Source organism: Pseudomonas putida group bacterium ESBL64, assembly GCF_045277175.1.
Classification (GTDB): Bacteria; Pseudomonadota; Gammaproteobacteria; order Pseudomonadales; family Pseudomonadaceae; genus Aquipseudomonas; species Aquipseudomonas alloputida.
This window is the reverse complement of record NZ_CP145799.1, coordinates 4,173,463-4,229,512: the sequence shown is the minus strand read 5'-3', so window position 1 is coordinate 4,229,512 and position 56,050 is coordinate 4,173,463. Positions and strand designations below refer to the sequence as shown.

Genomic DNA, 56,050 nt, shown 5'->3' with positions numbered 1-56,050 from the left:
CGTTCTGGCGCTGGTGCGCCACGCCGACGACCCATTGCCGATCTTGTGCGAAGGCCTGTGGCACGGGCGCATCCTGTTCGAGGCCAGCGGCGAGCAGGGCTTTGGCTACGACCCGCTGTTCTGGGTACCGGAGCGCAACTGCTCCAGCGCCGATCTAGCCCCAGCAGACAAGAACCAGCTCAGCCACCGCGCCCGTGCCATGGCCCTGCTGCGCAAACGTCTGGGCCTGGCATGATCGAAATGCTGTCGCCCCCCGGCGCGGCAGGCTTTAGCAGCCTGCCGCCGCTGGCGCTGTACATCCACATTCCGTGGTGCGTACGCAAATGCCCTTATTGCGACTTCAACTCCCACGCAGCCGGGCCTGAACTACCGGAAGATGCCTACGTCACAGCCCTGCTCGACGACCTCGACCAGGAACTGGCTGCCGTACAAGGTCGCCCGATCAGCTCGATCTTCTTCGGTGGCGGTACGCCAAGCCTGTTCAGTGCCAACGCCCTTGGCCGGCTACTGCGTGGCATAGAGCAACGTATTCCGTTCGCGCCAGACATCGAGATCACCCTCGAAGCCAACCCGGGCACCTTCGAGCAGGACAAGTTCAAGGCCTACCGGCAGACTGGTATCAACCGTCTTTCGATCGGCGTGCAGAGCTTCCAGCCAGCCAAGCTGGAGGCACTGGGGCGCATCCACAATGGCGACGAAGCGGTGCGGGCCGCCGACATGGCGCGTGCGGCCGGTTTCGACAATTTCAACATGGACCTGATGCACGGCCTGCCCGACCAGTCGCTGGACGACGCGCTGGGTGACCTGCGCCAGGCCATCGATCTGGGGCCGACACACCTGTCGTGGTATCAGCTGACCGTGGAGCCGAACACGGTGTTCTGGAACCAGCCGCCAGAGCTGCCCGAAGACGACATCCTCTGGGATATTCAGGAAGCCGGCCAAGCGCTGATGGCCGAGCACGGCTACCGCCAGTACGAGGTATCGGCCTACGCCCAGGCAGGCCGCGCCGCCCGCCACAACCTCAACTACTGGCGCTTCGGTGACTTCATCGGCATTGGCGCTGGCGCTCACGGCAAGCTCACCTTTGCCGACGGGCGCATCCTGCGTACCTGGAAGACCCGCCTGCCCAAGGATTACCTGAACCTGGCCAAGCCGTTCAAGGCCGGCGAGAAGCTGCTGCCAGTCGATGAACTGCCGTTCGAGTTCCTGATGAACGCCCTACGCCTGACCGATGGCGTGGAAGCCGAACTGTTCACCCAACGCACCGGCTTGCCACTGTCACAGCTGCAGGAAGCACGCCGCGCCGCCGAACAAAAGGGCCTTTTGCAGGTCGAACCGGATCGACTGGTAGCCACGCCGAGGGGCCAGTTGTTCCTCAATGACCTGCTGCAGTATTTCTTGACCTAAGGATGACCCATGGATCTGGTACTTGATCTGCTCGCGACGGTTTCCCGCTGGAGCCGCAGCAACCTGTCGGAGATTTCACTGGCCTTGGTAGGCTGCCTGCTGGTGCTGTTCGGCACCGATGTCAAAGCCTGGGCCGAGCAGCGCCTGGGCGGCCTCGCGGGCGCCCTGCGCGTGCCGTTCATGGCGCTGATGGTCATGATCGGCAGCGGTGCTGCGCTGATCTATGCCACACCGTGGGTGGTGAAGGGGCTCAGCCAGTTCAACAACTATGCGTTGGCGCCTGTGTTGCTGGTGGTGCTGGTATTGATTGGCGTGGTGGCGGATCGCCGAGGCTGAGCCAATGGCCCCGGGCCCTTGTAGGAGCGGGTTCACCCGCGAAAGGGCCGGCCGTGCTGGCCAATCTCCACCCGCCGTTCACCGTTGCCGCCACTACCGTATTCGCGGGTGAACCCACTCCTACAAAGAAAAAACCGCCCTTCTCAAGGCGGTTTTTTTCGCCTGCATTCCTGCAAGCATCGGCACATCGAGAAGCCGTATCAGCCGCTCAATCGACCTTCTCGAACTTCAAGTCCCACACCCCGTGCCCCAGCCGCTCACCGCGGCGTTCGAACTTGGTGATCGGGCGCTCTTCGGGGCGCGGCACATAGGTGCCGTCTGCCGCACGGTTGCGATAGCCAGGAGCTGCGCTCATCACTTCCAGCATGTACTCGGCATACGGCTCCCAATCGGTGGCCATGTGGAACACACCACCAGGCTTGAGCTTGCGACGTACCAGCTCGGCGAACTCCAGCTGGACGATGCGGCGCTTGTGGTGACGCGCCTTGTGCCATGGGTCTGGGAAGAACAGCATCAGCCGATCAAGGCTGTTATCCGCCACGCAGCGGTTCAGCACTTCGATAGCATCGCAGTCATACACCCGCAGGTTTTTCAGCCCCTGGGTCAGCACGCCATTGAGCAGCGCGCCAACACCCGGGCGGTGCACTTCCACACCGATGAAGTCCTGCTCAGGTGCGGCAGCGGCCATTTCCAGCAGGGAATGGCCCATACCGAAGCCGATCTCCAAGGTGCGCGGGGCCGAACGGCCGAACACCTGGTCGTAGTCCACCGGGCTGTCAGCCAGTGGCAGGATGTACAGCGGGCCGCCTTGGTCCAGGCCGCGTTGCTGGCCTTCGGTCATGCGCCCGGCACGCATCACGAAGCTCTTGATGCGGCGGTGTGGGCGGGCTTCGCCATCGGAGGTGATCGGCGTATCGTGCGATTCAGTCATCAGTTGCTCTTACTTGATCAGACCATCCAGCGGCGAAGAGGCGCTGGCATAGAGTTTCTTCGGCATGCGGCCGGCCAGGTAGGCCATGCGACCCGCGACAATGGCGTGTTTCATGGCCTCGGCCATCAGCACCGGCTGCTGGGCGTGGGCGATGGCCGAGTTCATCAGCACTGCCTCACAGCCCATTTCCATGGCGATGGTGGCGTCGGATGCGGTACCCACGCCAGCATCGACCAGCACCGGCACCTTGGATTCTTCCAGGATGATCTGCAGGTTGTAGGGGTTGCAGATACCCAGGCCGGTGCCAATCAGGCCAGCCAGCGGCATGACCGCGATGCAGCCGACTTCGGCCAGCTGACGGGCGATGATCGGGTCGTCGCTGGTGTAGACCATGACGTCGAAACCTTCCTTGACCAGCACTTCGGCGGCCTTGAGGGTTTCGATCACGTTGGGGAACAGGGTTTTCTGGTCGGCCAGCACTTCCAGCTTCACCAGCGTCCGGGACTCGTGCGATTTGCGCCCATCGAGCAGTTCGCGGGCCAGACGGCAAGTGCGTACCGCTTCCACCGCGTCAAAGCAGCCTGCAGTGTTCGGCAGGATGGTGTACTTGTCGGGCGACAGTACATCGAGCAGGTTCGGCTCGCCCGCGTTCTGGCCAAGGTTGGTGCGGCGCACAGCGACAGTGACGATTTCGGCACCCGAGGCCTCGGTGGCCAGGCGGGTTTCTTCCATGTCACGGTACTTGCCGGTACCGACCAGCAGGCGCGACTGGAAAGTACGCCCGGCCAGGGTGAAGGGCTTGTCGCTACGAACGTTGCTCATCGTTGTTCCTCGGGAAAAGGTTGCAGGGCTTGCTTGTGAACCGCCGGGCTGCTGTCAGCCGCCACCGATGGCGTGGACCACTTCGACCTGGTCGCCGTCATTCAGCAGCGTGCTGTCGTGCTGGCTACGCGGCACGATATCCAGGTTCAGTTCCACTGCAACACGGCGCCCGGTCAGTTCCAGGCGCGCCAGCAGGGCTGCAACGCTTTCGCCGGCAGGCAGTTCGTAAGGTTCACCGTTCAATTTAATGCGCATGCGCACGGCCACCATTGTTCTTTGGGGCCAGCATTCTAGCGCCGAACCGCCCTGCAACCCAAGGGCGGTGCGCGCCATTAGTCGTGATTGTGGACCACTCGGTCAGCCCAGCCGCCAGGCTGCCAGGCCCAGGCACAGCCAGCCGACAAGGAAGCACAAGCCACCAATCGGGGTGATGATGCCAAGCTTGCCAAGGCCACTGAGGGTCAGCAGGTACAGGCTGCCGGAGAACAGCACGATGCCCAACGCAAACAGGCCGCCAGCCCACCCGACCAGGCGCCCGGGCAGGTGCGCCGAGAGCACCGCAACGCCGAAGATCGCCAAGGCATGGACCAGTTGGTAAGTCACGCCGGTATGGAAGATTGCCAGGTAGTCAGCCGTCAGCCGGTTTTTCAGGCCATGAGCGGCGAAGGCGCCCAGGGCGACACCGGTAAAGCCAAAAAAGGCGGCAAGCATCAGGAAGCTGCGAAGCATGGGACGACTCCTTGTATCGGGTCTGTATAATGGCCCCTTCCACCCTTAGGGCCAAGCCATCGACATGCTGTCAACGCTTATCCGTCGCCTCTCCCGCGCCCTGCTCTGGTTCGTTGCCGGCAGCATCGTGCTGGTGCTGGTGTTCCGCTGGGTACCACCGCCCGGCACGGCGCTGATGGTCGAGCGCAAGGTACAGTCTTGGGTGAATGGTGAACCGATCGACCTGCAGCGCGACTGGGAGCCATGGGAGAACATCTCCGATGAGCTCAAGGTTGCAGTCATTGCTGGCGAGGACCAGAAGTTCGCCAACCACTGGGGCTTCGACCTCCCGGCCATTCAGGCGGCGCTGGCCCACAACGAGCGCGGTGGCAACATTCGCGGCGCCAGCACCCTGACCCAACAAGTGGCCAAGAACCTGTTTCTGTGGTCAGGCCGCAGCTGGTTTCGCAAGGGGCTGGAGGCCTGGTTCACCGCACTGATTGAGCTGTTCTGGTCGAAGGAGCGGATTCTCGAGGTCTATTTGAACAGCGCCGAGTGGGGCAAGGGCGTGTTTGGTGCCCAGGCGGCGGCGCGTTATCACTTTGGTGTCGACGCCAGCCGGCTCAGCCGCCAGCAGGCGGCGCAGCTGGCTGCGGTGCTGCCTAGCCCCATCAAATGGAGTGCCAGCCGGCCGAGTGCCTACGTGGCCAGCCGGGCCGGCTGGATTCGCCGGCAGATGAGCCAGCTGGGCGGGCCCAGCTACCTGATGCAGCTGGACTCATCCAGAAAGCTTTGAATGCAGGCCCGGCCCTTTCGCGGGTAAACCCGCTCCTACGGGCAACCGCGTGCCCGGCCTCCTCGCGGGCAAACCCGCGCGTACAGGCAACCGCATCCCCAGCCTCCTCGCGGGCAGACCCGCGCCTACGGGCAACCGCATCCCCAGACTCCTCGCGGGCAAACCCGCGCCTACGGGCAACCGCATCCCCGGCCTCTTCGCGGGCAAACCCGCGCCTACAGGCAACCGCATCCCCTGTAGGAGCGGGTTTACCCGCGAAGAGGCCGGCAAAGCCAGCACAAACAAAAAAGCCGCTCACCCCATAGGGCCAGCGGCTTTTCTTTACAGCCCAGACTCGATCAGGCAGCGATCAGAGCCTTGACCTTGTTCATCGCATTCTTCTCCAGCTGGCGAATACGCTCAGCCGATACGCTGTACTTGTCTGCCAGTTCATGCAGCGTAGCCTTTTCTTCCGCCAGCCAACGCTGGTAGAGAATGTCGCGGCTACGCTCGTCCAGGCCCTGCAGCGCTTCGTGCAGGTTGCTGGTGGAATTGTCACTCCAGTCGGCATCCTCCAACTGCACCGCCGGATCGTAACGGTGGTCTTCCAGGTAATGCGCAGGCGACTGGAAGGCGCTGTCGTCGTCAGCTTCCGCTGCCGGATCGAAGGCCATGTCCTGGCCGCTGAGGCGGCTTTCCATCTCGCGCACTTCGCGCGGCTCGACGCCAAGGCTTTCCGCCACGCGATGCACTTCGTCGTTGTTCAGCCACGCCAGGCGCTTCTTCTGGCTACGCAGGTTGAAGAACAGCTTGCGCTGAGCCTTGGTGGTAGCCACTTTGACGATGCGCCAGTTGCGCAGAATGAACTCGTGGATCTCTGCCTTGATCCAGTGCACAGCGAACGACACCAGGCGCACACCCATTTCAGGGTTGAAGCGCTTGACGGCTTTCATCAGGCCGACATTGCCTTCCTGGATCAGGTCAGCCTGGGCCAACCCGTAGCCGGCATAACTACGGGCGATATGTACGACGAAACGCAGGTGGGCCATCACCATCTGACGAGCGGCCTCGACATCCTGCTCATAATAGAGACGCTCGCCCAGATCACGCTCCTGCTCGACCGTCAGCAGCGGGATGCTGTTGACCGTGTGCACATAGGCTTCCAGGTTTGCACCGGGTACCAGGGCATAGGCAGGTTGCAACGATGTGGTCATTCAAGAACCTCCGACTTACAAAACTCGCACCTTGTGGGCGCTGCCAACATTGACCTGGAACGACGGTACAAGTTCCGCAGTGAAGAAAATGTCAATGCTGGCACGTAAAAACTATCGCGGCGCCAGCTCGTTCAAGTGGCGGGCGACTGCAATCCATGCACCGATATACCCCAACAACACTGCTCCGATCAAGAGCGACAGACCATCGGAAGCCGGAACGCCGCCCAGGGCGAAGTCACTGCCATACAGCCCGGAAAGCCCTACCACCGCCTCGTTCAGCCAGTTCAGGCCAAACGCCAGGATACCCCACGCCAGCAGGCCTGCGCCCAGGCCATACAGGGCGCCCATGTACAGGAACGGCCGGCGCACGTAGGCGTCAGTGCCGCCGACCAGCTTGATCACTTCGATCTCGATACGACGGTTTTCAATGTGTAGACGAATTGTGTTACCGATTACTAACAGCAGGGCAGAAATCAGCATCACGGCCAGGCCGAAGACGAAGCGGTCACCCAGCTTGAGGATGGCTGCCAGGCGCTCGACCCAGACCAGGTCCAGTTGCGCCACGTCCACCCGCGGCAGCTCCGCCAGGCGCTGACGCAAGGCGTCCAGGGCCGGCTTGTCGACCTCGGTCGGGGTTACCACCACCACACCCGGCAGTGGGTTGTCTGGCAGTTCGCGCAAGGCCTCGCCCAGTCCGGACTGCTGCTGGAACTCCTCCAGGGCCTGCTCGCGGCTGACATACTGGGCGTCCGCCACGCCAGGCATGCCCTTGATCTCGTCGCGCAGCGCTTCGCCATCGCGGCTGCCGGCATCAAGCTTGAGGTACAGCGAAATCTGCGCAGCGCGCTGCCACGAACCGCCCAGCTGCTCGACGTTCTTCAGCAACAAGGACAGGCCCATCGGCATGCTCAGCGCCACTGCCATGACCAGGCAAGTGAAGAAGCTGCCGATCGGCTGCTTGCCCAGGCGGCGCAGGCTGTCGGCCAAGCTGGCACGGTGGCTTTCCAGCCAGGCATGCAGCAGGGTGCGGAAGTCCGGGCCATCATCGTCTTCACCGCGCTTTTTCTTCGCAGGTTGCGGATCGGCCGGTTTCGGTGCGACCCGCTCGGAAACCTTCGGCGTGCGTGTAGTGTTCATTGCCCGGCCTCCCCATCGCCGATCAAGCGGCCGCGTTGCAAGGTCAGCATGCGGTGGCGCATGCGCGCGATCAGTGCCAGGTCGTGGCTGGCGATCAATACCGTCGTGCCCAGGCGGTTGATGTCCTCGAACACGCCCATGATCTCTGCAGCCAGGCGCGGGTCGAGGTTACCGGTGGGTTCGTCGGCCAGCAGCAGAGCCGGCTGGTGAACAATGGCGCGGGCGATACCCACCCGCTGTTGCTGCCCGGTGGAAAGGTCGGCCGGGAACAGCTCGCCCTTGTCGGACAGCGACACGCGCTCCAGCGCCGAGTCCACGCGCTTGGCGATCTCGACCTTGGACAGGCCGAGAATCTGCAGCGGCAAGGCAATGTTGTTGAAAACGGTGCGGTCGAACAACAACTGGTGGTTCTGGAACACCACGCCGATTTGCCGGCGCAGGAATGGGATTTGCGCATTGCTGATCTGGCCCAGGTCCTGCCCAGCCAGCATCAGCTTGCCGCTGGTCGGGCGCTCCATGGCCAGCAACAGGCGCAGCAGGGTGCTCTTGCCTGCGCCCGAGTGGCCGGTGACGAACAGGAATTCGCCCCGGCGCGCCCGGAAACTCAGCTCATGCAACCCCACATGACCGTTGGGATAGCGCTTGGCAACCTGCTCGAATCGGATCATGGTCAATCTCGCTCGGCGAACAGAGCCTTGACGAACGGCTCGGCTTCGAAGGTACGCAGGTCGTCGATGCCTTCACCGACGCCGATGAAACGGATCGGGATGTTGAACTGCTTGGCCAGGGCGAAGATCACCCCGCCCTTGGCAGTGCCGTCCAGCTTGGTCAGGGCCAGGCCGGTCAGCTCGACGCTCTGGTTGAAGTACTTGGCCTGACTGATGGCGTTCTGGCCGGTGCCGGCGTCAAGCACCAGCAGCACCTCGTGCGGCGCCTCAACGTCGAGCTTGCCGATGACCCGGCGGACCTTCTTCAGCTCTTCCATCAGGTTGTCTTTGGTGTGCAGGCGGCCGGCAGTGTCGGCGATCAGCACGTCGACGCCACGGGCCTTGGCGGCCTGCACGGCATCGAAGATGACCGAAGCAGAGTCGGCCCCCGTGTGCTGGGCGATCACCGGAATCTGGTTACGCTCGCCCCACACCTGCAACTGCTCGACCGCGGCGGCGCGGAAGGTATCACCGGCAGCCAGCATGACCTTCTTGCCTTCCAGTTGCAGCTTTTTCGCCAGCTTGCCAATGGTGGTGGTCTTGCCGGCGCCGTTCACGCCAACCACAAGAATCACATAGGGTTTGTTCTGGGCCTGTACGTTCAGTGGCTGCTCGACCGGGCGCAGCAGCGCAGCCAGTTCTTCCTGCAACGATTTGTACAGGGCATCGGCATCGGCCAACTGCTTGCGCGCGACCTTCTGGGTCAGGTTCTGGACAATGGCCGAGGTAGCCTCCACACCCACGTCGGCAGTCAGCAGGCGCGTCTCGATTTCGTCGAGCAGGTCGTCGTCGATGACCTTCTTGCCGAGGAACAGGCTGGCCATGCCCTCGCCGATGCTGGCACTGGTCTTGGACAGGCCTTGCTTGAGGCGCGCGAAGAAGCCGGGCTTGGCCTGTTCGACGGGTGCAGCAACAGGGGCGGGTGCCGCGCGTTCCGGGATTGCGGGCGGTGCCTTCGGCTCCAGGTCCGGCACCAGGGCCACGGGCTCTTCGGCAACCGGTAGCACCAGGTTGCTGACCGGCGCTGCGGCCTCGACAGGGGCAGACTCGACAGGGGCCGCCTGCAAGGGCATGGACGCAACCGGCTGCGGTGCAGGTGCCACCAGCGGCTGGGATGCGACCAGCTCTGGCTCAGGCGCCTGCAACGGCTGCGAGGCAACCGGTTCAGGGACGGGGGCCTCGACTACCGGGGGCCGGGCCGGTGCGGCGACCGGCTGCGGCTCAGCCAGCTGTGGGGCAGCAGAGGCCTGAACGGGTTCGGGGGCCTGTGGCGCTTCGGCGGCAGATCCCTCGACCGGAGCGGCTGCAGAATGCTCGACAGCGGGGGGTTCATGCGCGGGCACGCCCGCTCCCGCAGGTGGCTGCGGCTTCTTGCGAAACCAGCTGAACAGGCCTTTCTTCTCACCAGCCTCGGCCGGCGCTTTTTTGTCGTCGTTGGAACCAAACATGGAAGACGGCTATCTCAGGGTAGCGATAGGCCAGCTATGGCCAATCGGGAATTCTCTCTACGCAGAACAGACTATCTTGAAGCCGGCTGGTTCATGCGCAACGTTTTGACTTAGTGTCCTGTGGGCCAGAACGGCGACAGGCATGGTCGCCAGGCAACCGGATCAGTATCCTAGCACCTCCTGGCCCGCCGACGCTAAACCCAGCGGGCCGCCGAACAGGTTAAACACCGTATGAACGCTCTAGCCCGCCGCGCCGCTGGCCTGTTGCTCGGCACGCTCTGCCTGCCGCTCGCGGCCTTCGCCGCCGATGTGCAACCCACCCATGAATTCATCCTCGACAATGGCCTGAAGGTCGTGGTCCGCGAAGACCATCGCGCCCCGGTGGTGGTCTCGCAGATCTGGTACAAGGTCGGCTCCAGCTACGAGACCCCGGGCCAGACCGGCTTGTCCCATGCGCTGGAACACATGATGTTCAAGGGCAGCGCCAAGGTCGGCCCCGGCGAGGCCTCGCGCATTCTGCGTGACCTCGGCGCCGATGAAAACGCCTTTACCAGCGACGACTACACCGCCTATTACCAAGTGCTGGCCCGCGACCGCTTGCCGGTAGCCCTGGAACTGGAGGCGGACCGCCTGGCCAGCCTGCGCCTGCCTGCCGACGAGTTCAGCCGCGAAATCGAGGTCATCAAGGAAGAACGCCGCCTGCGCACCGACGACCAGCCCAATGCCAAGGCATTCGAGCTGTTCCGCGCCATGGCCTACCCGGCCAGCGGCTACCACACGCCGACCATTGGCTGGATGGCCGACCTGGAGCGCATGAAGGTCGAGGAACTGCGCCACTGGTACGAGTCCTGGTACGCCCCCAACAACGCCACCCTGGTGGTGGTCGGTGATGTCACCGCCGCCGAGGTCAAGGGCCTGGCGCAGAAGTATTTCGGCAATATTCCCAAACGCGCCGTACCGCCAGCCAAGCTGCCACTGGAACTGGCCGAACCTGGTTGGCGCCAGTTGACCCTGCACGTACGAACCCAGCTGCCAAGCCTGATCTACGGCTTCAACGTGCCCGGCCTGCCCACCGCCAAGGACCCTCGGACGGTACATGCCCTGCGCCTGATCTCGGCACTGCTCGACGGCGGCTACAGCGCCCGCATGCCGGCCCGCCTGGAGCGTGGCCAGGAACTGGTGGCCGGCGCGTCGTCCAGCTACAACGCCTTCACCCGCGGCGACAGCCTGTTTCTGATCTCGGCGACGCCGAATGTGCAGAAGCAGAAAACCCTCGCCGACGTCGAGAAAGGCATCTGGCAGCTGCTTGAAGAACTCAAGAGCACGCCGCCCAGCGCCGAAGAGCTGGAACGCGTACGCGCCCAGGTCATCGCCGGCCTGGTCTACGACCGCGACTCCATCAGCAGCCAGGCCACCACCATCGGCCAGCTGGAAACCGTCGGCCTGTCCTGGAAGCTGATCGACAGCGAACTGGACGAGCTCAAGCGCGTCACCCCGCAGGACATCCAGAACGCCGCGCGCACCTACTTCACCCGCGAACGCCTGAGCGTTGCCCATGTACTGCCCGAGGAGTCCGCCCATGAGTGATCGCCGCGCACCACGCCCAACCCTGCTGGTCACGGGCATTCGTGCCCTGGCGCTGGCGGCAGTGCTGGCCGCTCCGGCCATGGCCGATAACGCTGCCAAGGCCGACAGCAGCGCAGCCCGCCCGGCCAACACCTTGCAGTCGCTGGCCGAACTGAATGGCAAGGCACCCAGCCGGCGTCAGCTGAACATCCAGCACTGGAACACCGCCGAAGGTGCCCGGGTGCTGTTCGTCGAGGCCCGCGAACTGCCCATGTTCGACCTGCGCGTCACCTTCGCTGCCGGCAGCAGCCAGGACGGCGGCACGCCAGGCCTGGCCGCTCTGACCAACGCCATGCTCAACGAGGGCGTGGCCGGCAAGGACGTCACCGCCATCGCCGAGGGCTTCGAAGGCCTGGGCGCAGACTTTGGCAACGGTTCCTACCGCGACATGGCCGTCGCATCGCTGCGCAGCCTCAGTACCAAGGACAAGCGCGAACCGGCCCTCAAACTGTTTACAGAGGTGGCGGGCAAGCCAACATTCCCCGAGGATGCCCTCAAACGCATCAAGAACCAGATGCTGGCTGGCTTCGAATATGAGAAGCAAAACCCCGGCAAGATCGCCGGCAAGGCCCTTTTCGGCAAGCTCTATGGCGACCACCCCTACGCCCACCCAAGCGACGGCACCGCAGAGAGCATCACGGGCATAAGCCTTGCCCAGCTGCGCGCGTTCCACGCCAAGGCCTATACCGGCGGCAATGCGGTAATCGCCCTGGTCGGCGACCTCAGCCGTGCAGAGGCCGAAGCCATCGCCGCCCAGGTGTCGGCTGGCCTGCCCAAGGGCCCTGCGCTGGCCGCACCGGCCCAACCCACAGACGCCAAGGCCGGCCTGACCCACATCGACTTCCCGTCCAAGCAGACCCACCTGATGCTGGCCGAACTGGGGATCGACCGCCAGGACCCGGACTGGCCAGCCCTGTCGCTGGGCAACCAGATCCTTGGGGGTGGCGCCTTCGGTACCCGGCTGATGAGCGAGGTGCGAGAGAAGCGTGGCCTGACCTACGGCGTTTACTCGGTATTCAGCCCGATGCAGGTACGCGGTCCGTTCATGATCAACCTGCAAACCCGTGCCGAGCTCAGCGAAGGTACGCTCAAGCTGGTGCAAGGCATTCTCGCCGACTACCTGAAGACGGGCCCTACCCAACAGGAACTGGACGATGCCAAGCGCGAGCTGGCCGGCAGCTTCCCGCTGTCCAATGCCAGCAATGCCAGCATCGTCGGCCAATTGGGCGCGATCGGCTTCTACAACTTGCCGCTGACCTGGCTAGAGGACTTCATGCAACAGTCCCAGGCCCTTACCGTCGAACAGGTCAAGGCAGCCATGAACAAACACCTGTCAGCCGATAAACTGGTGATCGTCACCGTTGGCCCGAAAGTGCCACAAAAACCGCTGCCAGCACCCACTGACAAGCCCTCCGAGCAACCGCTCGGGGTACCGGAGCACTAATGCCAAGATCCACCCCTCCCGCCCGCCCGCAAGCGGGCCAAAGCAAGGGCCAGGGCCACCTGCGCATCATCGCCGGCGAGTGGCGCAGCCGCCGCCTGGCGGTGCCGGAAGGCGAAGGCCTGCGGCCAACGCCTGACCGCGTACGGGAAACCGTATTCAACTGGCTGGCACCCTACATCGAGGGCGCCCGCGTGTTGGACGCCTTCACCGGCAGCGGTGCCTTGGTGCTCGAAGCCCTGTCCCGTGGGGCCGAGGATGCCGTGGCGCTGGACAGCAACCCTGCGGCCATCGCCAACCTGAAGAACAACCTCGAAATCCTGCGCTGTCCCCGCGGGCAAATTCTGCAAACCGACGCCCTGCGCTACCTGCAAGGCCCGGCCAAGCAGCAGTTCGATGTCGTGTTCCTCGACCCGCCGTTCCACCAGGACCTGCTGGCCAACACCTGCAACATGCTGGAGCAGCATCAGTGGTTGAGCGAGCAGGCTTGGGTCTACACCGAAAGCGAAGCGGCACCCTCGACCTTGCAACTGCCAGGCAACTGGCGCCTGCACCGCGAGAAGAAGACCGGCCAGGTGCACTACGCACTCTGGCAGCGGGGCTGATTACCCGCCGGGTGGGGTGTAATGGGTTGCCACACCCCATCTGTGCCATGCTTGGAGCTGCACCTTCACTCCCACCAATGGCGCAGGTACTGTGGCGCTGTTTCGTGGCAAGCTAGCAAGGCACATCATGAGCCACCCAGCATGCCCAGCCCCAACGCCACATTCCGTCCGGCCATCGGCCTGTCCAATCCCCACCTGCAGACCTTGTGGGGGCCACTCTGGCGCAAGCTGCCTGAGCTGCAGCGTGACCGCGAACGACTGTGGCTGGCTGACGGCGACTTCATCGACCTGGACTGGCATGGCCCGCACCAACCCCATGCGCCACTGGTACTGGTGCTGCATGGGCTGACCGGCTCGTCTCACTCGCCCTACGTGAAAGGCTTGCAGCAAGCGCTGCAAGGTCGCGGCTGGGCCAGCGTGGCAGTGAACTGGCGGGGTTGTTCAGGCGAGCCCAACCTGTTGCCGCGCAGCTACCATTCCGGCGCCAGCGAAGACCTGGCGGAAATTGTCAGCCATCTTCGCGCCCAGCGCCCGCTGGCGCCGCTGTATGCAGTGGGTTATTCGCTGGGTGGCAATGTATTGTTGAAGTACTTGGGTGAGAGCGGCGTCGCCAGCCAACTGGAGGCAGCGGCTGCAGTTTCGGTACCCTTTCGCCTGGACCACTGTGCCGACCGTATCGGCCAAGGGTTCTCCAAGGTGTATCAGGCGCATTTCATGCGCGAGATGCTGGCGTATGTTCAGCTCAAGCAGCGGCACTTCCACGACCAGGGCCAGCATGAACAGCTGGCGACACTGGAGCGCCTGGGCCAACTCACCAACTTGCGCACATTCTGGGACTTCGACGGTAAAGTCACTGCACCGCTCAATGGCTTTCGCGATGCGCACGACTACTATCGTCGCTCATCCAGCCACTTCTTCCTTGGCCAGAACCGCACGCCAACGCTGATCATCCATTCCAGCGATGACCCCTTCGTGTCCAGCCACAGCCTGCCGACGGCCCGTGAACTGTCACCACAAACCCGCTTCGAACTGCATGACCGCGGTGGGCATGTGGGCTTTGTCGATGGCAGCCTGCGAAATCCGGGGTACTACCTGGAACGACGGATTCCGCAGTGGCTGGTGGACGGCAGCTAGCGCTCGAATGCGTAAAGGCTGCGCGCTCCCACAGAGATTTAACCCGATCTGCTTACTCGCCGGTGGCCACAGCATGCTGCGGATTGTTGATCCACTCGCTCCACGACCCCGCATACAGCTTGCCCAGCGGGTACCCCGCCAGGGCCATTGCAAACAGGTTATGGCAAGCGGTTACCCCAGACCCGCAATAAGACACCAACTGCTCCGGCCCCCGTCCACCCAGCTTTTCGGCAAAACGCTGCTTTAGCTGATCCGCCGGCAAAAAACGCCCGTCAGCCCCCAGGTTGTCGGTAAACGCCGCGCACTGGGCCCCGGGAATATGCCCTGCCACCGGGTCGATCGGCTCCACTTCACCGCGAAAACGCGGCAAGGCACGCGCATCGATCAAGGTCAGGTCTGCACTACCAAGGCGCTTGCCCAGATGGTCGGCATCGATCAGCAGCTTCGCGTCAGGTTCACCACTGAAAGTGCCCTCACGTTTGGGCGGCGGGTCCAGGCTCAACGGCAGGTGCGCCGCGTGCCAGGCCTTCAGGCCACCGTCCAGAATCGCCACACCGCTGCGCTTGCCCAGCCAGACCAGCAGCCACCAGGCGCGAGCGGCAAAGGCGCCGGGGCCGTCGTCGTACAGCACCACCTCGCTGTCGTTGTTCAGCCCCCACTCTCGCAGGCGCTCGACCAGCCGCTGGGCATCGGGCAACGGGTGGCGCCCGGTGCGCCCCTTGCTCACCGGCCCGCTGAGATCCCGGTCCAGGTCGGCAAAATGCGCCCCCTCAATATGCCCCTGGGCATAGCTGCGCTGGCCATAGTCCACATCCTCGAGGGCAAAGCGGCAGTCGAGGATCACCAACTTGGGCGAGCCCAGACGCTCAGCCAACTGCTGCGGGGTGATCAATTGCGCAAGGGGCATGACAATCTCCTGATCGATGGCACTAGGGCCCTGGGCTAGTGCTCCAGGGCCTGGTTGAACGGTACATGGAATTCCTGACACAGCGCGTCCACTGCAGGACGGGCATTGTCGGTGACGAAACCGAGCTCCAGCACCAGCACCTGATAGACGCCGCGCTTGAAGGCTTCTTCACCCAAGTGCGCAGAATGTTCACGCGTGGTGCTGAGAAAACGTACCCATGATGTCAGCACGATCCAGGCGTTGATGGTCAGTGACTCGATCTGCGCCGGCACCATGGCCAGGATGCCAGCCTCGACGAAGCCGCGGTAGATCGCCTGGCCCTGGCGCAGGCAGCGCTCGGAAAAACGCCGGTAACGGGCGGCCAGTTCGGCGTCGCTGTCCAGCAGATGCTCCAGGTCACGGTGCAGGAAGCGGTAGTTCCACATCGCCGCCAGCAAGGCCTTGAGGTAGAAGCGTTTGTCTTCCACGGTTGCCGCGCGGCCCTGCGGCGGGCGCAGAAAGCTGTCCACCAGCGCTTCGTACTGGCTGAACAACAGGGCAATGATCGCCTGCTTGTTGGGGAAGTGGTAATACAGGTTGCCGGGCGAGATTTCCATGTGCGCGGCAATGTGGTTGGTACTGACGCTGCGTTCGCCCTGCTGGTTGAACAGCTCCAGGCTGTTCTGCACGATGCGCTCTCGGGTCTTCATGCGCGGGGCCATGCTCAGCTCCCAGTCTGCGGGCTTTCATCAAAGGTTTATCTTACGGCGTATTACAGATGGAATGCACCGTTGAGCGGCATGGAAAAATTCGCACCATGGTACAAATTAGAGTATAGGCTCTAGGCAACCCCGGCCCGGACTCGACACCACCATGAACTCGCCCAGCGCCTTGCCCCCTCTGCAATTCGACCTCGACCTCGCAACGACGTTCGCGGCCCAGCGCCAGGCCTTTGCCGGTAACCCGCTGCCACCAGCGGCGCAGCGGCGCCAGTGGCTGAAAAGCCTGCGTGAAGCCTTGTTGAGCAGCCAGGCAGAACTGATCGAAGCCATCAGCCAGGATTTTGCCGGGCGCAGCGCCGATGAGACCTTGCTGGCCGAACTGCTACCGTCGGTGCAGGGCCTGCGCCACGCCGAAAAGCACTTGCAAAGCTGGATGCGCACCCGCCGACGCCGCGTCGGCCTGGCGTTCCAGCCGGCCAGCGCACAGGTGCGCTATCAACCCTTGGGCGTGGTCGGCATCATCGTGCCGTGGAACTACCCGCTGTTCCTCGCCATCGGCCCGTTGACCTGCGCCCTGGCCGCCGGCAACCGGGTCATGCTCAAGCTTAGCGAGGCCACGCCCGCGACTGGCCTGGCCCTACAGCAACTGCTCGAGCGTGTGTTCCCCACAGACCTGGTCAGCGTTGTGCTCGGTGAGGTCGAGGTGGGCCAGGCCTTCGCCCGCCTGCCGTTCGATCACCTGCTGTTCACCGGTGCCACCAGCGTGGGCCGCCAGGTGATGCAGGCTGCCGCACACAACCTGACCCCGGTCACCCTGGAGCTGGGTGGCAAATCCCCCGCTATTGTTTCTGAGGATGTGCCGCTGGACAGCGCCGCCGAGCGCATCGCCTTCGGCAAGACCCTCAACGCCGGCCAAACCTGTGTCGCCCCCGACTACGTACTGGTGCCGCGCGAACGGCTGCCCGCCTTCAGCGACGCCTACCAGCGCGCCGTGCACCGCCTGTACCCGCGTATTGCCGACAACCCCGACTACACCGCCATCATCAACCCGCGCCAGTTGCAGCGCTTGCAGCACCTGCTGGACGATGCCCGCGCCAAAGGCGCGCAAGTACTCGACTTGTACCCAGGCGAAGCCCCTCAGGGCCGGCGCCTGCCACCACACTTGCTGCTGGACGTGAACGACAGCATGCAGGTGATGCAAGACGAAATCTTCGGCCCGCTATTGCCGTTAGTGCCTTATGACGGCCTCGACCAGGCCTTGGCCTACATCAACCAGCGCCCACGCCCACTGGCGCTGTACTTCTTTGGCTATGACCGCCGCACCCAGGAGCATGTGCTGCGTCACACCCACTCCGGCGGTGTGTGCCTGAACGACACCTTGCTGCATGTTGCCCAGGACGATCTGCCCTTCGGCGGCATCGGCCCTTCAGGCATGGGCCACTACCATGGTCATGACGGCTTCCTCACCTTCAGCAAGGCCAAGGCGGTACTTGCCAAACAACGCTTCAACGCCGCACGGCTGATCTACCCGCCTTATGGCAAAGCCTTGCAGCGCCTGGTCTACAAACTGTTCATCCGCTGAGGATCGCACCATGCACCGCCGCGACCTGCTGCGTTTCAGCCTCGGCGCCAGTGCTTTTCTGGCGGGTGCCAGCCTGGTGGGGTGCAGCGTGCAAACAGCCGCGACCGGCTTTCAGGTACTCCGTGACGACGACCTGCCACTGCTGCGTGCGCTGATCCCGGTGGTCCTGGCCGGTACACAGGCCACCGAGGCGCCGGTTTTGCGCAGCCTCGACAACAAGCTGGCGGCGTTGTCGCCGGAAATGCTCAAGCTCACCCGGCAATTATTCGACGTGCTCAGCCTGCCGCTGACTCGCGGCCCGCTGACCGGCGTCTGGGGCAGTTGGGGCCAAGCTGGCGCCACACAAGTCACGGCGTTCCTGCAACGCTGGCAGGACAGCTCGCTGAACCTGCTACGCATGGGGCACGCCTCGTTGCTGCAACTGCTGCAAATGGCCTGGTACGAACGCCCCGAATCCTGGGCAGACTGCGGTTACCCGGGCCCACCGAAAATCTGAAAACAACAAGAGCATCGCCAATGCCTGTCCCCGACCCGTTTCGCCAAGGCCTCGAACGCGGCTGGATCACCCACGATGCCTCGCGCCTGGAGCACGACCTGTTTCTGGAGGCCGACATTGCCGTGATCGGCAGCGGTGCCGGCGGCGCCACCAGCGCGCAGATCCTCAGCGCTGCCGGTTTCAAGGTATTGCTGATCGAAGAAGGCCCCCTGAAAACCAGTGGCGATTTCCACCTGCTGGAGAGTGAGGCCTACGCAAGCCTGTACCAGGAAGGCCTGGGACGCATGAGCAAGGATGGCGCCATTACCATCCTGCAGGGCCGCGCCGTGGGCGGCACTACGCTGGTGAACTGGACCTCGAGCTTTCGTACCCCGCCGCAAACCCTGGCGCACTGGGCGTCGGTCCATGGCGTGAACGGTTTGGGCGAGGATGAACTGCGCCCCTGGTTCGAGCGCATGGAGCAGGAACTGGGCATCAGCCCTTGGGCCTTGCCGCCGAATGCCAACAACGAGGTGCTGCGCCGGGGCTGCGAACAGCTGGGCTACCGCTGGGGGGTGATCCCGCGCAATGTGCGCGGCTGCTGGAGCCTGGGCTACTGCGGCATGGGCTGCCCGGTGAATGCCAAACAATCGATGCTGGTGACCCGTATACCTGCCACCCTCGAGCAAGGCGGCGAACTGCTGTACCTGGCGCGGGCCGAGCGCTTCACCCACAACGGCGAACGCATTCAGAGCCTGACATGCCAGGCTCTGGACGCCCAGGGCATACACCCTACTGGCCGGCAGGTCGGCGTGCGGGCACGTCATTACCTCCTGGCCGGTGGCGGTATCAACAGCCCGGCCCTGCTGCTGCGCTCTGCCGCGCCCGACCCGCATGGTCGCCTGGGCAAGCGAACCTTCCTGCACCTGGTCAACTTCAGTGCGGCACGCTTCAGCGAGCGTATCGACCCCTACCATGGCGCCCCGCAATCGATCTACAGCGATCACTTTCAGTGGCAAGGCGACGTAGACGGCCCGGTTGGCTACAAGCTGGAAGTACCGCCGCTGCATCCGGCCCTGGCCAGCACCCTGCTGGGCGGGTACGGCCACGAGAGTGCCCAGCGCATGGCCGAGCTGCCACATACCCATGTGATGCTGGCGCTGCTACGCGATGGTTTTCACCCCGAAAGCCAGGGCGGGGCCGTGGAACTGCGCGGCGATGGTTCACCCGTGCTCGATTACCCGGTCACCGACTACCTGCGGGATGGCTTGCGGCGCGCCTACCGCAGCATGGCGCACATACAGTTCGCCGCTGGCGCCACCCAGGTAACCCCGGTGCACAGCGACGCCAGCGCCGCCTCTCGCCTGGAACAGGCCCTGACCATGATCGACAAACTGCGCCTGGAGCCCTTCCGCACGCGCTTGGGCAGTGCCCATGTGATGGGCGGCTGCGCCCTCGGCGAAGATCCGCGTCAGGCGGTGTGCGACAGCCTGGGGCGCCATCACCAGCTGGAAAACCTGTCGATTCACGACGGCTCGCTGTTCCCCACCAGCATCGGCGCCAACCCGCAATTGTCGGTGTATGCCATCAGCGCCAGGCTCAGCGAAGCACTGGTCAGCCGCCTGGCACACAGCGCATGACAACGAACATGGCCCCTGTCTATAGTGCCATCAGTCGGCCGCATGACTTGGCCGGGGCGCCGTCGCTGCGCTACCATCCGACTCCCCAACGCACTCCAGCCAGGATGACGCGATGAACCGAGTGTTGTACCCGGGTACTTTCGACCCCATTACCAAAGGCCATGGCGATCTGGTCGAGCGCGCTTCGCGGCTATTCGACCACGTGATCATCGCGGTGGCGGCCAGCCCCAAGAAAAACCCCTTGTTCCCACTGGAACAACGGGTTGAGCTCGCCCGTGAGGTCACCAAGCACCTGCCCAATGTCGAAGTCATCGGCTTCTCTTCCCTGTTGGCGCATTTCGCCAAGGAACAGGGCGCCAACGTCTTCCTGCGTGGCCTGCGTGCGGTGTCCGACTTCGAGTACGAGTTCCAGCTGGCGAACATGAACCGGCAACTGGCACCCGATGTCGAGAGCCTGTTCCTGACGCCGTCGGAGCGCTATTCGTTCATTTCCTCGACCCTGGTCCGGGAGATTGCTGCGCTGGGCGGTGATATCAGCAAGTTCGTCCACCCGGTGGTGGCCGACGCACTGACTGAACGCTTCAAGAAGTAAGCCTGACGCCTGATTGTCGCGCCCGCGTGCACTGCGGGCGCGAATGCGGCACAATTGTGCCCATTGCGTTGAACATGCCCGGGCTGTGAGCCCCGGCCGGAGTCCCCATGTCCCTGATCATCACCGACGATTGCATCAATTGCGACGTCTGCGAACCCGAGTGCCCGAACGAGGCTATCTCCCAAGGCGAAGAGATCTACGTGATCGACCCTAACCTGTGCACCCAGTGCGTAGGCCATTACGACGAGCCGCAGTGCCAGCAGGTCTGCCCGGTCGACTGCATCCCGCTGGATGAAGCGCACCCGGAAACCGAAGAACAGCTGATGGCCAAGTATCGCCGGATCACTGGCAAGGGCTGATCACTGCCCTTCGCTGCACGGTCCCTGTGGGAGCGGGCATGCCGCGAACACCGGCGTAGCCGGTGCCATTCATCGCGTCGCCTGCTTCGCAGGCTTGCCCGCTCCCACAGTTACCGCGCCAACGTTCAGGTTTTGCTTCAACAGGTTTGCAGCGAACGTTTCATCGTTGGCAGCGCGGGCAGTACACGCTCGCCCTCTGCCCCAGCTTCACTTCGCGCAACTCAGTGCCGCATACCTTGCACGGCTGCCCGCCACGCCCGTACACAAACAGTTCCTGCTGGAAGTACCCCGGCTGCCCGTCGCCACCGATAAAGTCGCGCAGGGTGGTACCGCCCTGCTCGATGGCCGCCGCCAGCACCCGTTTGATCTCGGTCGCCAGCTTCAGGTAGCGCGCCCGGGAAATCCCGCCCGCCTCCCGGCGTGGGTCGATACCGGCGGCAAACAACGCCTCGGTGGCGTAGATGTTGCCCACCCCTACCACCACCGCGTTGTCCATGATGAACGGCTTGACCGCCATCGACCGCCCGCGGGACAGCTGGAACAGCCGTTCACCATCGAACAGGTCGGTCAGCGGCTCAGGCCCCAGGCGCAGCAGTAGCTCATGGTTCAGAGGGTCCAGGCTCCACAGCATGGCACCAAAGCGGCGTGGGTCGGTGTAGCGCAGCATCAGCCCGGACTCCAGCTCGATGTCGACATGCTCATGCTTGGCCGCCGGCAAGCCCAGCTCGACCAGCCGCAGGTTGCCCGACATGCCCAAGTGGCTGATCAGCGTACCCACTTCGGCATTGATCAACAGGTACTTGGCACGTCGCTCCACGCTGACGATGCGCTGCCCTGACAGGCGCACATCGAGGTCTTCCGGAATCGGCCAGCGCAGACGCCGGTCGCGTACCACCACACGGCTGACGCGCTGGCCTTCCAGGTGTGGCGCAATACCGCGCCGGGTGGTTTCTACTTCTGGCAATTCCGGCATGTGTCAGTGTCCGCCCAACTCGCGAATGTTCTGCTTGAGGTTTTCGAAATCGTATTCCGACAAACCAATGTAATCGAGCACCAACGGGCCGACCACATTCCATTCGTGGTCCACCGCCTGGTTGCCCAGCACACGGTAGGACGCGCAGATATGCTCGGCCATCTTCAGCACCGCCAGCAGGTTTTTCAGCTGGCTCTGGGTATTGCGCGAGGTATCGTCGCGGAACACGGCCAAGGCATTGTGGTGGTTGGCGATGGCCGCACTGAGGTGCTCGGGCAAGCGCCAGGATTTGGCTGTGAAGTAGCCAACCACTGAATGGTTGGTGTTGAACGTGCGGTTTTCGGTATCGACCACGCGTGTTTCTTCGTCGGCCTTGGCGTATGCCTCTTCCAGCACGTCCATGTAATTGGGGAAGCGCTTGAGCATCAACGGCACGCCACAGTCATGGAAGAGGCCAAGGGTATAGGCCTCGTCCGCCGCCTGTATGCCGGTACGCTTGGCCAGCGTCAGGCAGGTCATCGCGACGTCCTGGGCGGTATCCCAGAAGCGGTTGAGGGTAACGATGGTCTCGTCACTCATCTCGCCCTTGATCGACTGGGCGTTGATCAGGTTGATGATCGAACGGCTCCCCAGCAGGTTCACCGCACGCTGGATCGAACCGATCTTGTTGGACAACCCGAAGTGCGGAGAGTTGACCAGCTTGAGCAAGGCGCCGGAGAGGCCCGGGTCCTGGGAAATCAGCTTGGCGATGGTTTCCAGGTCTGGGTCAGGCATGTACTGCTCGAACTGCAGATCGACCATGATCTGCGGTTGAGGCGGGATGGTGATGCCTTGCAAGGCTTGCTGGATCTGTTCGGCGCTGAGTTCTTGGGACATACGTACACACTCGTTTAGGACGGGGGATTTTAACCCTCTAAGCGCCCCCGGGCACCACACCTGTAAAAGCTAAAGCACTGCAGACACGCTATAATCCCGCTCTTTTTCCCGGAGCGACGTCATGTCCCTGCCCAGCCTTCGCCTCAAAGCCAATGCCGACCGCCGCCTGCGCGCCGGCCACCTGTGGGTCTACAGCAACGAAGTCGATGTCAGCGCGACCCCTTTGCAAGGCTTCCAGGCGGGTCAGCAGGCCATTCTCGAGGCAGCCAACGGCAAGCCGCTGGGCATCGTCGCACTGAGCCCGAACAACCTGATCTGCGCCCGCCTGCTGTCACGCGACATCAAGCTGCCGCTGGACAAGTCGCTGCTGGTACACCGCCTGAACGTCGCCCTGTCGCTGCGCGAGCGCCTGTTCGACCAGCCGTGCTACCGCCTGGTCTACGGTGACTCCGACCTGCTCCCAGGCCTGGTGGTCGACCGTTTCTTCGATATCCTCGTGGTGCAGTTGGCCTCGGCCACCATGGAAGCGCACAAGGATGACGTGATCGCCGCACTGGTGCAGGTGCTCAAGCCCAGCGGCATCCTGTTCAAGAACGATTCGGCCGCGCGCGACGCCGAAGGCCTGCAGCGCTATGTCGAGACCGTCTACGGCGAAGTACCGGACTGGGTGCCGCTGGAAGAGAACGGCGTCAAGTTCGAAGCCCCGGTGCGCGAAGGCCAGAAGACGGGCTGGTTCTACGACCACCGCATGAACCGCGCCCGCCTGGCACCGTACGTGAAGGGCAAGCGTGTACTCGACCTGTTCAGCTATATCGGTGGCTGGGGCGTACAGGCCGGTGCCTTCGGCGCCAGCGAAGTGTTCTGTGTCGATGCCTCGGGCTTTGCCCTGGACGGCGTGGAGCGTAACGCTGCACTGAACGGCATCAGCGAGAAGCTGACCTGCATCGAAGGCGACGTGTTCGAAGCCCTGCGCGAGCTCAAGGCGGCCGAAGAACGCTTCGACGTGATCATTGCCGACCCGCCTGCCTTCATCAAGCGCAAAAAAGACCTGAAAAACGGCGAAGCGGCCTACCGCCGCCTGAACGAACAGGCCATGCGCATGTTGAACAAAGACGGCATCCTCGTCAGCGCCTCGTGCTCGATGCACCTGCCCGAGGACGACCTGAACAACATCCTGCTGACCAGCGCCCGCCACCTGGACCGCAACATGCAGCTGCTCGAGCGAGGCGGTCAGGGCCCGGATCACCCGGTACACCCGGCCATCGCCGAAACCCGCTACATCAAAAGCATCACCTGCCGGTTACTGCCAAACAGCTGATATCTGCCAAAAAGGGCCGCCCAGCGGCCCTTTCCTGCCGCAATCCCCCCGCCAACCATCCACATCTGCATTCCCTCACCGCGCCAGCGGTGTAGAATCGGCCTATTCATCGCCAGTCATCCCCGGCGGGTTTATGAGCTCTGGTCAAGCACGCGGCGATCCCGCGCGGTCTTGGCCCCATCCGTGCCAGTGGCAACCGGCCTGCGGCGCAAAGGACAAGAGAAGCTCACTCCCCTATTTGTGACCTGATTAAGCCGCCAGGAGTGTTTCATGCCTGATTATCGTTCCAAGACTTCCACCCAAGGCCGCAACATGGCCGGCGCCCGTGCCCTTTGGCGCGCCACCGGGATGAAGGACGAAGACTTCAAGAAACCGATCATCGCCATCGCCAACTCGTTCACCCAGTTCGTACCGGGCCATGTGCACCTGAAGGACCTGGGCCAGCTGGTGGCTCGCGAAATCGAACGCGCCGGTGGCGTGGCCAAGGAATTCAACACCATCGCGGTCGATGACGGCATCGCCATGGGCCACGACGGCATGCTGTACTCGCTGCCAAGCCGCGAAATCATTGCCGACGCGGTGGAGTACATGGTCAATGCGCACTGCGCTGACGCCATCGTCTGCATCTCCAACTGCGACAAGATCACCCCCGGCATGCTGATGGCCGCCCTGCGCCTGAACATCCCGGTGATCTTCGTTTCCGGCGGCCCGATGGAAGCCGGCAAGACCAAGCTGGCCAGCCACGGCCTGGACCTGGTCGATGCCATGGTCATCGCGGCCGACTCCACGGCCTCCGACGAAAAAGTCGCCGAATACGAGCGCAGCGCCTGCCCGACCTGCGGTTCGTGCTCCGGCATGTTCACTGCCAACTCGATGAACTGCCTGACCGAAGCCCTGGGCCTGGCCCTGCCGGGCAACGGTTCGACCCTGGCCACCCACTCCGACCGCGAGCAGCTGTTCCTCACGGCCGGCCGCACCATCGTCGAGCTGTGCAAGCGCTACTACGGCGAGAATGACGAGTCGGTCCTGCCACGCAGCATCGCCAACTTCAAAGCGTTCGAAAACGCCATGATGCTGGACATCGCCATGGGCGGCTCGACCAACACCATCCTGCACCTGCTGGCCGCAGCACAGGAAGGTGAAGTGGCGTTCGACCTGCGCGACATCGACCGCCTGTCACGCAAAGTGCCGCAGCTGTGCAAAGTGGCGCCAAACATCCAGAAGTACCACATGGAAGACGTCCACCGCGCCGGCGGCATCTTCAGCATCCTCGGTTCGCTGGCCCGTGGTGGCCTGCTGCACACCGACCTGCCGACCGTGCACAGCCGCAGCATGGAAGAAGCCATCGCCAAATGGGACATCACCCAGACCGATGACGAAGCGGTGCACACCTTCTTCAAGGCCGGCCCGGCCGGTATCCCGACCCAGACCGCATTCAGCCAGTCGACCCGTTGGGAAACCCTCGACGACGACCGTGAAAACGGCTGCATCCGCAGCTTCGAACACGCCTACTCGCAAGAGGGCGGCCTGGCCGTGCTGTACGGCAACATCGCACTGGATGGCTGCGTGGTCAAAACGGCCGGTGTGGACGAATCGATCCACGTGTTCGAGGGCACCGCGAAGATCTTCGAAAGCCAGGACAGCGCCGTGCGCGGCATCCTCGCCGACGAGGTGAAAGCCGGCGACATCGTCATCATCCGCTACGAAGGCCCGAAAGGCGGCCCGGGCATGCAAGAAATGCTCTACCCGACCTCGTATCTCAAGTCCAAAGGCCTGGGCAAGGCCTGCGCCCTGCTCACCGACGGTCGCTTCTCGGGCGGTACCTCGGGCCTGTCGATCGGCCACGCCTCGCCAGAGGCCGCGGCGGGCGGCGCCATCGGCCTGGTGCGCGACGGCGACAAGGTACTGATCGACATCCCTAACCGTTCGATCAACCTGCTGGTCAGCGATGAAGAGCTGGCGGAACGCCGTGTCGAACAGGACAAGAAGGGCTGGAAGCCAGCCGAGGTCCGTCCACGCAAGGTGACCACCGCGCTCAAGGCCTATGCCCTGCTGGCCACCAGTGCCGACAAAGGCGCAGTGCGTAACAAGGCAATGCTCGAAGGGCTGTAAGGGCTTTTCTGGCATTTGCACAACCGGCGTCTCGTACGCCGGTTTTTTTTGCCTGTGGATAAAGGCCGGATCAAAGCTCTCCCTTCGCGACACATTGGCGTAATTGCGCCAGCAGCAGGGCAGCCGAGCGCTTCGGTGTCGCCGCCGACGTCAGCACGAACTGTGCTTGAGGCAAGGCTGGCAACGTCGACACTTCTACAAGGCCGGCAGCCAGAGCAGACGATCGCGTGACAGGCGTTACCCCAAGCCCCCCACTTACGGCGGTCATCAGCCCCCCGACACTCGGGCTCTGGCAAACGATGCGCCATTGCCGCCCGGCGCGTACCAAGGCCTCGATAGCTGCGGCCCGATAAGGGCATTGATCAGAAAATACCGCCAAGGGCACAGGCGTGGTGACCTCATCGCTGCCCAGCGCAATCGGCCCTCTCGCCCACACCAATGGTTCGGACCAAAGCACCTCGCCCCGTTCTTCATCGCTGCAGCGGCTGCCCAATACGATATCCAGCCCACCCGAGTGGACGAGCGAGAGCAACTCCCCAGTCAGGCCGACGGTCAGGGACACCTCTGCATCGGGATGTGCCACCGAAAAACGACGCATGCAGTCGATGATCGGGGCTTTCACCATTTCCTCGCTCAACCCCACGTACACCGTGCCTGACACCCGCCGCCCTGCTCCAAGGCTTGCGCGGGCATCATCGTGCAACGCCAGGATGGTGCGGGCATAGCCTGCCAACCGAGCGCCTGCGGGTGTCAGGCTGACCGAACGGGTCGTACGCTCCAGCAATTTTTGTCCAGCTTCGCGTTCAAGCCGCCGAATATGAGCGCTGATCGCCGACTGCGTAAGGTGCAGCCTGTGCGCAGCGCGGGTGAAACCACCGGTGTCGGCAACGGCAATCAAGCTCCGCAAAAGCACAGTATCGAACACAGATTCATCACCTATCTCACTCAATCTCGCGAGCATACGTCATTTCTATAATGAATCGCCCTGAATCAGACTGTGCGCCGAACGCCTGGGCGGTGAAGCGTCAGGCAAGGCTCATCCACACTACCTGGGAGAAGCCCCGTGGTTGAACGTATCTTGTATGTCTGCGCCTCACCCAGAGGAGAGCGGTCCGTTTCCGCTCAGATTACCGACGCATTCCTGGCGGCATTGGCCGAGCGCAAAGCGGTGGAAATCGACCACCTGAATCCTTGGGAATGCGACCTGCCTGAAGTAGATGGCGCCTTGCTCGCGGCGAAATACGCAGGGCTTGGCGATGCCCCGCTGTCAACCGCACAGGCAGCTGCATGGGATCGGATCAAGACCCTCGCTCAACGGTTCCACCGGGCGGATACCTTGGTGTTCAGCGTACCGTTGTGGAATTTCGGCATTCCGTACAAGCTCAAGCACCTGATCGACGCAATTTCGCACAAAGACGTGCTGTTCACCTTCGATGAACACGGGCTGAACGGCATGCTTGGCGGGCGTCGAGCGGTTGCCATCTACACCCGTGGTTTGGGGTACGGGCCCACCTCACAGACACCCGACCAGTTTTTTGGCCTGGAAAAAACCTTCATCGACACATGGTTTCGCTTCGTTGGGATTAACCAGGCGCACAGTGTAGTGGTCGAACAGACCCTCGGCCCTGAGGGCGCCAGGATTCGTGAAAATGCCATTGAACAAGTGACCCTGTTGGCACAGAACATTGACCAGAAAGCGGCCCAGACCCTCATTGTGGGCCGCGATGGTTGATATTCCCGTTACTGGATCTGCTCCGGCGTGACGATCACCCAGTTCTTGTCTGCCGTCACCGGCAACCCTTCCTTGGCCTGCGCCGCTGCATTTTTGGCAATCATCCCGTTGAGCTGGTCCATGTACTTGGCCTTGCGGTTTATCCACAGGTGGATACCACCTTTGCCTACATCCACCCCGTGGAACTGCATGTAGCCATCGCTAGTCGGCGTGTCGCCGCCCACCAGCACCGGTTTCTTCCACTCATCGATGTAGGTAAGGATCGCCGCCTGCTTGCCCGCCATCCAGGTGGCCGGGGTCCACAGGTAAGGGGTCAGCTCCAGGCCCTCGTTAGCCTTGGCATCGTAGTGCCCGGCGCTGATCTGCTTGCGCGCAGTGGTCAGCTGTCCGCTGGCGCGGTCCTTGAGCAGCAGGCTCACGCCAATCACGTTCTGGGGCTTCACGTTGTAACCATACTTGGGGTCCGAGGCGACCATGCGCACCAGCTCCTCGGAGGCCGCCGAAATCACATAGACCTCGATGCCGTTCTCCATCAGCTTGTTGTACAGCTCGGCCTGGCCCTTGAAGACCTTGGGCGGCTGAACCTCGATGGCCTTGACCTGGTCGCCTTCGTAATAGGTGCTGGGGATCGGCTTGGTCGAAGCCATCAGCTCATCCACCTGCACCTTCAGCTCCTGCAAGGTAAAGCCGGAGAACACCTGGGCTACCCACGGGTAGCAGACCATGTCATCGATTTCACACAGCCGGTAGTAATAACTGAACAGGCTTTCCTTGTGCTCGGCAGTGTCCTTGAACGGCATCAGCTTCAACGAAGGGTCGAGCTTGTCGCGGCTTAGCAGGCCTTTGTTTTCCATGAACGGAAGCAAGGCTTCTTCCAGGTCATAGCGGTAACTGGTGTTGTCCATGTCGAATACCGCGTAGTTACCCTTGTTGGCATTGGCGGCGATCATGCTGTCGAGCTGTTTGGCCGCGTCGGCGGGCCAGTGTTTGAGCTCCGTGGCGAAGGTTTCGATACTGAACAGCAGGGACAGGCCAATTGCGGCGGCTTTCACAGCGACTTTCATGTACGAATCTCCTGAAATGACCCAGAAACGCTAGTGCAACATTCCCCACTGCAAGCCCCCGATAACGACCTCCAGGCAGCCGCAAACGCCTTGTTCATTGCAATCTGCGACATCCCGTTATTCCATAAACGACTATGCAAATTCCATTTGGGTATAAATTCGTTTGTTTTCAGGCTGTTAGCATTTCCGTTCGCAATCGCTCACAGAGGCGATGCCACTTCTGCTTTTTTCTGCTGGAGCTTCAATGAATCTGCCGCTGTCACTCAACCTGCTGGCGTTCCTGGCCCTGTTGCTGGGCCTGGCACAAACCCGCCGCACCGACTGGAGCCTGGCCAAGAAGGTACTGCTTGGCCTGGTGCTGGGCGTGGTCTTCGGCCTTGTGCTGCACACGATCTATGGCGCTGGCCACCCCGTGCTCAAGGCAACCATCGCCTGGCTCGATCTGGTCGGCAACGGCTATGTCGGCCTGCTGCAGATGATCGTCATGCCGCTGATCTTCGCCTCGATCCTCAGTGCCGTGGCACGTTTGCACACTGCCTCTTCGCTGGGCCGCATCAGCGTGCTGAGCATCGGCACCCTGCTGCTGACCACGGCCATTGCCGCCCTGATCGGCATTGTGTTGACCAACCTGTTCGGCCTCAGCGCCGAGGGCCTGGTGGCCGGCGCCCAGGAAAGCGCACGCATGCAGGTTATCCACAGTGACTACGCGGGCAAGGTTGCCGACCTCAACATCCCGCAACTGCTGCTGTCGTTCATCCCCAGCAACCCGGTAGGCGACCTGGCGCGGGCCAAGCCGACCTCGATCATCAGCGTGGTGATTTTTGCCGTGTTCCTCGGCCTGGCCGCGCTCCAGTTGATCAAGGACGACGCCGAGAAGGGCGAGCGCGCCCTGTCGGCCATCGACACCCTGCAGGCCTGGGTAATGCGCCTGGTGCGGGTCGTGATGAAGCTGACCCCCTATGGCGTGCTGGCGTTGATGACCAAAGTAGTGGCCAGTTCCAACACAGAGGACATCCTCAAGCTGGGCAGCTTCGTGGTGGTGTCGTACCTGGGCCTGGGGTTGATGTTCGTGGTGCACGGCATCATCCTCGCCGCCACCGGCGTGAGCCCGCTGCGCTTCTTCCGCAAGGTGTGGCCGGTGCTGACCTTCGCCTTCACCAGCCGCTCCAGCGCCGCCAGCATTCCGCTGAACATCGAAGCACAAACCCGCCGTCTGGGCGTGCCGCAATCGATCGCCAGCTTCAGCGCATCGTTCGGCACCACCATTGGCCAGAACGGCTGTGCCGGGCTCTATCCTGCCATGCTGGCGGTGATGGTCGCGCCAGCGGTGGGCATCGACACCTTCGACCCACTGTGGATCGCTACCCTGGTGGCCATCGTCACGCTGAGCTCTGCAGGGGTTGCCGGCGTGGGCGGCGGTGCCACCTTTGCCGCGCTGATCGTGCTGCCAGCCATGGGCTTGCCGGTGGAACTGGTGGCGTTGCTGATTTCGGTGGAGCCGCTGATCGACATGGGTCGAACGGCGTTGAACGTGAACGGTTCGATGACGGCGGGCGTTGTCACCAGCCAGCTGTTGAAAGAGACTGACAAGGAAGTGCTGGCCGGTGATGAACATGCCGAGCTGAGCCACACCTGATAGATTGCCGGGGGCGCGTTGCGCCCCTTTCGCAACAAGGCCGCTTGTATCTTGCTCAAAATCTGAACACCCTGCGGTCCCCCGTAGGAGCGGGTTCACCCGCGAAAGGGCCAGGCCTGCTGGCCAATTTTCACCCGCCGTCCACCGTTGCCGCCGCTATCGTATTCGCGGGTAAACCCGCTCCTACAGGGTGGTGGATACACATCGGGGGTTGGACACAGGCCGCTGTAGGAGCGGGTTCACCCGCGAAGGGCTGCAGAGCAGCCCCCAACAATCTCACCCCTTATCCCAAACCTCGAAGTGATACACCGGCTTACCTTCCTCAGCCTGTGCCTCGCTAGAAGTCAGCCTCCACTGCCCTTCATCAAACGCCGGGAACCACGCATCCCCCTCTGGCGCCAACTCAACCCGCGTCAGGTACATGCGGCTGACCAGCCCCTTCTCCAGCGCCTGCCCATACAGCTGCGCGCCCCCAATCAGCATCAGCTCACCGACGCCCTGCTCGCGCGCCCACTGCTCGGCCCGCACCAACGCCTCTTCAAGCGAGGCGAACACTTCGGCACCCGCCAGTTCAAGCCCCGGCTGGCGGCTGACCACGATGTTCAGCCGCCCAGGCAGCGGCCGCCCCAGCGAGTCCCAGGTCTTGCGCCCCATGATGATCGGCTTGCCCAGGGTGGTGGCCTTGAAGTACTTGAAGTCCCCCGGCAAATGCCAGGGCATGGAGTTGTCGATGCCGATCACGCGGTTCTCGGCATAAGCCGCGATCAGGCTGAGGGGGAGTGATGTATTCATGCCAGCGAGGATAGCACCGGGCGTGTGGGTTATGCTTCTGCCTTGACCTGTGCAATGGAAGACCTTGTGACTGCACCCACGCCACTGGACAAGCGCTGGCTCACCGAAGCGGTACGCCTGCGCGAAGAACATGCCGGCCCGCTGGAAGACCAGGAAGCCAACCGCTACGCCCGCCAGCTAGGTGGCGACCTGGCCACGCGCATCGAAACACGTGCGCTGTTCCTGGCCGAGCGCGATGACATGACCGGCGCCCTGCGCCATTGGAAGCAGGGCGCGCGCCTGGCGCTGCTGGCCTTGTTGCTGATGGCCGTGCTCAGCGGCGCGGGCCTGGGGCTGGCCGCCCTCGGTGACGGGCAGCGCCCGGTGAATGTGTTCTGGGCGCTGGGCAGCCTACTCGGGCTGAACCTGCTGATGCTACTTGGCTGGGGCATGGGTTTTGCCCTGAGCGGCGAGCATGGCGCAGGGCTGGGCCGCTTGTGGCTGTGGCTAAGCGAACGCTTTGCCCGCGATGCCAAGGCCGCGCACCTGGCGCCAGCGCTGCTGGTGCTGCTGCAACGTCAACGCCTCAACCGGTGGCTGCTCGGCCTGTTGGTACACGGCCTGTGGCTGCTGGCGATGCTCACCGCGCTGGGCATGCTGCTGGTCTTGCTGGCGACCCGACGCTATGGCTTTGTCTGGGAAACCACCTTGCTCGCCGCCGACCCGTTCATTCACCTGACCCAAGCGCTGGGCGCCCTCCCCTCGTTGCTGGGCTTCGCCGTGCCCGACGAAGCCATGATCCGCGCCAGCGGCGACAGCCTGCCGGCCCTGGACATGGCACGCCAGGCCTGGGCCAGCTGGCTGCTCGGCGTGGTGCTGGTATACGGCCTGCTGCCCCGCCTGCTGCTGGCCGGGCTATGCCTGTGGCGCTGGCGCCAGGGCCGTGAACGCCTGACGCTGGACCTGGGGTTGCCCGGCTACGCGCAACTGCGCGAGGCACTGATGCCGCGCAGCGAACGCATGGGCGTGCAGGATGCTGCCCCGCAAGCCTTGCCGCAGTTTGCCGCCGGGCAGCTGGAAAGCGGCAGCAGCGGTGCCCTGCTGGTGGGCCTGGAGCTGGACGACCAGCGCCCCTGGCCACCCGCCCTGCCGAAAAGCGTGACCGATGCCGGCGTGCTCGACAGCCGCGAATCACGCAACCGGCTGTTGGAGCAGCTCAGCCGCTTCCCACCGGCACGCCTGGCCATCGCCTGCGACCCACGCCGCTCGCCGGACCGCGGCAGCTTGGCGCTGCTCGCCGAACTGGCGCGCAATGCCGGCGCAACCCGTATCTGGCTGCTGCAGGCTGCACCAGGCCAGCCCCTCGATGCCGAGCGCCTGGGCGATTGGCACGAAGCCCTTGACCGCCTTGGCCTGCAACATGCCGACACCTCACCGCTGACCTGGCTGGAGCATGGCCATGACTGAGCCACTGAAACTGGCCGTGGTCGGCCATACCAATGTTGGCAAAACCTCGCTACTGCGCACCCTGACCCGCGACGTCGGTTTTGGCGAAGTGTCCCACCGCCCCAGCACTACCCGCCATGTGGAAGGTGCGCGGCTGTCTGTGGACGGTGAACCCTTGCTGGAGCTGTACGACACGCCCGGCCTGGAAGATGCCATCGCCCTGCTCGACTACCTTGAACGTCTGGAACGCCCGGGCGAGCGCCTGGACGGCCCGGCCCGGCTGGAGCGTTTTCTGCAGGGCAGCGAAGCGCGCCAACGTTTCGAGCAGGAGGCCAAGGTATTGCGCCAACTGCTGGCCAGTAATGCCGGGCTGTATGTGATCGATGCGCGCGAGCCGGTGCTGGCCAAGTACCGCGACGAACTGGAAGTACTGGCCAACTGCGGCAAGCCGTTGCTGCCGGTGCTCAACTTCGTCGCCAGCAGCCAGCACCGCGAACCGGAATGGCGTGAAGCCCTTGCCCGGCTTGGGCTTCACGCATTGGTGCGGTTCGACAGCGTGGCCCCGCCGGAAGATGGCGAGCGCCGTTTGTATGAAAGCCTGGCGCTGCTGCTGGAAAACGCCCGCCCGGCGCTGCAACGGCTGATCGACGACCAGCAGGCGCAGCGCTTGGCACGCCGGCACAGCGGCAAGCGCCTGATCGCCGAACTGCTGCTCGATTGCGCTGCATGCCGGCGCAGTGTCGAGGCCGAACCGGCGGCAGAAGCCCGGGCCATCGCGGCGCTGCGCCAGGACATTCGCCAACGTGAACAACGCTGCGTCGAAGCCTTGCTCAAGCTGTATGCCTTCCGACGCGAGGATGCCCATGCCAGCGACCTGCCGTTGCTGGACGGCCGCTGGGGCGATGATTTGTTCAATCCAGAGACGTTGAAACTGCTGGGCGTGCGCCTGGGCAGCGGTGTGGCGGCGGGTGCTGCGGCCGGTGCCGGGGTCGATTTGCTGGTTGGTGGCCTTACCCTCGGCGCAGCGGCGCTGGCCGGGGCGATTGCCGGTGGCGCGCTGCAGACGGCGCGCAACTATGGTTCGCGGTTGATGGGCAAGCTCAAGGGCAAGCGCGAACTGACCGTGGACGACACGGTATTGCGTTTGCTGGCCTTGCGTCAGCAGCAGTTGATGGTGGCGCTGGATAACCGCGGGCATGCGGCGCAGGACAGCATTCGCCTGGGCGAGCTGGATGAAAAGGCCTGGCGCGAGGGCAAGTTGCCGGAGGCGTTGGTCAAAGCGCGGGCGCACCCGCAGTGGTCCACCCTGAATCCCGGGGCGAAGCTGAATCAGGCTGAGCGGCAGGAGCAGCTGGAGGCGCTGGTTTCACAGATTTGAGCCAGCAGGGTCGGCCCTTTCGCGGGTATACCCGCTCCTACGGCGGCCTGTGTAGTGTGCCCACCACCAATCTGCGTAGGAGCGGGTTTACCCGCGAATACGGTGGCGGCGGCAACGGTGAACGGCGGGTGGAGATTGGCCAGCAGGGCCGGCCTCTTCGCGGGTGAACCCGCACCTACACGGCGGCCTGTGTCCAACCCCCGATGTGTGCCCACCACCAATCTGTGTAGGAGCGGGTTTACCCGCGAAGAGGCCGGCCCTGCAATAGTGAATCGTTACTGCTGGGCCACCTTCTCCGACTTGCCGTCATAGCGCTCGCGCCATTCGGCCAGAATTTGGTCACGGTTTTTAGAAGCCCAGACAAAGTCGTTCTTGATCAACCGCTGCTCATAATCCGCCGGCAGCTCGGTCTGCGGCTTGGCGATGCCCGGCGCGGCCAGTACGGCGAAGTTTTCCTTGTACAGTTCCATGGCCGCCGGGCTGGCCGAGAAATCGGCCAGGCGCTTGGCCGCATCGGCCTTGGGCGAGCCTTTGATCACTGCGGTTGCCTCGATCTCCCAGCCCAAACCCTCCTTTGGCAACACGATGTCCAACGGCGCGCCTTGGCGCTTGAGCTGAACGGCCGGGTATTCGAACGAAATACCAATCGGGAACTCGCCCGCCGCCGCCAACTTGCACGGTTTGGAGCCGGAATGGACGTACTGGCCGATGTTCTGGTGCAGCGCATCCATGTAGGCCCAGCCCTGCGGCTCGCCAAAGGTTTGCAACCAGGCACTGACATCCAGGAAGCCGGTGCCGGACGAGGCCGGGTTGGGCATGACAATCTTGCCTTTGTACTCAGGCTTGGTCAGGTCCTGCCAGCTCACCGGTTTGCTCAGGCCCTGTTTCTCGGCCTCGATGGTGTTGAAGCAAATGGTGGCGGCCCACACGTCCATGCCGACCCAGGCTGGCGGGTTGGCGGCGTCACGATAATTGCCGGAAATCTTGCCCAGGTCCTTGGGCGCATAAGCTTCGAGCATGCCGTTCTGATCGAGGATGGCCAGGCTCGATGCCGCCAGCCCCCACACAGCGTCGGCTTGCGGGCGCTCTTTCTCCGCCAGCAGCTTGGCAGTGATGATGCCGGTGGAATCACGCACCCACTTGATCTCGATATCCGGGTTGGCTTTCTCGAAGGCCTGTTTGTAGGTTTTCAGCTGCTCGGCTTCCAGGGCGGTGTAGACCGTCAGCTGGGTAGCAGCGGCCGAAGCCTGCAGGCTGAACACGGCGGAAACGGCAGCGGCAAGGGCAAGGTGCTTGTGCATGGGTAGGTTCCTTTCAGGTCAGACGGTCGCGGCGCGTTGGCGCCAGGCTTGGGAGCGGCGCAGCAGGCCGCGCGAGGCTGCAGCCAGCAGCAGTGAAGCGCCGGCACTGGTCAGCAGGATCAAGGTGGACATGGCAGCGGCCCCGCCAACGTTGCCGGCGTCGTCCATGTTCAGCACGGCAACGGCAGCCAGGAGGGTGTCGGGGCTGTACAGGAAAATCGCTGCCGACACGGTGGTCATTGCCGATACGAACAGGTAGCGGATGATATCCAGCAGTGCCGGCAGGCAGATCGGCACGGTCACGCGCAGGAAGTGCCTGTACAGCGGCGCTTTCAGCGACATCGCGGCAGCCTCGAACTCGCCGTCGAGCTGGCGCAGGGCGGTGGTCGCGGTCATCTGCGCGGTGGTCAGGTAATGGGCAATGGTGCACACCACCAGCAACCCCATGCCGCCGTACAGCACATGCAGCGGGTTACCGTTCAGGTTGAAGAAGAATACGTAGCCCAGGCCCAGCACCAGGCCCGGCACGGCCATGGGGATGAAGCTGAGCAGGCGCAGCGCATGGTTGAGCAGGCGTTGGCCCTGGGTCTTCTCCATTAGGTAGGCACCGGTGAAGATCACGATGCTGCCGATCAGTGCGGTGCCAATGGCCATGGTCACGCTATTGCGGTAGGCCAGCCAGCCGCCACCGGCAGTGTCTTCGAACAGGTAGTGGCGCAGCGACAACGACAGGTTGTAGGGCCAGAAAGTGACCAGCGAGGAGTACACCGCCATACCGATCACCACCAGCAACGCCGCGCACACCAGCAGCACAATGGTCAGGAAGCAGGCATCACGACCGCGTGATGGCTTGGGTTCGAACACCTGCGCACGGCCACCCATGGCCTCGCCCTGGCGTCTACGCAGCCAGGCGTCGACGGTAAAGCTGAACAGGGCCGGCAACAGCAGCACCATGCCGATCAGCGCACCACGGCCGAACTGTTGCTGGCCCACCACCGCCTTGTAAGCTTCCAGCGCCAGCACTTGATAATCGCCCCCCACCACGACCGGTACACCGAAGTCTGTGATAGTCAGCGTGAATACCAGGCAGAACGCCGCGAATACTGCCTGGCGCGAGGCTGGCCAGGTGATGCTGGTGAACGCCCGCCACGAGCCTGCCCCCATGCTGGAGGCCACATCGAACAGGCGAGCATCGGCCAGTGACAGTGCCGACAGCAGAATCATCAGCGCATGCGGGAAGGTGTAGATGGCCTCGCCCAGCACGATGCCCCAGAAGCCGTAGATATTGTCGCTGAGCAACCCACGCAGCAGGCCCTGATTGCCAAACAGGTAGACCAGGGCGATCGCCGGCAGCATCGACGGTGCCAGCAATGGCAGCAGCGAAATCCCCCGCCACAGGCCCTTGGCCGGGATCAACGTGCGTTGCAGGGCAAAGGCGAACAAATAGGCCAGCGGTACCACAATGGCCGCGACAGTGAAGGCCACCGACAGGCTGTTGCCAAGCAACCAATGGAAGCTGGCGCTGGTGAACAGTTCACGGGCCGCCAGCAAGCCACCGCCCTGGCCCGCTTCACCGCTGAAACCACGCCAGAAGATCGCCAGCAACGGCATCAGCACGGCCAGCACCAACAGAATCAGCAGCAGGCTCTTGCCGCCGATGACGAACAGCCGGTCACCCAGGGCGATGCCAGCACGCGGCGCGACGTTGGCCTGGCTCAACGGCAGGGACATTGGCGCGGCCATCTCAGGCAAACACCTGCAGGCTCTGCGGCGGCAATGCCACCCAGATGTCCTGCGAACCCAGGCGCGGCATGGCCTCGGGTGCCAGTTCGGCCAGCAGGGCATGGCCTGGCAGGGCCTTGAGTTCAAAGCTCATGCGGCAGCGGTTACCGAGGAAGGTGATTTCGCGGACCATGGCCGGGAACAGGTTCTCTTCGTGCACCACCGGGTTGACCGTGATCGCTTCCGGGCGGCAGAACAGCCGGCCACTGCTGGCCTGGGCTGAACCCGGCGCCAGGCGCATGTTCATGTCGCCGACCAGGGCATGGCTGTCGCTGCGGCGCTGGAACGGCAGCCAGTTGCCCTGGCCGACGAACTCGGCCACGAACGGCGTGGCCGGGTGGTCGTAGATTTCCTGCGGGGTGGCGTACTGCTCGACCTGACCGTTGTTCATCACCGCAATGCGGTCGGCCATCAACATGGCCTCGTCCTGGTTGTGGGTAACCATCAACGTGGTGATGCCCAGTTGGCGCTGCAACTGACGCAGTTCGGTGCACAAGTGCTCGCGCACCCGGGCGTCCAGCGCCGACATCGGCTCATCGAGCAGCAGCAGCGATGGCGACGGTGCCAGCGCGCGGGCCAGGGCCACACGTTGCTGCTGGCCACCGGAGAGCTGGCCTGGGTACTTCTTCTCGCTGCCAGACAGGCCAACCAGTTCGAGCATTTCGGCCACCCGCTGACGGGCCTGCTCGCGACCACTGCCCGTCAGGCCATAGGCGATATTGGCTTCGACGGTAAGGTTGGGAAACAGCGCATAGGACTGGAACAGGATGCCGTAGTCCCGCGCCTGGGGTGACAGCTTGGAGATATCGCGTTCGCCGATGTACAGCGTACCGCGGTCCTGGCGCTCCAGGCCGGCAATGCAGCGCAGCAGCGTGGTCTTGCCACAACCGGACGGGCCGAGCAGGCACACCAGTTCGCCCGCGGCGATGTCCAGCGAGACATCGTTGAGCGCCGTAAAGGCACCGAAGCGCTTGTGGATGTTGCACACTTTTATCTGTGCGCCGGAGGTGGTGTGGTTCATGGCATGGCCTCATCGAAGAGATGGGGCCATGCTAGGCAGGCTGTGCGAAGGTTCTGTGGCTTTAAGGCAAAAGCCGGTGATAGTGGTATAGGCAGATTTAGTAGTGGCCTGTGCCGGCCTCTTCGCGGGTAAACCCGCTCCTACAACGGCATGCATGTTCGCGGAAAATGCAGGCACGCGGGTACGCTGAAATGTAGGAGCGGGTTTACCCGCGAAGAAGCCAGCAAAAATCTAGAACTGCGAACCGGCCACTTCCTGCGCCACCCCCAGGAATGCCGCCGGCAACCGGGCCTGGCGCCGTTCCTTCAGGCAATACAGGTACTCGTGCATCACCGGCGCATTCTCCAGCGCCAGCACCCGGAGTTCGGGGTTGTGCGGCACCTCATGACGAGCAATCACGCTGATGCCGATATTGCGCAGCACCGCTTCGCGGATCGACTCTCGGCTGCCGATTTCCATCAGGGCGCCGGCCTTGACCCCGGCCTCCTGCATCATCTGCTCGGTCAGCTTGCGTGTGGTCGAGCCCTTCTCGCGCATCAGCAGGCAATGCCCCGACACCACCTCGATCGACACCGTCTGGCGTTGGGCCAGAGGGTGGTTGCGGTGCACCGCCACCACCAAGGGGTCAGTGCCCAGTATCCGCCGCACCAACCGCGCGTCCTCCACCCATTGCGACGACGCGGCAATATCCACCCGGTAATCCTCGAGCATTTCCAGCACCTGCTGCGAGTTGCCGATCTCCACCGCCACTTCAACCTGCGGCAAGCGTTCGCGATAGATCTTGACCAGGTCGAGGATGTAGTAAGGCGCAGTGGCCGCAATGCGCAGGCTGCCCTGGGCCTGACCACTGTTGCGCAGCTCAAACTCGATGTCGGCTTCCTGCTGCAGCAGCGCCTTGACCATCGGCAGCAGGCGTAAGCCCTCCTCGCTCAACACCAGGCGCCGCCCGCCGCGGTAGAACAACTCCACGGCGTACTGGCCTTCCAGGCTGCGGATCTGCGTGGTCACCGTGGGCTGGCTGAGGCCTAGCTTCTTCGCCGCCTGGGTAATGCTGCCCAGACGGGCCACCATGTAGAAGGCCTTCAGCTCGGAACTCAGCATGCACGTCCTCTATTTGCGCAAAAGGCGCAAGCCGTTGAACACCACCAGCAAGCTCACGCCCATATCAGCGAACACCGCCATCCACATCGTGGCCATGCCGGCAAAGGTGATCGCCAGAAATATCGCCTTGATGCCCAACGCCAGAACGATGTTCTGCATGAGGATCGCCGCACTTTGGCGCGACAGCCTGACGAAGGCCGGGATTTTGCGCAAGTCATCGTCCATCAGTGCCACATCAGCCGTCTCGATGGCGGTGTCGGTGCCGGCAGCAGCCATGGCAAAACCGATTTCGGCGCGGGCCAGCGCCGGGGCGTCGTTGATGCCGTCACCGACCATGCCTACCCGATGGCCTTGGGCGTACAACGCCTCAATGGTTTTCAGCTTGTCGGCCGGCAACAGGTTGCCCTCGGCGCGGTCGATCCCCACCACGGCGGCAATGGCCTGCGCAGTATGCGGATTGTCACCGGTCAGCATGACAGTCTTGATACCCAGTTGATGCAATTCGGCGATCGCCTGACGGCTGCTGTCCTTGACCGTGTCGGCCACGGCGAACAGTGCCAGAGGGCCGGATCGGTCGAGCAGCAGGACCACGGTCTTGCCCTGGCGCTCCAGCGCATCCAGTTGGGCCTCCAGCGCTGGCGAACACAGCCCCAGCTCCTCGACCAGGCGGTGGTTGCCCAAGTGGTAGACCTCACCGGCGATGACACCACGCACGCCACGCCCGGCCAGGGCGGCGAAGTCACTGACCTCGCTCAAGGCCAGGCCTTGCTGCTTGCCGAACTCGGCAATGGCGCGGGACACCGGGTGGTCCGAACGCTCGCCCAGGCTGGCCGCCAAGGCTTGCGCACGGTCTTCGAACAGCGGCGCCAGCACCTTGGCGTCGGTCTGCACCGGCTTGCCATGGGTGATGGTGCCGGTCTTGTCCAGGGCCAGGAAATCCAGGTGGCGGCCACCCTCCAGGTACACGCCACCCTTGATCAGGATGCCTTTGCGCGCAGCGGCGGCCAGGCCACTGACGATGGTCACCGGAGTCGAGATCACCAGCGCGCAGGGGCAGGCCACCACCAGCAGCACCAAGGCGCGGTAAACCCAGTCGAACCAGGCGCCAGCCATGAACAGCGGGGGTAACAGCGCCACGGCCAGGGCAATGGCGAATACCACCGGGGTGTAGATACGCGAGAAACGGTCGACGAAGCGTTGGGTAGGCGCCCGCGCGCCCTGCGCTTCCTCCACAGCCTTGATGATCCGCGCCAGGGTCGACTGCCCGGCAGCGGCGGTGACGCGAAACTCCAGCGCCCCCGCCTGGTTGATGGTGCCAGCGAACAGCTTGTCACCCACCCCCTTCTCCACAGGCAGGCTTTCACCGGTAATCGGCGCCTGATCGACGCTGGATTGCCCGCTGGTCACTTCACCGTCCAGGCCGATGCGCTCACCGGGGCGCACCCGCACCAGTGCGCCGATGGCCACCTCACGCACTTCCAGCTCGCGCCACTGGCCATCGGCCTGCTGCACCGTAGCCATGTCCGGGGTCAGTTGCATCAACCCGCCGATGGCATTGCGCGCACGGTCCAGCGAGCGCGCTTCGATCAGTTCGGCAACGGTGAACAGCACCATCACCATAGCCGCTTCCGGCCACTGGCCGATCAATACGGCCCCCGTCACGGCGATACTCATCAGCGCATTGATGTTGAGGTTACGGTTTTTCAGGGCAATCCAGCCCTTCTTGTAGGTACCCAGGCCGCAACCGAGGATCGCGGCAAGCGCCAGTCCCGCTACCACCCACTCAGGGGCCAGTGCAGCAAAGTGCACGATTTCGGCGGCGATCGCGGCGACGCCCGACAATGCCAGTGGCCACCAGCGGGCCTTGGCCGGTTGTGGCACGCTGGCGCTGCCGTCGTCCTGGGCGGCAATCGGCTCGGCCTTCATGCCCAGGCTGTCGATAGCCCGCTCGATATCGGCGGTGCCGTCCAAGGTGTGGCGCACGCCAAGCACGCGGTTGATCAGGTTGAATTCCAGCTGTTCGATACCGGCCAGCTTGCTCAGTTTGTCCTGAATCAGGGTCTGCTCGGTGGGGCAGTCCATGGCATCGATGCGGAAACGGCTGAGTTGTGCCTGGGCACTGGCCGTTTCGCTCAGTTGCACCAGCGGCGGCGCGGCTTTGGCGCCGCAGCAGCTGTGGCCGTGGGCAGCATGGCCATGGTCGTCATCACCATGAGCGTGATCGTGCGGATGCTTGTGTTCGTGGCTGACAGGCTGGTTCATGGGGTCATCCTTAAATTGAGCCTGTTGCCAAGTGAACACCCTGTAGCCACTATAGGGTCAAGCCACTTGCTGGAGATTTCGTGATGAAGATCGGAGAACTGGCCAAAGCCACCGACTGCGCGGTGGAAACCATCCGCTACTACGAGCGTGAAAACCTGCTGCCAGAGCCGGCGCGCAGCGAGGGCAACTACCGGTTGTACACCCAGGCCCATGTGGAGCGGCTGACCTTCATCCGCAACTGCCGCACGCTGGACATGACCCTGGACGAAATTCGCAGCCTGCTACGCCTGCGCGACAGCCCCGACGACGCGTGCGGCAGCGTCAATGCGCTGATCGACGAGCATATCGAGCATGTTCAGGCGCGGATCGATGGCTTGGTGGCATTGCAAGAGCAGCTGGTGGAGCTGCGGCGGCGCTGCAACACGCAGGGGAGTGAATGCGCGATCTTGCAGCAACTGGAGACAAACGGGGCGGTATCGGTGCCGGATACCGAACATTCGCATGTGGGGCGGAGTCACGGGCATTGAGCCAAAAGCTTCGCGGGTGAACCCGTTCCCCCAGGGACCGCGCACGACTTAGGCCTGTGCAGTACCCTGTGGGAGCGGGTTCACCCGCGAAGAGGCGAGTTCACACAATGGAGATCTATCAGACCGCCATCGGCGCTGTCATCGGCGCATGGTGCTCATAGCCTTCCAGCCAGAAATCACTCGGTTCGATCTTCTCTAGCCACTCCGGCTCGTATTTACCAGTCTCGGCAAACGACGGCACACGGTCGCTGATGACCAGCTTCGGCGCTTCCAGCGGCTCGCGCTTGAGCTGCTCGTTGAGCATGTCCAGGTGGTTTTCATACACATGGGCATCGCCGATGAAGTAGGTGAACCAGCGCGGTGTATAGCCGGTCAGGCGGCCAAACAGCGACAGCAGCGCCGCGCCTTCGGTGAGGTTGAACGGCGTGCCCAGCCCCAGGTCGTTCGAGCGGATGTAGAGGGTCAGGGAAATTTCCCTGGTCTCGACATTCGGGTGGAACTGGTACAGCAAGTGACACGGTGGCAGTGCCATTTCGTCCAGTTGCGCGCAGTTCCAGCCGTGGAACAGGATGCGGCGGCTACCCGGGTCGTTGGCGATGGTGTCCAGGCACTGGCGCACCTGGTCGATTGCCTTGTACAGGATGACGAACGCGACGCCGTCCTCTTCGTCCTGGGCAATACGGCGGAAACCGGCTTGCTCGGCCATTTCGATGGCCGCCGGGTTGCTCAGCGGGATGCGCTTGTAGCCCGGCCACTGGCGCCATTGCACGCCATAGATCTCGCCCAGGTCGTCATGGCCCTGACGGAACGGGTTGGCCAGCCACTGGGCGTTTTCGTTGGCGTTCTGGTCCCAGACCTTGCAGCCCAGCTCGCGGAACTCACCGGCGTTCTTCACGCCACGCAGGAAACCGACCATTTCACCGATCGCCGACTTGAACGCCAGCTTGCGCGTGGTAATGGCCGGAAAGCCCTTCTGCAGGTCGAAACGCAGCATCGCGCCCGGCAGGCTGATGGTGCGGATGCCGGTGCGGTTTCCCTGCAACGTGCCGTTATCAATGACGTCGCGGACCAGGTCCAGATACTGTTTCATGGCTTACCTGTAGCAAAAACGGCAGGGGGATCGCCCCTGCCGTGGGATTAATCAGGCGGGTTTCGCCGTGGGCTTGCGATTATAAGCCCACCAGATCAGACCGAGGCCAGCCAGGATCATCGGCACACAGAGAATCTGACCCATGGTCAGCCAGCCCCAGGCGATGTAACCCAGCTGAGCATCCGGCACCCGCACGAATTCGACGATGAAGCGGAAGATACCGTAGAACAGCGCGAACATGCCTGACACCGCCATGGTCGGCCGTGGCTTGCGCGAGAACAGCCACAGGATGACGAACAGCGCCACGCCCTCAAGGGCGAACTGGTACAGCTGCGACGGGTGGCGCGGCAACTGGGCCGGGTCGCTGAACGGCGGGAAGATCATCGCCCATGGCACGTCGGTGGGTTTGCCCCACAGTTCGGCGTTGATGAAGTTGCCGATACGCCCGGCACCCAGGCCAATCGGCACCAGCGGGGCGACGAAGTCCATCAGCTCGAAGAACGACTTGTTGTTGCGCTTGCCGAACCACAAGGCCGCCAGCATCACGCCGATGAAGCCGCCGTGGAACGACATACCGCCTTTCCACACCTCGAAGATCAGCGTCGGGTTGGCCAGGTAGGCGTGCAAGTCGTAGAACAGCACATAACCCAGGCGCCCGCCGACAATCACCCCCATCGACAGCCAGAACACCAGGTCGGACAGCTTCTCGCGGCTCCAGGTGGGGTCGAAGCGGTTGAGCCGGCGTGAGGCCAGCAACCAGGCACCGCCGATGCCGATCAGGTACATCAGGCCGTACCAATGGATTTTCAGCGGCCCGATGGCCAAGGCCACGGGGTCTATCTGCGGGTAAGGCAGCATGGAACTTCCTCTCGATTCAAATCAAAAAGCTGAGGCCAACACAGAACAGCAGGGCTGCGAACAGGCGTTTCAACAAACGGGGCGACAGCTTGTGCGCCAGGCGCGCGCCGAAGCGGGCGAAGAACATGCTGGTCACGGCAATGCCGACCAGCGCCGGAAGGTACACGTAACCCAGGCTGTGGGGCGGCAGGTGCTCCTCGTGCCAACCCAGCAGCATGAAGCTCAGGGCACTGGCTACAGCAATCGGCAGGCCACAGGCCGATGACGTGGCCACTGCCTGCTGCATGGGCAGGCTACGCCAGGTAAGGAACGGCACCGTCAGCGAACCACCGCCAATGCCGAAAATGGCCGAGGCCCAGCCAATCACGCCACCTGCACCGATCAGCCCAGGTTTGCCGGGGACGCCGCGGCTGGCCTTGGGTTTGAGGTCAAGGGCCATCTGCGCGGCGATGACCAGGGCGAACACACCGATGATCTTCTGCAGCAGTGGCCCCTGGATCAGCGAAGCGGTCTTGGCACCGACACCGGCCCCCAGGAGGATGCCGATGGTCATCCAGATGAAGATCGGCCATTGCACCGCGCGCTTGCGGTGGTGCTCCCGCACGGCGTTGATCGAAGTGAAGACGATGGTGGCCAATGACGTGCCGACGGCCAGGTGGGTCAGCACCGAAGCGTCGAAACCCTGCAGGGTAAAGCTGAACACCAGCACCGGCACGATGATGATGCCGCCGCCCACGCCGAACAGCCCGGCCAGCACACCGGCACAGGCGCCCAACAACAGATAGAGCACGAATTCCATTCGGCGTCCCCTAGAAATCAATCCGGCATGGTAACGGAAGCCGGGCTCGGGGCTCTAGTGAACTCTGTGTCAGGATGGATCCGCATCGTTCCTGTGGGTACAGTGACAAAAAAACACAGAGGCCCAACCTATGTGCCTGATCGTATTTGCCTGGCGGCCGGGGCACGCCCTGCCGCTGATCGTGGCGGCCAACCGCGACGAATTCTATGCCCGCCCCACTCAGCCCCTGGCGGCCTGGGAGGATGCACCTGGGGTGCATGCCGGGCGCGACCTGGAGGCAGGCGGTACCTGGCTGGGCGTAGGCCCACAGGGGCGCTTTGCCGCGCTGACCAACATCCGCGACCCGGGCCAAGCGCCGGGGCCTCGCTCGCGGGGTGAGCTGGTGGCGGCGTTTCTGCAGGGCGAGCTAGGGGTCGAGGCTTACTTGGACCAGGTGGCCAGCCGTAGCGGGCATTACTCGGGGTTCAACCTGCTGGTGGGTGATGGGCAGCAACTGGGTTATCTGCATGCCCGTGAGGCCACGCCGCGCCTGCTGAAGGCTGGGGTTTACGGGCTTTCGAACGCCGGGCTGGATACACCGTGGCCGAAGCTGGTGAAGGCACGTGACGGGCTGGAAAACCTGCTGGACACGCCGGAGCCGCACAGGCTGCTGGCTTTGCTCGCGGATAACGAGCCCGCAGCTGATGGTGACCTACCCGAAACAGGCGTGGGGTTGGCAACCGAGAAGTTGCTGTCGAGCGTCTTCATCGCCAGCCAGAATTACGGGACCCGGGCGAGCACAGTGCTCATTGTGGATGATCAGGGGCAAAGACGGCTGGTTGAGCGCAGTTTCGGGCCTTTTGGCGGGCATTTGGGGGAAATTGAGTTGTTGGCCTGAACATTTGATGTTGTCTGTTCGGGCCTCTTCGCGGGTAAACCCGCTCCTACCACGTACACACCTCTGGGGATGGACCCAGGCCGTTGTAGGAGCGGGTTCACCCGCGAAGAGGCCGGGACAGGCCACATCACCCTCACAAGGTTTTGTTAGCCCCAGGCCCAATCATCCGCGCCAACCCAAGGTTCTTCAGGGCCAGCTGCAGCGAGCTGTGGATAACCTGCGGGTTGTCATGGCTCAAGGCCTCGGCCAGCAGTTCCTTGGCCTTGCCCATATTGATCTGGCGCAGCATCCACTTGACCTTCGGCAGGTTGGTGGCGTTCATCGACAGGCTGTCGAAACCCATGGCCATCAACAGGACCGCTGCCGCCGGGTCACCGGCCATCTCGCCGCAGATGCTCACCGGCTTGCCTTCGCCATGGGCGTCGCGCACCACCGTGTTCAGCGCCTGCAGTACCGCCGGGTGCAGGTAATCGTACAGGTCGGCGACCCGCGGGTTGTTGCGGTCCACCGCCAACAGGTACTGGGTCAGGTCGTTGGAGCCTACCGACAGGAAGTCCACCTGCCGCGCCAGCTCCTTGGTCTGGTACACCGCCGCCGGAATTTCCACCATCACACCCACGGGCGGCATCGGTACATCGGTACCTTCGTCACGCACTTCACCCCAGGCACGGTGGATCAGGTGCAGCGCCTCTTCCAGCTCGTGAATGCCGGAAATCATCGGCAGCAGGATGCGCAGGTTGTTCAGGCCCTCGCTGGCCTTGAGCATGGCGCGGGTCTGTACCAGGAAGATTTCCGGGTGGTCGAGGGTGACGCGAATGCCGCGCCAGCCGAGGAACGGGTTTTCTTCCTTGATGGGGAAGTACGACAGAGCCTTGTCGCCACCGATGTCGAGGGTACGCATGGTCACCGGCAGCGGGTGGAAGGCCGCCAGCTGCTCACGGTAGATGGCCAGCTGCTCTTTCTCACTGGGGAAGCGCTGGTTGATCATGAACGGCACTTCAGTGCGGTACAGGCCTACCCCTTCGGCACCGCGCTGCTGGGCACGAGCCACGTCAGCGAGCAGGCCAGTGTTGACCCACAGGGGCATGCGGTGGCCGTCGGGGGTGACGCACGGAAGTTCGCGCAGTGCATCCAGCCCTTGGGCCAGCTGGCGTTCCTCCTCGACCACTTCGCTGTACTGCTTGCGCAGCACTTCGCTGGGGTTGGTGAACACCTCGCCCTTGTAGCCGTCGACGATCAGTTCAATACCGTCGACTTTGGAGTATGGCAGGTCGACCAGGCCCATCACCGTGGGGATGCCCATGGCCCGCGCGAGGATGGCGACGTGGGAGTTGCCCGAGCCGAGTACCGAGACCAGGCCGACCAGCTTGCCTTCCGGCACTTCACCGAGCATGGCCGGTGTCAGTTCCTCACTGACCAGGATGGTGTTGTCGGCATACACCAACGACTGCGAGCGCGCTTCCTGCAGGTAGGCCAAAAGGCGGCGCCCCAGGTCCTTGACGTCGGAGGCACGCTCACGCAGGTAGTCGTCGTCCATCAGCTCGAAGCGGTTGACGTGCTCACCAACCACCTGGCGCAGGGCGCCCTGGGCCCACTGGCCGGTCTTGATGACCTCGGTCACCTCACCGCCCAGGGCTGCGTCTTCTAGCATCATCAGATAGACGTCGAACAGCGCACGCTCTTCCGGGCGCAGCTGGGTGGCCAGTTTGGCCGACAGCTTGCGCATGTCGTCGCGCACACCTTCCAGGGCGTTCTGGAACAGCTTGAGTTCGGCGTCGATGTCATCGACAGTCTTGTCCGGGACCACTTCCAGGTCGGCCGGCGGCAACATCACCACCGCACGCCCCACCGCGGCACCAGGCGAACCCGGCACACCCACGAAGCGCGCTTCCTGAATACCTTTGCCCTGACGGCCCAGGCCACGGATCGAGCCGGTAGCCTCGGCGTGGGCGATAACCCCGGCAAGCTGGGCGCTCATGGTGACCAGGAAGGCTTCCTCGCCCTCGTCGAACTGGCGGCGCTCCTTTTGCTGGATGACCAGTACCCCGACCACACGGCGGTGGTGGATGATCGGCGCACCCAGGAAGGAGGCGAATTTCTCTTCGCCGGTTTCGGCAAAGTAGCGGTAACGCGGGTGGTCGGCGGCGTTTTCCAGGTTCAGCGGCTCTTCCCGGGTACCGACCAGGCCAACCAGGCCTTCGTTGGGGGCCATGCTGACCTTGCCGATGGAGCGCTTGTTCAGGCCTTCGGTCGCCATCAGCACGAAGCGGTTGGTTTCCGGGTCGAGCAGGTAGACCGAGCAGACCTGGCTGCCCATGGCTTCCTTGACGCGCAAGACAATGATCCCCAACGCCGACTTGAGATCTTTGGCGGAGTTTACTTCCTGGACGATCTTGCGCAGCGTATTGAGCATGGCTCGGGGTCGAACTCCGTCGTCAGTCGCGCGTCAACAGACGCGGTGCTAGCTCTTTCAGGGCGCGCCGGTACACCTCGCGCTTGAATGTCACAACCTGGCCCAGCGGATACCAATAGCTCACCCAGCGCCAGCCGTCGAATTCCGGCTTGCCGGTCAGGTCCATCCGCACCCGTTGTTCGTTGCTCACCAGGCGCAGCAGGAACCACTTCTGCTTCTGGCCGATGCACAGCGGCTGGCTGTGGGTACGTACCAATCGCTGGGGTAAACGATAACGCAACCAGCCACGGGTGCAGGCAAGAATTTCTACATCGTCGCGTTCAAGGCCAACTTCTTCGTTCAGCTCGCGGTACAGGGCGTCTTCCGGCGTCTCGTCAGGGTTGATACCACCCTGGGGAAATTGCCAGGCATCCTGGTTGATCCGTCGAGCCCATAGCACCTGCCCGGCATCATTCGTGAGAATGATCCCGACATTGGGGCGAAAACCATCCGGGTCGATCACGGCAGCAACCTCGCAAACGCATGTCAACGCATTGTTCCACAAAGCTTGCGAGCGCAGCAACGCGCCCGCCAAGCTTATGTGCAGCTGCGTGAAAACTCCGTATTCTGCGGGCCTACCCTGTGGCTGATGCGAGTGACCGCGATGCGCCTGGCTTTATTCGACCTGGACAATACCCTCCTCGGTGGCGACAGCGACCATGCCTGGGGTGACTATCTTTGCGAGCGCGGCATTCTCGACCCGGTCGCCTACAAGCAACGCAACGACAGCTTCTACCAGGATTACCTCAATGGCACCCTGGACCTGCAGGCCTACCTGGCCTTTTCAATGGAAATCCTGGCGGCAACACCCATGCCCCAGCTCGACGAATGGCACCGCGACTTCATGCGCGACTGCATCGAGCCCATCGTCCTGCCCAAGGCCCTGACCCTGCTGCAGCAGCACCGCGAGGCGGGCGACCAGCTGGTGATCATCACCGCTACCAACCGCTTCGTCACCGCACCGATCGCCCGGCGCCTGGGGGTGCGGGTGTTGCTGGCAACCGAATGCGAGGTGCGCGACGGCCGCTACACCGGGCGTAGTACCGATATACCGTGTTTCCGTGAAGGCAAAGTGACGCGGCTGGAACGCTGGATGCTGGAGAACGGCTTTGATCTTGAGGACAGCTACTTCTATAGCGACTCGATGAATGACCTGCCGTTGTTGCAGCGGGTGACGCATGCAGTGGCAGTGGACCCGGCCCCGGACCTGCGGGCCGAGGCGGATAAGCGTGGGTGGCCGGTGATCTCGCTGCGGGATTGAGGTTTTCCGTGCCGGTCTTTTCGCGGGCACGCCCGCTCCCACAGGAATCACCACAGGCCTTGAGGGCTGCGCTGTACCTGTAGGAGCGGGTTCACCCGCGAATAGGCCGGCACAATCAGCACAAGGCTGTCAGACCGGCTTGGCCCCCATCAGCCCGGCAATGGACAGGAAGCAAACCCCACTGAACACCGCCAGCGCCAAGGTAAACCGCAACCCCACTACCTCGGCCTTGCGCAGCCGGTTCAGCCGCACCAGCAGCCACCACACGGCAAACGCACCGAAGGTATAGATGACACTGGATGCCAACACCCAGGTCTGCCCCAGTGGCCAGCCCACCAGGTGTACCAGCCACCAGCCGGTGAACGGCATGCTCACCAGGCACAGGCCCATCATCAGCCAGACGAACACCAACGGCCGGCGTAGCAGCTTGGCGTAGGCTTCGGCATCGCCCTGGCGGCGGGCGCGCCAGGTCCATATCGCCAGGCCCAGGGCGCCCAGAAGCAGCAGCGCGGTGGCGATGATGTGCAGGGTCTTGAGCGTGGTCAGGTGTTCCATGTCTCGGTCGTCCTTAAACGGGCATTTTGCGGTCGCTTCTTCGCGGGCTTACCCGCTCCTGCCAAGGTATCTCAGGCCTTGAGGCCTGCGCGTTACCTGTGGGAGCGGGCAAGCCCGCGAACGGGCCATCAGCCCTAGCTTAGCCGCTCAGCCCAGGAACAGTTTGTAGGCCGGGTTTTCGGTCTCGTCCCAGTACGGGTAACCAATCTTGGCCAGCGCTGCCGGCACCAGGTGACGTTCGTCCTCCGGCACCTGCAGCCCCGCCACCACGCGCCCGTCAGCCGCGCCATGGTTGCGGTAGTGGAACATCGAGATGTTCCAGCGCCCGCCCAGCTTGTTGAGGAAGTTGAACAGCGCCCCCGGCCGCTCGGGGAATTCGAAGCGCAGCACCATTTCGTCGCTGGCACCGGCCGAGTGGCCGCCGACCATATGACGAATATGCAGCTTGGCCAGTTCGTTGTCGGTCAGATCGGTAACCGGGAAGCCCTGCTCGGTCAGTTGCTGCACCAGCGCTGCGCGGGGGTCGTTTTCCGGGTGGGTCTGCACCCCAACGAAGATATGCGCTTCGTCAGAGGTGTGCTTGCGGTAGTTGAACTCGGTGATCTGACGCTTGCCGATAGCCTCGCAGAAGGCCTTGAAGCTACCCGGGCGCTCAGGGATGGTCACGGCGATGATCGCCTCGCGCTTCTCACCCAGCTCGGCACGCTCGGCCACATGGCGCAGGCGATCGAAATTGACGTTGGCACCGGAGTCGATGGCCACCAGGGTCTGGCCGCTGACGCCGTATAGCTCGACGTACTTCTTGATGCCCGCCACACCCAGCGCGCCAGCAGGCTCGGTGATCGAGCGGGTATCGTCGTAGATATCCTTGATTGCTGCACAGATCTCATCGGTACTGACAGTGACGACTTCGTCCACATGGTGGCGGCAGATATCGAACGTGTGCTGGCCAATCTGCGCCACCGCCACGCCATCGGCGAACAGCCCGACCTGCGGCAGCACCACGCGCTCACCGGCAGCCATGGCCGCCTGCAGGCAATTGGAATCGTCCGGCTCGACACCGATTACCTTGATTTCCGGGCGCAGGTACTTCACGTAGGCAGCAATGCCAGCGATCAGGCCGCCACCGCCCACCGGCACGAAGATCGCATCCAGCTGGCCAGGGTGTTGGCGCAGGATTTCCATGGCGACGGTGCCCTGCCCGGCGATGGTGTGCGGATCGTCGTAAGGGTGAACGTAGACGAAGCCCTTTTCATCGACCAGTTTCAGCGAATAGGCCAGTGCCTCAGGGAACGAGTCGCCATGCAGCACCACCTTGCCACCGCGCGAGCGCACGCCTTCGACCTTGATCTCCGGAGTAGTCTTGGGCATCACGATGGTGGCCTTGATGCCCATTTCACGCGCGGCCAGGGCCAGGCCTTGGGCGTGGTTGCCGGCCGAGGCGGTGACCACGCCACGGGCCAGTTCTTCCGGGCTCAGCTGGGCCAGCTTGTTATACGCGCCGCGGATCTTGAACGAGAACACTGGCTGCAGGTCTTCGCGCTTGAGCAAAATCTGGTTGCCCAGGCGCTTGCTCAGCTGCCCGGCGCTCTGCAACGGGGTTTCGACGGCAACGTCATAGACGCGCGAGGTGAGGATCTTCTTGACGTACTGTTCGAGCATCGGGAAAGCATCACTGGGCCGCGGGACGAGGGCTGGGAGTCTACCCTAGCGCTACGTCGGGCGACCACAGCAAAGCCGTGCGAGCCGTTATACTAGGCAACTTTGAAACCGCCCTGCCCCTTCCGGAGCCCGCATGACCCAGGACCAACTCAAACAGGCCGTCGCCCAGGCCGCTGTCGACTTCATTCTGCCCAAGCTGGATGAAAAGAGCGTCGTAGGCGTCGGTACCGGTTCGACCGCCAACTTCTTCATCGATGCCCTGGCTCAGCACAAGACCGCGTTCGACGGTGCAGTCGCCAGCTCCGAAGCCACTGCCCAGCGCCTGAAGGGCCATGGCATCCCGGTCTACGAACTGAACAGCGTCAGCGAGCTTGAGTTTTACGTGGACGGTGCTGACGAGAGCGACGCACACCTGCACCTGATCAAGGGCGGCGGCGCAGCCCTGACCCGCGAAAAGATCGTCGCGGCCGTGGCCAAGACCTTCATCTGCATCGCCGACGGCAGCAAGCTGGTGCCGGTACTGGGGGCCTTCCCGCTGCCGGTCGAAGTGATCCCCATGGCCCGCAGCCACGTGGCACGTCAGCTGGTGAAGCTGGGTGGCGATCCGGTGTACCGTGAAGGCGTGGTCACCGACAACGGCAACGTGATCCTGGATGTGTACAACCTGCAGATCACCAACCCGGTGGAACTGGAAGCGCAAATCAACGCCATCGTCGGCGTGGTCACCAATGGTCTGTTCGCGGCGCGGCCGGCGGATCTGCTGCTGCTGGGTACCGCTGAAGGCGTGAAGAGCCTGAAGGCCGAGTAAAACCCTTCGCGGGTAAACCCGCTCCTACAAGGTACCCCACCGGCCTGGAACCGTGGCGATCCCTGTAGGAGCGGGTTTACCCGCGAACAGGCCCTGACAGGCGATCAGTCAGTCGGCTGCTTGAACACATAGAACAGGTTCGGCTCACTGACCAGGTAAATGGTCCCCGCGTCATCCATCGCAATCCCCTCCGCCTGCGGCACCGTCGCCTGCAACCCCTGGAAGCCCTTGCGCAACGACAAGGTACTCAGCGGCTGGCCCTGTACATCCAGCTCCAGCACCAACCGCGACTCGTCCGACAATGCCAGCAAATGCCCGCTGCGTTCATCGAACTGCAAACTCGACAAATCCCGCACAAACAACCGTGAATCGCGCTTGCGGTCCTGCACCACATGCACGGCATAGGGCTTTTCCGGATTGTCATGCGGGAAGCCATGCACCTCATAGATCAGCATCGGGTCACGCTCTTTCGCCACGAACAGGCGCTTGCCCGCCGAATCGTAGGCCAGGCCCTCGAAGCCTTTGTTGCCATTGAGACCAATACCCAATGTCAGCTGTTCGGCATCACCGGCATCGAGAAACATCGTGTCGTCTTCCAGCCGTACGCGAATCAGCCGTTGCTGACGCTCGTCGGTGATCACATAGCTGTTAGGCCCAACGTACTCCACAGCCTCCGGGTCGCCGAAGCCAGTCAGCGGCACACGCCGCAGGATACGGCCATCCAGCGACAGCTCGATCAGCTCCGAACGGGCGTTGGTGACCGTGAAGAGGGTTTTGCGGTCGGGGTCGTAGGTCAGCGCCGAAATGTCATCATCCAGCCCTTCGATCGGCTGCGCCTCCAGCACCACCCGGTAGCGATCCAGACCAATGCTGCGCTCCACAGGCTGCCACCAGGTCTTCAGATTGAACCAGCCACGCTCGAACAGGCGAAACTCCTGCCCGGCCCAGCCAAGCAGGAGCAGACCAAGGGCAGCCAGAACAAGAAACAGGCGAACAAAACGACGCATAGGGACAGACTCGACACAGGGGTGGCGAATCTAATCATGAATGGCTGAAGCAAAGCTTAATGCAAGCGTCAGGCAATTCTGATGATGTTGTCAGTTCTTTTTGAATCGATAGAAAAGCGCCGGCTCGCTGACCATGTACAAGGTGCCCTTGTCGTCCATGGCCACCCCTTCAGCCCGCGGAATGGTGCCTTCAAGCCCGTTGAAGCCGCCCAGCAGCGTCATGAAGCTGACTTGCTGGCCCTGCTCGTCCAGCTCCAGCAGCATGTTGGAGTCGGCCGAAAGCACCAGCAGGTGGCCAGTACGCGGGTCGACACCCAGCGCAGACAGGTTGCGCAAGTCGAGCTCATCGCTAGGCAACGGCTGCTTCTCACCCTTGAGCGGGCTGCGGCCATCGGTGTTCCAGGTGTACAGCTTGGGCGGGCGCTCCTCACCAATGATCAGGCGCTGGCGCAGCGGGTCCCAGGCGACGGCCTCGAAGCCCTTGTTGCTCTTGGCCGAAGGGCCCAGGTCATGGCTCGGGAAGTCATCGTGGTTCAGCGCGGTGGTCTGCGCGTTCACCTTGACCACGGTCAGGTCATGCAGGCGCTCGTCGGTGATGGCCAGGTTGCCGTCTTCCAGCACCGCGATGCCTTCGGGGTTGTTCCAGCCGTTGAGCGGGATCTTGCGCAGTACATCGCCCTCCAGGCTCAGCTCGACCAGGATCGGGTTCTTGCCCATGACCGCGAACAGGGTACGGGTTTGCGGGTTGAAGGCAACGTCCGAGGCTTCGTCATCCTCCATGCCTGGCAACGGCTTGGCGTCGATGTCCACCTGGTAATCCGGCAGCCACACGCTTTCGCTGCGCTCGGCGGTGCTTTCGAAGCCTTCTTTTACCCACAGTGCACCGCGGTCATCCCAGTGCATGGCCACGGCCACGCCATAGCCGATCACCGCCGCCACGGCCAGGCCGAAGGGCCAGCGCAGGTAGAAACGACGCTTGGGGGTTACCGGGGCGCTGGAGGAAGACGGCATGCGGTGATCCTGGGGAAATGGGCGTAGGTACGCGCATTATCCGGATTGGGTGTGAAAAATCGGTAAACAGTGCCTGCCTCTTCGCGGACATGCCCGCTCCCAAGGTGCTGCAATCCCTGTAGGAGCGGGTTTACCCGCGAAGAAGGCGACGCGTTCCCTGTAGGAGCGGGTTTACCCGCGAAGAAGGCGACGCGGTTTCGAGTTAAAGCACCCGGCTTTCGAAGCGGCTCACACCCGGCAGTTCCAGCACCAGCTCGTCACCGACATTGAACGGCCCAACACCCGCCGGGGTACCGGTGAGGATTACATCCCCCGCCTGTAGCGAGAAATGCGCTGCCATGTACTGGATCATCGGCACGATCGGGTTCAGCATCATCGCGCTGCTACCCTCCTGGCGCACTTCGCCGTTCACGGTCAGGCGCACCGGGATGTCTGTCACGTCCTCAAAGCTGGCGGCCGAAACGAACGGTGGCAGCACGCAAGCGCCGTCAAAGCACTTGGCCAGCTCCCAAGGCAGGCCCTTTTCCTTCAGTTTGGCCTGCACGTCGCGCAGGGTCAGGTCCAGCGCCGGTGCGTAACCGGAAATGGCGTCCAGCACCTCTTCCTCGCTCGGGTGGGTCGACAGCGGCTTGCCCAGCAGCACGGCAATTTCAACTTCATAGTGCACCGACCCACGCTCGGCCGGGATCTTGAAGCCACCTTCGGCCGGCACCACGCAGCTGCCTGGCTTGATGAACAGCAGCGGCTCGGTGGGGATCGGGTTGTCCAGTTCCTTGGCGTGCTCGGCATAGTTACGGCCGATGCACACCACCTTGCCCAGCGGGAAGTGAATGCGCGTGCCGTCTACGTACTGGTGCTGGTAACTCATGGCCGACTCCTTCTGGATACTGCTTTTTATTCAGGTGCGAAGATCTTACCCGGATTCATGATGCCGTTAGGGTCGAACACGGCCTTTATTGCCTTCATGCAGGCGATTTCTTCGGGGGAGCGGCTGTAGCCCAGGTAGTCACGCTTGGTCATGCCCACGCCATGCTCGGCAGAAATCGACCCGTTGTAACGCTCGACGATCTCGAACACCCACTTGTTGACCTTGGCACACGAAGCGAAGAAGTCGTCCTTGCTCATATGCTCAGGCTTGAGGATGTTCAGGTGCAGGTTGCCGTCACCAATATGGCCGTACCACACCACTTCATAGTCCGGGTAATGCGCTGAGACAATGGCATCGATATCGCGCAGGAACGCAGGCACTTTCGAGACGGTGACGGAAATATCGTTCTTGTACGGTGTCCAGTGCGAGATGGTTTCAGACAGGTACTCGCGCAGCTTCCACAGGTTTCTCAGCTGGCTTTCGCTCTGGCTCATCACCCCATCCAGCACCCAACCCTGCTCGACGCAGTGCTCGAAGGTAGCCAATGCTTCATTGGCAACCTCTTCAGTGCTGGCCTCGAACTCCAGCAGCGCATAGAACGGGCAATCCGTCGCGAAGGGCGCAGGCACATCGCCGCGGGCGAGGATCTTGGCCAACCCCTTGTCGGAGAAGAACTCGAAAGCGGTCAGGTCCAGCTTGCCCTGGAAGGCGTGCAGCACCGGCATGATAGCGTCGAAGTCCGGTGTGCCCAGCACCATGGCGGTGAGGTTGCGCGGTGCGCGGTCCAGGCGCATGGTGGCCTCGACCACGAAGCCCAGCGTACCCTCGGCACCAATGAACAGCTGGCGCAGGTCGTAGCCGGTGGCGTTCTTGATCAGGTCTTTGTTCAGCTCCAGCAACTCGCCCTTGCCGGTGACCACTTTCAGCCCGGCCACCCAGTTGCGGGTCATACCGT

53 protein-coding genes and 1 pseudogene (2 of these 54 running past the window's edge) are annotated in these 56,050 nt (G+C 63.2%); 23 read left to right on the top strand and 31 right to left on the bottom strand.

Going from position 1 to position 56,050, the window contains the following annotated elements:
• The 3 genes in view from rdgB to V6093_RS19270 are tightly spaced (at most 9 nt apart) and all read left to right on the top strand, a layout consistent with a single transcriptional unit that may run on beyond the window.
• A protein-coding gene (gene rdgB, locus V6093_RS19280; RefSeq protein ID WP_003249101.1) for an RdgB/HAM1 family non-canonical purine NTP pyrophosphatase crosses the window boundary here: on the top strand, positions 1-235 show its 3' portion. Its footprint begins 362 nt before the window's first position; 235 of the gene's 597 nt are visible here — the last part of the coding sequence; its start codon lies off the left edge, out of view; it ends in the stop codon at positions 233-235.
• Positions 232-1,407, top strand: coding sequence for a radical SAM family heme chaperone HemW (hemW, locus tag V6093_RS19275; protein ID WP_003249098.1), 1,176 nt, complete (start codon positions 232-234; stop codon positions 1,405-1,407). The genes rdgB and hemW overlap by 4 nt, the downstream gene beginning before the upstream one ends.
• Before the next feature lie 9 nt (positions 1,408-1,416).
• A complete protein-coding gene (locus V6093_RS19270) occupies positions 1,417-1,743 on the top strand; it encodes a DUF3392 domain-containing protein (RefSeq protein WP_003249095.1) in 327 nt (108 codons plus the stop codon).
• A 208-nt stretch (positions 1,744-1,951) separates the two neighbouring features.
• Here the strand turns inward: V6093_RS19270 and trmB are convergent, their stop codons facing one another.
• The 4 genes from trmB to V6093_RS19250 form a co-directional block, all read right to left on the bottom strand.
• Positions 1,952-2,674, bottom strand: coding sequence for a tRNA (guanosine(46)-N7)-methyltransferase TrmB (gene trmB / locus V6093_RS19265; protein WP_012053963.1), 723 nt, complete (start codon positions 2,672-2,674; stop codon positions 1,952-1,954).
• Between the two features lie 9 nt (positions 2,675-2,683).
• The gene (locus V6093_RS19260) at positions 2,684-3,496 is read right to left on the bottom strand and encodes a thiazole synthase (protein WP_003249091.1); all 813 of its coding nucleotides are present in this window, start codon (positions 3,494-3,496) and stop codon (positions 2,684-2,686) included.
• Positions 3,497-3,550: 54 nt separating this feature from the next.
• Positions 3,551-3,751: a sulfur carrier protein ThiS gene (gene thiS, locus V6093_RS19255; protein WP_003249090.1), complete on the bottom strand. Its 201-nt coding sequence runs from the start codon at positions 3,749-3,751 to the stop codon at positions 3,551-3,553.
• A 102-nt stretch (positions 3,752-3,853) separates the two neighbouring features.
• Complete coding sequence (locus V6093_RS19250) at positions 3,854-4,225, bottom strand: DUF423 domain-containing protein (protein ID WP_010955645.1); 372 nt, start codon at positions 4,223-4,225, stop codon at positions 3,854-3,856.
• A 29-nt stretch (positions 4,226-4,254) separates the two neighbouring features.
• Here V6093_RS19250 and mtgA point away from each other — a divergent pair.
• Positions 4,255-5,000, top strand: a pseudogene (gene mtgA, locus V6093_RS19245) (monofunctional biosynthetic peptidoglycan transglycosylase).
• Between the two features lie 338 nt (positions 5,001-5,338).
• On the opposite strand, the gene rpoH reads toward mtgA, so the two are convergent.
• From rpoH to ftsY, 4 genes are all read right to left on the bottom strand, one after another.
• On the bottom strand, positions 5,339-6,193 hold the full coding sequence (gene rpoH / locus V6093_RS19240) for an RNA polymerase sigma factor RpoH (protein WP_003249083.1): 855 nt from the start codon (positions 6,191-6,193) through the stop codon (positions 5,339-5,341).
• Positions 6,194-6,304: 111 nt separating this feature from the next.
• Entirely contained in the window at positions 6,305-7,330 is a 1,026-nt protein-coding gene (gene ftsX, locus V6093_RS19235) for a permease-like cell division protein FtsX (RefSeq protein WP_003249081.1), read from the bottom strand.
• Positions 7,327-7,998: a cell division ATP-binding protein FtsE gene (gene ftsE / locus V6093_RS19230; RefSeq protein WP_003249079.1), complete on the bottom strand. Its 672-nt coding sequence runs from the start codon at positions 7,996-7,998 to the stop codon at positions 7,327-7,329. The genes ftsX and ftsE overlap by 4 nt, the downstream gene beginning before the upstream one ends.
• A 2-nt stretch (positions 7,999-8,000) precedes the next feature.
• On the bottom strand, positions 8,001-9,485 hold the full coding sequence (ftsY, locus tag V6093_RS19225) for a signal recognition particle-docking protein FtsY (protein ID WP_265977850.1): 1,485 nt from the start codon (positions 9,483-9,485) through the stop codon (positions 8,001-8,003).
• Between the two features lie 231 nt (positions 9,486-9,716).
• On the opposite strand from ftsY, the gene V6093_RS19220 reads away from it, so the two are divergent.
• The 4 genes from V6093_RS19220 (at position 9,717) to V6093_RS19205 (ending at position 14,291) form a co-directional block, all read left to right on the top strand.
• Positions 9,717-11,072, top strand: coding sequence for a pitrilysin family protein (locus V6093_RS19220; protein WP_064613753.1), 1,356 nt, complete (start codon positions 9,717-9,719; stop codon positions 11,070-11,072).
• Positions 11,065-12,555 (top strand): pitrilysin family protein, encoded by a 1,491-nt coding sequence (locus tag V6093_RS19215; RefSeq protein ID WP_047603643.1) that lies wholly within the window; start codon positions 11,065-11,067, stop codon positions 12,553-12,555. Before V6093_RS19220 ends, V6093_RS19215 begins: the two co-directional genes overlap by 8 nt.
• A complete protein-coding gene (gene rsmD, locus V6093_RS19210; protein WP_003249075.1) occupies positions 12,555-13,157 on the top strand; it encodes a 16S rRNA (guanine(966)-N(2))-methyltransferase RsmD in 603 nt (200 codons plus the stop codon). The genes V6093_RS19215 and rsmD overlap by 1 nt, the downstream gene beginning before the upstream one ends.
• A 141-nt stretch (positions 13,158-13,298) precedes the next feature.
• Complete coding sequence (locus tag V6093_RS19205) at positions 13,299-14,291, top strand: hydrolase (protein WP_003249073.1); 993 nt, start codon at positions 13,299-13,301, stop codon at positions 14,289-14,291.
• Between the two features lie 52 nt (positions 14,292-14,343).
• Here the strand turns inward: V6093_RS19205 and V6093_RS19200 are convergent, their stop codons facing one another.
• Together V6093_RS19200 and V6093_RS19195 are read right to left on the bottom strand one after the other, a co-directional pair.
• A complete protein-coding gene (locus tag V6093_RS19200; protein WP_047603645.1) occupies positions 14,344-15,198 on the bottom strand; it encodes a sulfurtransferase in 855 nt (284 codons plus the stop codon).
• 35 nt (positions 15,199-15,233) lie between these two features.
• Positions 15,234-15,899, bottom strand: coding sequence for a TetR/AcrR family transcriptional regulator (locus V6093_RS19195; RefSeq protein ID WP_003249070.1), 666 nt, complete (start codon positions 15,897-15,899; stop codon positions 15,234-15,236).
• A gap of 151 nt (positions 15,900-16,050) precedes the next feature.
• Between V6093_RS19195 and V6093_RS19190 the strand changes: the two genes are divergently transcribed.
• From V6093_RS19190 to V6093_RS19170, 5 genes are all read left to right on the top strand, one after another.
• Entirely contained in the window at positions 16,051-17,481 is a 1,431-nt protein-coding gene (locus V6093_RS19190; protein WP_019752691.1) for a coniferyl aldehyde dehydrogenase, read from the top strand.
• A 10-nt stretch (positions 17,482-17,491) separates the two neighbouring features.
• On the top strand, positions 17,492-17,977 hold the full coding sequence (locus V6093_RS19185; protein ID WP_004575473.1) for a hypothetical protein: 486 nt from the start codon (positions 17,492-17,494) through the stop codon (positions 17,975-17,977).
• 20 nt (positions 17,978-17,997) lie between these two features.
• Positions 17,998-19,596: a GMC family oxidoreductase gene (locus tag V6093_RS19180; RefSeq protein WP_265977851.1), complete on the top strand. Its 1,599-nt coding sequence runs from the start codon at positions 17,998-18,000 to the stop codon at positions 19,594-19,596.
• A 112-nt stretch (positions 19,597-19,708) separates the two neighbouring features.
• On the top strand, positions 19,709-20,188 hold the full coding sequence (coaD, locus tag V6093_RS19175) for a pantetheine-phosphate adenylyltransferase (RefSeq protein ID WP_003249065.1): 480 nt from the start codon (positions 19,709-19,711) through the stop codon (positions 20,186-20,188).
• 107 nt (positions 20,189-20,295) lie between these two features.
• Entirely contained in the window at positions 20,296-20,547 is a 252-nt protein-coding gene (locus V6093_RS19170; protein ID WP_003249063.1) for a YfhL family 4Fe-4S dicluster ferredoxin, read from the top strand.
• Between the two features lie 160 nt (positions 20,548-20,707).
• On the opposite strand, the gene mutM is transcribed toward V6093_RS19170, so the two are convergent.
• The gene (gene mutM / locus V6093_RS19165; RefSeq protein ID WP_004575471.1) at positions 20,708-21,520 is read right to left on the bottom strand and encodes a bifunctional DNA-formamidopyrimidine glycosylase/DNA-(apurinic or apyrimidinic site) lyase; all 813 of its coding nucleotides are present in this window, start codon (positions 21,518-21,520) and stop codon (positions 20,708-20,710) included.
• Positions 21,521-21,523: 3 nt separating this feature from the next.
• The gene (locus V6093_RS19160; protein WP_173881454.1) at positions 21,524-22,342 is read right to left on the bottom strand and encodes an HDOD domain-containing protein; all 819 of its coding nucleotides are present in this window, start codon (positions 22,340-22,342) and stop codon (positions 21,524-21,526) included.
• Positions 22,343-22,517: 175 nt separating this feature from the next.
• Between V6093_RS19160 and V6093_RS19155 the strand changes: the two genes are divergently transcribed.
• A complete protein-coding gene (locus V6093_RS19155; RefSeq protein WP_004575470.1) occupies positions 22,518-23,714 on the top strand; it encodes a class I SAM-dependent rRNA methyltransferase in 1,197 nt (398 codons plus the stop codon).
• Between the two features lie 270 nt (positions 23,715-23,984).
• Entirely contained in the window at positions 23,985-25,826 is a 1,842-nt protein-coding gene (ilvD, locus tag V6093_RS19150; protein WP_003249056.1) for a dihydroxy-acid dehydratase, read from the top strand.
• Positions 25,827-25,896: 70 nt separating this feature from the next.
• Here the strand turns inward: ilvD and V6093_RS19145 are convergent, their stop codons facing one another.
• On the bottom strand, positions 25,897-26,787 hold the full coding sequence (locus V6093_RS19145; RefSeq protein ID WP_177331261.1) for a LysR family transcriptional regulator: 891 nt from the start codon (positions 26,785-26,787) through the stop codon (positions 25,897-25,899).
• A gap of 102 nt (positions 26,788-26,889) precedes the next feature.
• Between V6093_RS19145 and V6093_RS19140 the strand changes: the two genes are divergently transcribed.
• Entirely contained in the window at positions 26,890-27,558 is a 669-nt protein-coding gene (locus tag V6093_RS19140; RefSeq protein WP_143999843.1) for an FMN-dependent NADH-azoreductase, read from the top strand.
• Between the two features lie 8 nt (positions 27,559-27,566).
• On the opposite strand, the gene V6093_RS19135 is transcribed toward V6093_RS19140, so the two are convergent.
• A complete protein-coding gene (locus V6093_RS19135) occupies positions 27,567-28,622 on the bottom strand; it encodes a phosphorylcholine phosphatase (RefSeq protein WP_003249051.1) in 1,056 nt (351 codons plus the stop codon).
• Between the two features lie 244 nt (positions 28,623-28,866).
• Here V6093_RS19135 and V6093_RS19130 point away from each other — a divergent pair, with 244 nt between their 5' ends.
• Entirely contained in the window at positions 28,867-30,258 is a 1,392-nt protein-coding gene (locus V6093_RS19130) for an L-cystine transporter (protein ID WP_003249050.1), read from the top strand.
• 276 nt (positions 30,259-30,534) lie between these two features.
• Here the strand turns inward: V6093_RS19130 and V6093_RS19125 are convergent, their stop codons facing one another.
• Positions 30,535-31,050 carry a dihydrofolate reductase gene (locus tag V6093_RS19125; RefSeq protein WP_003249048.1) on the bottom strand — a complete coding sequence of 172 codons (516 nt, stop codon included), beginning with the start codon at positions 31,048-31,050 and terminating at the stop codon, positions 30,535-30,537.
• A gap of 54 nt (positions 31,051-31,104) precedes the next feature.
• Between V6093_RS19125 and V6093_RS19120 the strand changes: the two genes are divergently transcribed.
• Both V6093_RS19120 and V6093_RS19115 read left to right on the top strand, forming a co-directional pair.
• The gene (locus V6093_RS19120; protein ID WP_274094330.1) at positions 31,105-32,496 is read left to right on the top strand and encodes a DUF2868 domain-containing protein; all 1,392 of its coding nucleotides are present in this window, start codon (positions 31,105-31,107) and stop codon (positions 32,494-32,496) included.
• Positions 32,489-33,853 carry a GTPase/DUF3482 domain-containing protein gene (locus tag V6093_RS19115; protein WP_012053978.1) on the top strand — a complete coding sequence of 455 codons (1,365 nt, stop codon included), beginning with the start codon at positions 32,489-32,491 and terminating at the stop codon, positions 33,851-33,853. Before V6093_RS19120 ends, V6093_RS19115 begins: the two co-directional genes overlap by 8 nt.
• Before the next feature lie 275 nt (positions 33,854-34,128).
• Here V6093_RS19115 and V6093_RS19110 read toward each other — a convergent pair whose 3' ends face one another.
• From V6093_RS19110 to V6093_RS19090, 5 genes are all read right to left on the bottom strand, one after another.
• Positions 34,129-35,154 (bottom strand): putative 2-aminoethylphosphonate ABC transporter substrate-binding protein, encoded by a 1,026-nt coding sequence (locus V6093_RS19110; RefSeq protein WP_014861383.1) that lies wholly within the window; start codon positions 35,152-35,154, stop codon positions 34,129-34,131.
• A gap of 18 nt (positions 35,155-35,172) precedes the next feature.
• Entirely contained in the window at positions 35,173-36,897 is a 1,725-nt protein-coding gene (locus V6093_RS19105; protein ID WP_406669581.1) for a putative 2-aminoethylphosphonate ABC transporter permease subunit, read from the bottom strand.
• 1 nt (position 36,898) lies between these two features.
• Complete coding sequence (locus V6093_RS19100) at positions 36,899-37,957, bottom strand: putative 2-aminoethylphosphonate ABC transporter ATP-binding protein (protein WP_108191129.1); 1,059 nt, start codon at positions 37,955-37,957, stop codon at positions 36,899-36,901.
• 231 nt (positions 37,958-38,188) lie between these two features.
• The gene (locus V6093_RS19095) at positions 38,189-39,058 is read right to left on the bottom strand and encodes a LysR family transcriptional regulator (RefSeq protein ID WP_003249038.1); all 870 of its coding nucleotides are present in this window, start codon (positions 39,056-39,058) and stop codon (positions 38,189-38,191) included.
• Positions 39,059-39,067: 9 nt separating this feature from the next.
• Positions 39,068-41,320: a heavy metal translocating P-type ATPase gene (locus tag V6093_RS19090; protein WP_003249036.1), complete on the bottom strand. Its 2,253-nt coding sequence runs from the start codon at positions 41,318-41,320 to the stop codon at positions 39,068-39,070.
• 83 nt (positions 41,321-41,403) lie between these two features.
• Here V6093_RS19090 and cadR point away from each other — a divergent pair, with 83 nt between their 5' ends.
• Complete coding sequence (cadR, locus tag V6093_RS19085) at positions 41,404-41,847, top strand: cadmium resistance transcriptional regulator CadR (RefSeq protein WP_003249034.1); 444 nt, start codon at positions 41,404-41,406, stop codon at positions 41,845-41,847.
• Between the two features lie 118 nt (positions 41,848-41,965).
• Here the strand turns inward: cadR and V6093_RS19080 are convergent, their stop codons facing one another.
• From V6093_RS19080 to V6093_RS19070, 3 genes are read right to left on the bottom strand one after another with little or no spacing between them, the layout of a single operon-like run.
• Positions 41,966-42,937: a thymidylate synthase gene (locus V6093_RS19080; protein ID WP_003249029.1), complete on the bottom strand. Its 972-nt coding sequence runs from the start codon at positions 42,935-42,937 to the stop codon at positions 41,966-41,968.
• 51 nt (positions 42,938-42,988) lie between these two features.
• Positions 42,989-43,795: a prolipoprotein diacylglyceryl transferase gene (gene lgt / locus V6093_RS19075; protein ID WP_003249027.1), complete on the bottom strand. Its 807-nt coding sequence runs from the start codon at positions 43,793-43,795 to the stop codon at positions 42,989-42,991.
• Between the two features lie 16 nt (positions 43,796-43,811).
• Complete coding sequence (locus V6093_RS19070) at positions 43,812-44,594, bottom strand: sulfite exporter TauE/SafE family protein (RefSeq protein WP_003249024.1); 783 nt, start codon at positions 44,592-44,594, stop codon at positions 43,812-43,814.
• 130 nt (positions 44,595-44,724) lie between these two features.
• Here V6093_RS19070 and V6093_RS19065 point away from each other — a divergent pair, with 130 nt between their 5' ends.
• A complete protein-coding gene (locus V6093_RS19065; protein ID WP_047603658.1) occupies positions 44,725-45,471 on the top strand; it encodes an NRDE family protein in 747 nt (248 codons plus the stop codon).
• Positions 45,472-45,604: 133 nt separating this feature from the next.
• On the opposite strand, the gene ptsP is transcribed toward V6093_RS19065, so the two are convergent.
• Positions 45,605-47,884, bottom strand: a complete 2,280-nt coding sequence (ptsP, locus tag V6093_RS19060) for a phosphoenolpyruvate--protein phosphotransferase (protein WP_003249020.1) — start codon at positions 47,882-47,884, stop codon at positions 45,605-45,607.
• 22 nt (positions 47,885-47,906) lie between these two features.
• Positions 47,907-48,386 (bottom strand): RNA pyrophosphohydrolase, encoded by a 480-nt coding sequence (locus tag V6093_RS19055; protein WP_003249017.1) that lies wholly within the window; start codon positions 48,384-48,386, stop codon positions 47,907-47,909.
• Positions 48,387-48,527: 141 nt separating this feature from the next.
• Between V6093_RS19055 and V6093_RS19050 the strand changes: the two genes are divergently transcribed.
• Positions 48,528-49,184, top strand: a complete 657-nt coding sequence (locus V6093_RS19050) for an HAD family phosphatase (protein WP_047603803.1) — start codon at positions 48,528-48,530, stop codon at positions 49,182-49,184.
• 129 nt (positions 49,185-49,313) lie between these two features.
• Here the strand turns inward: V6093_RS19050 and V6093_RS19045 are convergent, their stop codons facing one another.
• Together V6093_RS19045 and ilvA are read right to left on the bottom strand one after the other, a co-directional pair.
• Positions 49,314-49,739, bottom strand: coding sequence for a DUF2269 domain-containing protein (locus V6093_RS19045; RefSeq protein ID WP_047603659.1), 426 nt, complete (start codon positions 49,737-49,739; stop codon positions 49,314-49,316).
• A 147-nt stretch (positions 49,740-49,886) separates the two neighbouring features.
• Complete coding sequence (gene ilvA, locus V6093_RS19040; protein WP_003249006.1) at positions 49,887-51,401, bottom strand: threonine ammonia-lyase, biosynthetic; 1,515 nt, start codon at positions 51,399-51,401, stop codon at positions 49,887-49,889.
• A gap of 133 nt (positions 51,402-51,534) precedes the next feature.
• Here ilvA and rpiA point away from each other — a divergent pair, with 133 nt between their 5' ends.
• Entirely contained in the window at positions 51,535-52,209 is a 675-nt protein-coding gene (gene rpiA / locus V6093_RS19035; protein ID WP_003249004.1) for a ribose-5-phosphate isomerase RpiA, read from the top strand.
• A 104-nt stretch (positions 52,210-52,313) separates the two neighbouring features.
• Here rpiA and V6093_RS19030 read toward each other — a convergent pair whose 3' ends face one another.
• The 4 genes from V6093_RS19030 to V6093_RS19015 form a co-directional block, all read right to left on the bottom strand.
• Entirely contained in the window at positions 52,314-53,216 is a 903-nt protein-coding gene (locus V6093_RS19030) for an SdiA-regulated domain-containing protein (protein WP_004575853.1), read from the bottom strand.
• Positions 53,217-53,306: 90 nt separating this feature from the next.
• Positions 53,307-54,227: an SdiA-regulated domain-containing protein gene (locus V6093_RS19025; RefSeq protein ID WP_108191126.1), complete on the bottom strand. Its 921-nt coding sequence runs from the start codon at positions 54,225-54,227 to the stop codon at positions 53,307-53,309.
• Positions 54,228-54,429: 202 nt separating this feature from the next.
• A complete protein-coding gene (locus V6093_RS19020; protein ID WP_003248999.1) occupies positions 54,430-55,095 on the bottom strand; it encodes a fumarylacetoacetate hydrolase family protein in 666 nt (221 codons plus the stop codon).
• Between the two features lie 26 nt (positions 55,096-55,121).
• Positions 55,122-56,050: the 3' portion of an FAD-binding oxidoreductase gene (locus V6093_RS19015; protein WP_265977852.1), read on the bottom strand. Its footprint extends 469 nt past the window's final position; 929 of the gene's 1,398 nt are visible here — the last part of the coding sequence; its start codon lies beyond the right edge, outside the window; its stop codon occupies positions 55,122-55,124.

Bases quoted from the DNA above. Each gene is read 5' to 3' on its own strand.
- hemW (WP_003249098.1), top strand. From the start codon at position 232: ATGATCGAAATGCTGTCGCCCCCCGGCGCGGCAGGCTTTAGCAGCCTG.
- V6093_RS19270 (WP_003249095.1), top strand. From the start codon at position 1,417: ATGGATCTGGTACTTGATCTGCTCGCGACGGTTTCCCGCTGGAGCCGC.
- trmB (WP_012053963.1), bottom strand. From the start codon at position 2,674: ATGACTGAATCGCACGATACGCCGATCACCTCCGATGGCGAAGCCCGC.
- V6093_RS19260 (WP_003249091.1), bottom strand. From the start codon at position 3,496: ATGAGCAACGTTCGTAGCGACAAGCCCTTCACCCTGGCCGGGCGTACT.
- thiS (WP_003249090.1), bottom strand. From the start codon at position 3,751: ATGCGCATTAAATTGAACGGTGAACCTTACGAACTGCCTGCCGGCGAA.
- V6093_RS19250 (WP_010955645.1), bottom strand. From the start codon at position 4,225: ATGCTTCGCAGCTTCCTGATGCTTGCCGCCTTTTTTGGCTTTACCGGT.
- rpoH (WP_003249083.1), bottom strand. From the start codon at position 6,193: ATGACCACATCGTTGCAACCTGCCTATGCCCTGGTACCCGGTGCAAAC.
- ftsX (WP_003249081.1), bottom strand. From the start codon at position 7,330: ATGAACACTACACGCACGCCGAAGGTTTCCGAGCGGGTCGCACCGAAA.
- ftsE (WP_003249079.1), bottom strand. From the start codon at position 7,998: ATGATCCGATTCGAGCAGGTTGCCAAGCGCTATCCCAACGGTCATGTG.
- ftsY (WP_265977850.1), bottom strand. From the start codon at position 9,485: ATGTTTGGTTCCAACGACGACAAAAAAGCGCCGGCCGAGGCTGGTGAG.
- V6093_RS19220 (WP_064613753.1), top strand. From the start codon at position 9,717: ATGAACGCTCTAGCCCGCCGCGCCGCTGGCCTGTTGCTCGGCACGCTC.
- V6093_RS19215 (WP_047603643.1), top strand. From the start codon at position 11,065: ATGAGTGATCGCCGCGCACCACGCCCAACCCTGCTGGTCACGGGCATT.
- rsmD (WP_003249075.1), top strand. From the start codon at position 12,555: ATGCCAAGATCCACCCCTCCCGCCCGCCCGCAAGCGGGCCAAAGCAAG.
- V6093_RS19205 (WP_003249073.1), top strand. From the start codon at position 13,299: ATGCCCAGCCCCAACGCCACATTCCGTCCGGCCATCGGCCTGTCCAAT.
- V6093_RS19200 (WP_047603645.1), bottom strand. From the start codon at position 15,198: ATGCCCCTTGCGCAATTGATCACCCCGCAGCAGTTGGCTGAGCGTCTG.
- V6093_RS19195 (WP_003249070.1), bottom strand. From the start codon at position 15,899: ATGGCCCCGCGCATGAAGACCCGAGAGCGCATCGTGCAGAACAGCCTG.
- V6093_RS19190 (WP_019752691.1), top strand. From the start codon at position 16,051: ATGAACTCGCCCAGCGCCTTGCCCCCTCTGCAATTCGACCTCGACCTC.
- V6093_RS19185 (WP_004575473.1), top strand. From the start codon at position 17,492: ATGCACCGCCGCGACCTGCTGCGTTTCAGCCTCGGCGCCAGTGCTTTT.
- V6093_RS19180 (WP_265977851.1), top strand. From the start codon at position 17,998: ATGCCTGTCCCCGACCCGTTTCGCCAAGGCCTCGAACGCGGCTGGATC.
- coaD (WP_003249065.1), top strand. From the start codon at position 19,709: ATGAACCGAGTGTTGTACCCGGGTACTTTCGACCCCATTACCAAAGGC.
- V6093_RS19170 (WP_003249063.1), top strand. From the start codon at position 20,296: ATGTCCCTGATCATCACCGACGATTGCATCAATTGCGACGTCTGCGAA.
- mutM (WP_004575471.1), bottom strand. From the start codon at position 21,520: ATGCCGGAATTGCCAGAAGTAGAAACCACCCGGCGCGGTATTGCGCCA.
- V6093_RS19155 (WP_004575470.1), top strand. From the start codon at position 22,518: ATGTCCCTGCCCAGCCTTCGCCTCAAAGCCAATGCCGACCGCCGCCTG.
- ilvD (WP_003249056.1), top strand. From the start codon at position 23,985: ATGCCTGATTATCGTTCCAAGACTTCCACCCAAGGCCGCAACATGGCC.
- V6093_RS19145 (WP_177331261.1), bottom strand. From the start codon at position 26,787: ATGCTCGCGAGATTGAGTGAGATAGGTGATGAATCTGTGTTCGATACT.
- V6093_RS19135 (WP_003249051.1), bottom strand. From the start codon at position 28,622: ATGAAAGTCGCTGTGAAAGCCGCCGCAATTGGCCTGTCCCTGCTGTTC.
- V6093_RS19130 (WP_003249050.1), top strand. From the start codon at position 28,867: ATGAATCTGCCGCTGTCACTCAACCTGCTGGCGTTCCTGGCCCTGTTG.
- V6093_RS19125 (WP_003249048.1), bottom strand. From the start codon at position 31,050: ATGAATACATCACTCCCCCTCAGCCTGATCGCGGCTTATGCCGAGAAC.
- V6093_RS19120 (WP_274094330.1), top strand. From the start codon at position 31,105: ATGGAAGACCTTGTGACTGCACCCACGCCACTGGACAAGCGCTGGCTC.
- V6093_RS19115 (WP_012053978.1), top strand. From the start codon at position 32,489: ATGACTGAGCCACTGAAACTGGCCGTGGTCGGCCATACCAATGTTGGC.
- V6093_RS19110 (WP_014861383.1), bottom strand. From the start codon at position 35,154: ATGCACAAGCACCTTGCCCTTGCCGCTGCCGTTTCCGCCGTGTTCAGC.
- V6093_RS19105 (WP_406669581.1), bottom strand. From the start codon at position 36,897: ATGGCCGCGCCAATGTCCCTGCCGTTGAGCCAGGCCAACGTCGCGCCG.
- V6093_RS19100 (WP_108191129.1), bottom strand. From the start codon at position 37,957: ATGAACCACACCACCTCCGGCGCACAGATAAAAGTGTGCAACATCCAC.
- V6093_RS19095 (WP_003249038.1), bottom strand. From the start codon at position 39,058: ATGCTGAGTTCCGAGCTGAAGGCCTTCTACATGGTGGCCCGTCTGGGC.
- V6093_RS19090 (WP_003249036.1), bottom strand. From the start codon at position 41,320: ATGAACCAGCCTGTCAGCCACGAACACAAGCATCCGCACGATCACGCT.
- cadR (WP_003249034.1), top strand. From the start codon at position 41,404: ATGAAGATCGGAGAACTGGCCAAAGCCACCGACTGCGCGGTGGAAACC.
- V6093_RS19080 (WP_003249029.1), bottom strand. From the start codon at position 42,937: ATGAAACAGTATCTGGACCTGGTCCGCGACGTCATTGATAACGGCACG.
- lgt (WP_003249027.1), bottom strand. From the start codon at position 43,795: ATGCTGCCTTACCCGCAGATAGACCCCGTGGCCTTGGCCATCGGGCCG.
- V6093_RS19070 (WP_003249024.1), bottom strand. From the start codon at position 44,594: ATGGAATTCGTGCTCTATCTGTTGTTGGGCGCCTGTGCCGGTGTGCTG.
- V6093_RS19065 (WP_047603658.1), top strand. From the start codon at position 44,725: ATGTGCCTGATCGTATTTGCCTGGCGGCCGGGGCACGCCCTGCCGCTG.
- ptsP (WP_003249020.1), bottom strand. From the start codon at position 47,884: ATGCTCAATACGCTGCGCAAGATCGTCCAGGAAGTAAACTCCGCCAAA.
- V6093_RS19050 (WP_047603803.1), top strand. From the start codon at position 48,528: ATGCGCCTGGCTTTATTCGACCTGGACAATACCCTCCTCGGTGGCGAC.
- V6093_RS19045 (WP_047603659.1), bottom strand. From the start codon at position 49,739: ATGGAACACCTGACCACGCTCAAGACCCTGCACATCATCGCCACCGCG.
- ilvA (WP_003249006.1), bottom strand. From the start codon at position 51,401: ATGCTCGAACAGTACGTCAAGAAGATCCTCACCTCGCGCGTCTATGAC.
- rpiA (WP_003249004.1), top strand. From the start codon at position 51,535: ATGACCCAGGACCAACTCAAACAGGCCGTCGCCCAGGCCGCTGTCGAC.
- V6093_RS19030 (WP_004575853.1), bottom strand. From the start codon at position 53,216: ATGCGTCGTTTTGTTCGCCTGTTTCTTGTTCTGGCTGCCCTTGGTCTG.
- V6093_RS19025 (WP_108191126.1), bottom strand. From the start codon at position 54,227: ATGCCGTCTTCCTCCAGCGCCCCGGTAACCCCCAAGCGTCGTTTCTAC.
- V6093_RS19020 (WP_003248999.1), bottom strand. From the start codon at position 55,095: ATGAGTTACCAGCACCAGTACGTAGACGGCACGCGCATTCACTTCCCG.